The organism is Geodermatophilus sp. SYSU D01036, from assembly GCF_054050435.1.
This window is the reverse complement of record NZ_JBJGZJ010000001.1, coordinates 390,266-444,068: the sequence shown is the minus strand read 5'-3', so window position 1 is coordinate 444,068 and position 53,803 is coordinate 390,266. Positions and strand designations below refer to the sequence as shown.

Annotated in this window: 62 protein-coding genes and 1 tRNA gene (2 of these 63 cut by a window edge); 26 read left to right on the top strand and 37 right to left on the bottom strand. The window is 76.8% G+C overall.

Annotated features, from left to right (window positions below; all coding sequences use genetic code 11):
* Window positions 1–360, top strand: partial view of an RNA 2',3'-cyclic phosphodiesterase gene (gene thpR, locus ACI8AR_RS02320; protein ID WP_457049561.1) — the 3' portion only. Its footprint begins 216 nt before the window's first position; the window shows 360 of its 576 coding nt (coding positions 217–576); its start codon lies beyond the left edge, outside the window; the stop codon is at window positions 358–360.
* Here the strand turns inward: thpR and ACI8AR_RS02315 are convergent.
* Window positions 329–1,297 (bottom strand): aldo/keto reductase, encoded by a 969-nt coding sequence (locus ACI8AR_RS02315; RefSeq protein WP_456928089.1) that lies wholly within the window; start codon window positions 1,295–1,297, stop codon window positions 329–331. The genes thpR and ACI8AR_RS02315 overlap by 32 nt on opposite strands.
* A 28-nt stretch (window positions 1,298–1,325) precedes the next feature.
* Between ACI8AR_RS02315 and ACI8AR_RS02310 the strand changes: the two genes are divergently transcribed.
* Window positions 1,326–2,141: a thioesterase family protein gene (locus tag ACI8AR_RS02310; RefSeq protein ID WP_457049538.1), complete on the top strand. Its 816-nt coding sequence runs from the start codon at window positions 1,326–1,328 to the stop codon at window positions 2,139–2,141.
* On the opposite strand, the gene ACI8AR_RS02305 is transcribed toward ACI8AR_RS02310, so the two are convergent.
* The 5 genes from ACI8AR_RS02305 to ACI8AR_RS02285 form a co-directional block, all read right to left on the bottom strand.
* Window positions 2,138–2,698, bottom strand: coding sequence for a TetR/AcrR family transcriptional regulator (locus ACI8AR_RS02305; RefSeq protein WP_457049537.1), 561 nt, complete (start codon window positions 2,696–2,698; stop codon window positions 2,138–2,140). The two genes, ACI8AR_RS02310 and ACI8AR_RS02305, sit on opposite strands and share 4 nt — an antisense overlap.
* A 53-nt stretch (window positions 2,699–2,751) precedes the next feature.
* Window positions 2,752–3,528 (bottom strand): ABC transporter permease, encoded by a 777-nt coding sequence (locus ACI8AR_RS02300; protein ID WP_456936811.1) that lies wholly within the window; start codon window positions 3,526–3,528, stop codon window positions 2,752–2,754.
* Window positions 3,525–4,250, bottom strand: coding sequence for an ABC transporter ATP-binding protein (locus tag ACI8AR_RS02295; RefSeq protein ID WP_457049536.1), 726 nt, complete (start codon window positions 4,248–4,250; stop codon window positions 3,525–3,527). The genes ACI8AR_RS02300 and ACI8AR_RS02295 overlap by 4 nt, the downstream gene beginning before the upstream one ends.
* A gap of 46 nt (window positions 4,251–4,296) precedes the next feature.
* The gene (locus ACI8AR_RS02290) at window positions 4,297–5,268 is read right to left on the bottom strand and encodes a hypothetical protein (RefSeq protein ID WP_457049535.1); all 972 of its coding nucleotides are present in this window, start codon (window positions 5,266–5,268) and stop codon (window positions 4,297–4,299) included.
* A gap of 114 nt (window positions 5,269–5,382) precedes the next feature.
* Window positions 5,383–6,336, bottom strand: coding sequence for an NAD(P)/FAD-dependent oxidoreductase (locus ACI8AR_RS02285; protein WP_457049534.1), 954 nt, complete (start codon window positions 6,334–6,336; stop codon window positions 5,383–5,385).
* Between the two features lie 50 nt (window positions 6,337–6,386).
* On the opposite strand from ACI8AR_RS02285, the gene ACI8AR_RS02280 reads away from it, so the two are divergent.
* On the top strand, window positions 6,387–7,187 hold the full coding sequence (locus ACI8AR_RS02280) for a TrmH family RNA methyltransferase (RefSeq protein WP_457049533.1): 801 nt from the start codon (window positions 6,387–6,389) through the stop codon (window positions 7,185–7,187).
* On the opposite strand, the gene ACI8AR_RS02275 is transcribed toward ACI8AR_RS02280, so the two are convergent.
* Both ACI8AR_RS02275 and sepH read right to left on the bottom strand, forming a co-directional pair.
* Window positions 7,184–7,618 carry a general stress protein gene (locus tag ACI8AR_RS02275; protein WP_457049532.1) on the bottom strand — a complete coding sequence of 145 codons (435 nt, stop codon included), beginning with the start codon at window positions 7,616–7,618 and terminating at the stop codon, window positions 7,184–7,186. The genes ACI8AR_RS02280 and ACI8AR_RS02275 overlap by 4 nt on opposite strands.
* A gap of 131 nt (window positions 7,619–7,749) precedes the next feature.
* Window positions 7,750–8,643, bottom strand: a complete 894-nt coding sequence (gene sepH / locus ACI8AR_RS02270; RefSeq protein ID WP_457049531.1) for a septation protein SepH — start codon at window positions 8,641–8,643, stop codon at window positions 7,750–7,752.
* A gap of 153 nt (window positions 8,644–8,796) precedes the next feature.
* On the opposite strand from sepH, the gene ACI8AR_RS02265 reads away from it, so the two are divergent.
* Window positions 8,797–10,038: an osmoprotectant NAGGN system M42 family peptidase gene (locus ACI8AR_RS02265; protein WP_457049530.1), complete on the top strand. Its 1,242-nt coding sequence runs from the start codon at window positions 8,797–8,799 to the stop codon at window positions 10,036–10,038.
* 106 nt (window positions 10,039–10,144) lie between these two features.
* Here the strand turns inward: ACI8AR_RS02265 and serC are convergent, their stop codons facing one another.
* Both serC and ACI8AR_RS02255 read right to left on the bottom strand, forming a co-directional pair.
* Window positions 10,145–11,260, bottom strand: coding sequence for a phosphoserine transaminase (serC, locus tag ACI8AR_RS02260; protein ID WP_457049529.1), 1,116 nt, complete (start codon window positions 11,258–11,260; stop codon window positions 10,145–10,147).
* 40 nt (window positions 11,261–11,300) lie between these two features.
* A complete protein-coding gene (locus ACI8AR_RS02255; RefSeq protein ID WP_456936820.1) occupies window positions 11,301–12,431 on the bottom strand; it encodes a citrate synthase 2 in 1,131 nt (376 codons plus the stop codon).
* A gap of 162 nt (window positions 12,432–12,593) precedes the next feature.
* Here ACI8AR_RS02255 and pdxH point away from each other — a divergent pair, with 162 nt between their 5' ends.
* Together pdxH and ACI8AR_RS02245 are read left to right on the top strand one after the other, a co-directional pair.
* Window positions 12,594–13,241, top strand: coding sequence for a pyridoxamine 5'-phosphate oxidase (gene pdxH, locus ACI8AR_RS02250; RefSeq protein ID WP_457049528.1), 648 nt, complete (start codon window positions 12,594–12,596; stop codon window positions 13,239–13,241).
* A gap of 137 nt (window positions 13,242–13,378) precedes the next feature.
* Entirely contained in the window at window positions 13,379–14,632 is a 1,254-nt protein-coding gene (locus tag ACI8AR_RS02245) for an MFS transporter (protein WP_456936822.1), read from the top strand.
* 54 nt (window positions 14,633–14,686) lie between these two features.
* Here ACI8AR_RS02245 and ACI8AR_RS02240 read toward each other — a convergent pair whose 3' ends face one another.
* The gene (locus ACI8AR_RS02240) at window positions 14,687–15,103 is read right to left on the bottom strand and encodes an ester cyclase (protein ID WP_457049527.1); all 417 of its coding nucleotides are present in this window, start codon (window positions 15,101–15,103) and stop codon (window positions 14,687–14,689) included.
* A 72-nt stretch (window positions 15,104–15,175) separates the two neighbouring features.
* Here ACI8AR_RS02240 and ACI8AR_RS02235 point away from each other — a divergent pair, with 72 nt between their 5' ends.
* The gene (locus tag ACI8AR_RS02235) at window positions 15,176–15,850 is read left to right on the top strand and encodes a TetR/AcrR family transcriptional regulator (RefSeq protein ID WP_457049526.1); all 675 of its coding nucleotides are present in this window, start codon (window positions 15,176–15,178) and stop codon (window positions 15,848–15,850) included.
* Between the two features lie 89 nt (window positions 15,851–15,939).
* Here the strand turns inward: ACI8AR_RS02235 and ACI8AR_RS02230 are convergent, their stop codons facing one another.
* Window positions 15,940–16,617, bottom strand: a complete 678-nt coding sequence (locus tag ACI8AR_RS02230) for a UdgX family uracil-DNA binding protein (protein ID WP_457049525.1) — start codon at window positions 16,615–16,617, stop codon at window positions 15,940–15,942.
* 84 nt (window positions 16,618–16,701) lie between these two features.
* Here ACI8AR_RS02230 and ACI8AR_RS02225 point away from each other — a divergent pair, with 84 nt between their 5' ends.
* The 3 genes from ACI8AR_RS02225 (at window position 16,702) to ACI8AR_RS02215 (ending at window position 19,766) form a co-directional block, all read left to right on the top strand.
* Window positions 16,702–17,631 (top strand): ABC transporter ATP-binding protein, encoded by a 930-nt coding sequence (locus ACI8AR_RS02225; protein ID WP_457049524.1) that lies wholly within the window; start codon window positions 16,702–16,704, stop codon window positions 17,629–17,631.
* Window positions 17,628–18,800 carry an ABC transporter permease gene (locus tag ACI8AR_RS02220; protein ID WP_457049523.1) on the top strand — a complete coding sequence of 391 codons (1,173 nt, stop codon included), beginning with the start codon at window positions 17,628–17,630 and terminating at the stop codon, window positions 18,798–18,800. Before ACI8AR_RS02225 ends, ACI8AR_RS02220 begins: the two co-directional genes overlap by 4 nt.
* A 105-nt stretch (window positions 18,801–18,905) precedes the next feature.
* Complete coding sequence (locus ACI8AR_RS02215) at window positions 18,906–19,766, top strand: tetratricopeptide repeat protein (protein WP_457049522.1); 861 nt, start codon at window positions 18,906–18,908, stop codon at window positions 19,764–19,766.
* 57 nt (window positions 19,767–19,823) lie between these two features.
* On the opposite strand, the gene ACI8AR_RS02210 is transcribed toward ACI8AR_RS02215, so the two are convergent.
* Window positions 19,824–20,723 (bottom strand): SMP-30/gluconolactonase/LRE family protein, encoded by a 900-nt coding sequence (locus ACI8AR_RS02210; protein ID WP_457049521.1) that lies wholly within the window; start codon window positions 20,721–20,723, stop codon window positions 19,824–19,826.
* Window positions 20,724–20,780: 57 nt separating this feature from the next.
* Here ACI8AR_RS02210 and ppc point away from each other — a divergent pair, with 57 nt between their 5' ends.
* Window positions 20,781–23,588, top strand: a complete 2,808-nt coding sequence (gene ppc, locus ACI8AR_RS02205) for a phosphoenolpyruvate carboxylase (RefSeq protein ID WP_457049520.1) — start codon at window positions 20,781–20,783, stop codon at window positions 23,586–23,588.
* Here ppc and ACI8AR_RS02200 read toward each other — a convergent pair.
* Window positions 23,551–24,510: a glycosyltransferase gene (locus ACI8AR_RS02200; protein WP_457049519.1), complete on the bottom strand. Its 960-nt coding sequence runs from the start codon at window positions 24,508–24,510 to the stop codon at window positions 23,551–23,553. The two genes, ppc and ACI8AR_RS02200, sit on opposite strands and share 38 nt — an antisense overlap.
* A 67-nt stretch (window positions 24,511–24,577) precedes the next feature.
* On the opposite strand from ACI8AR_RS02200, the gene ACI8AR_RS02195 reads away from it, so the two are divergent.
* The gene (locus ACI8AR_RS02195) at window positions 24,578–25,642 is read left to right on the top strand and encodes an inositol monophosphatase family protein (protein WP_457049518.1); all 1,065 of its coding nucleotides are present in this window, start codon (window positions 24,578–24,580) and stop codon (window positions 25,640–25,642) included.
* Here the strand turns inward: ACI8AR_RS02195 and ACI8AR_RS02190 are convergent.
* Entirely contained in the window at window positions 25,639–27,045 is a 1,407-nt protein-coding gene (locus ACI8AR_RS02190; RefSeq protein WP_457049517.1) for an FAD-dependent oxidoreductase, read from the bottom strand. The genes ACI8AR_RS02195 and ACI8AR_RS02190 overlap by 4 nt on opposite strands.
* A gap of 75 nt (window positions 27,046–27,120) precedes the next feature.
* Here ACI8AR_RS02190 and ACI8AR_RS02185 point away from each other — a divergent pair, with 75 nt between their 5' ends.
* Entirely contained in the window at window positions 27,121–27,429 is a 309-nt protein-coding gene (locus ACI8AR_RS02185) for a putative quinol monooxygenase (RefSeq protein WP_457049516.1), read from the top strand.
* An 82-nt stretch (window positions 27,430–27,511) separates the two neighbouring features.
* Here ACI8AR_RS02185 and ACI8AR_RS02180 read toward each other — a convergent pair whose 3' ends face one another.
* From ACI8AR_RS02180 to ACI8AR_RS02150, 7 genes are all read right to left on the bottom strand, one after another.
* Window positions 27,512–28,321 carry an Fpg/Nei family DNA glycosylase gene (locus tag ACI8AR_RS02180; RefSeq protein ID WP_457049515.1) on the bottom strand — a complete coding sequence of 270 codons (810 nt, stop codon included), beginning with the start codon at window positions 28,319–28,321 and terminating at the stop codon, window positions 27,512–27,514.
* Window positions 28,314–29,687 (bottom strand): cryptochrome/photolyase family protein, encoded by a 1,374-nt coding sequence (locus ACI8AR_RS02175; RefSeq protein WP_457049514.1) that lies wholly within the window; start codon window positions 29,685–29,687, stop codon window positions 28,314–28,316. The genes ACI8AR_RS02180 and ACI8AR_RS02175 overlap by 8 nt, the downstream gene beginning before the upstream one ends.
* Before the next feature lie 48 nt (window positions 29,688–29,735).
* A complete protein-coding gene (locus ACI8AR_RS02170; RefSeq protein ID WP_456928117.1) occupies window positions 29,736–30,056 on the bottom strand; it encodes a GNAT family N-acetyltransferase in 321 nt (106 codons plus the stop codon).
* Between the two features lie 124 nt (window positions 30,057–30,180).
* Entirely contained in the window at window positions 30,181–30,351 is a 171-nt protein-coding gene (locus ACI8AR_RS02165; protein ID WP_457049513.1) for a hypothetical protein, read from the bottom strand.
* A gap of 50 nt (window positions 30,352–30,401) precedes the next feature.
* Window positions 30,402–30,698 carry a hypothetical protein gene (locus ACI8AR_RS02160; RefSeq protein WP_110004333.1) on the bottom strand — a complete coding sequence of 99 codons (297 nt, stop codon included), beginning with the start codon at window positions 30,696–30,698 and terminating at the stop codon, window positions 30,402–30,404.
* A 64-nt stretch (window positions 30,699–30,762) separates the two neighbouring features.
* Window positions 30,763–31,287, bottom strand: coding sequence for a hypothetical protein (locus ACI8AR_RS02155; RefSeq protein WP_457049512.1), 525 nt, complete (start codon window positions 31,285–31,287; stop codon window positions 30,763–30,765).
* Between the two features lie 58 nt (window positions 31,288–31,345).
* Window positions 31,346–31,418, bottom strand: a tRNA-Arg gene (locus tag ACI8AR_RS02150).
* A 97-nt stretch (window positions 31,419–31,515) separates the two neighbouring features.
* Between ACI8AR_RS02150 and ACI8AR_RS02145 the strand changes: the two genes are divergently transcribed.
* From ACI8AR_RS02145 to ACI8AR_RS02125, 5 genes are all read left to right on the top strand, one after another.
* The gene (locus tag ACI8AR_RS02145) at window positions 31,516–31,836 is read left to right on the top strand and encodes a hypothetical protein (protein ID WP_457049511.1); all 321 of its coding nucleotides are present in this window, start codon (window positions 31,516–31,518) and stop codon (window positions 31,834–31,836) included.
* A 44-nt stretch (window positions 31,837–31,880) separates the two neighbouring features.
* Window positions 31,881–32,318 (top strand): SRPBCC family protein, encoded by a 438-nt coding sequence (locus tag ACI8AR_RS02140; protein WP_457049510.1) that lies wholly within the window; start codon window positions 31,881–31,883, stop codon window positions 32,316–32,318.
* 41 nt (window positions 32,319–32,359) lie between these two features.
* Entirely contained in the window at window positions 32,360–33,214 is an 855-nt protein-coding gene (locus ACI8AR_RS02135) for an NAD-dependent protein deacetylase (protein ID WP_457049509.1), read from the top strand.
* 136 nt (window positions 33,215–33,350) lie between these two features.
* Window positions 33,351–33,509, top strand: a complete 159-nt coding sequence (locus ACI8AR_RS02130) for a hypothetical protein (protein ID WP_457049508.1) — start codon at window positions 33,351–33,353, stop codon at window positions 33,507–33,509.
* Between the two features lie 31 nt (window positions 33,510–33,540).
* Window positions 33,541–34,503, top strand: a complete 963-nt coding sequence (locus ACI8AR_RS02125; RefSeq protein WP_457049507.1) for an MSMEG_6728 family protein — start codon at window positions 33,541–33,543, stop codon at window positions 34,501–34,503.
* Here ACI8AR_RS02125 and ACI8AR_RS02120 read toward each other — a convergent pair.
* Genes ACI8AR_RS02120 through ACI8AR_RS02110 form a run of 3 tightly spaced genes read right to left on the bottom strand, consistent with a single transcriptional unit; the run spans window position 34,473 to window position 36,066 of the window.
* Window positions 34,473–35,291 carry a phosphotransferase family protein gene (locus tag ACI8AR_RS02120; protein WP_457049506.1) on the bottom strand — a complete coding sequence of 273 codons (819 nt, stop codon included), beginning with the start codon at window positions 35,289–35,291 and terminating at the stop codon, window positions 34,473–34,475. The genes ACI8AR_RS02125 and ACI8AR_RS02120 overlap by 31 nt on opposite strands.
* On the bottom strand, window positions 35,288–35,707 hold the full coding sequence (locus ACI8AR_RS02115) for a PaaI family thioesterase (RefSeq protein ID WP_457049505.1): 420 nt from the start codon (window positions 35,705–35,707) through the stop codon (window positions 35,288–35,290). Before ACI8AR_RS02115 ends, ACI8AR_RS02120 begins: the two co-directional genes overlap by 4 nt.
* Window positions 35,704–36,066 (bottom strand): VOC family protein, encoded by a 363-nt coding sequence (locus tag ACI8AR_RS02110; protein WP_457049504.1) that lies wholly within the window; start codon window positions 36,064–36,066, stop codon window positions 35,704–35,706. Before ACI8AR_RS02110 ends, ACI8AR_RS02115 begins: the two co-directional genes overlap by 4 nt.
* Window positions 36,067–36,154: 88 nt before the next feature.
* On the opposite strand from ACI8AR_RS02110, the gene ACI8AR_RS02105 reads away from it, so the two are divergent.
* Window positions 36,155–36,853: a YbaK/EbsC family protein gene (locus tag ACI8AR_RS02105; protein WP_457049503.1), complete on the top strand. Its 699-nt coding sequence runs from the start codon at window positions 36,155–36,157 to the stop codon at window positions 36,851–36,853.
* Here ACI8AR_RS02105 and mscL read toward each other — a convergent pair.
* From mscL to ACI8AR_RS02090, 3 genes are all read right to left on the bottom strand, one after another.
* Entirely contained in the window at window positions 36,850–37,242 is a 393-nt protein-coding gene (gene mscL / locus ACI8AR_RS02100) for a large conductance mechanosensitive channel protein MscL (RefSeq protein ID WP_457049502.1), read from the bottom strand. The two genes, ACI8AR_RS02105 and mscL, sit on opposite strands and share 4 nt — an antisense overlap.
* A 12-nt stretch (window positions 37,243–37,254) precedes the next feature.
* Window positions 37,255–37,872: a Flp pilus assembly protein CpaB gene (gene cpaB, locus ACI8AR_RS02095; protein WP_457049501.1), complete on the bottom strand. Its 618-nt coding sequence runs from the start codon at window positions 37,870–37,872 to the stop codon at window positions 37,255–37,257.
* An 85-nt stretch (window positions 37,873–37,957) separates the two neighbouring features.
* Window positions 37,958–38,302 carry an FmdB family zinc ribbon protein gene (locus ACI8AR_RS02090; RefSeq protein WP_457049500.1) on the bottom strand — a complete coding sequence of 115 codons (345 nt, stop codon included), beginning with the start codon at window positions 38,300–38,302 and terminating at the stop codon, window positions 37,958–37,960.
* Between the two features lie 210 nt (window positions 38,303–38,512).
* On the opposite strand from ACI8AR_RS02090, the gene ACI8AR_RS02085 reads away from it, so the two are divergent.
* A complete protein-coding gene (locus tag ACI8AR_RS02085) occupies window positions 38,513–39,544 on the top strand; it encodes a class I SAM-dependent methyltransferase (RefSeq protein ID WP_457049499.1) in 1,032 nt (343 codons plus the stop codon).
* A gap of 70 nt (window positions 39,545–39,614) precedes the next feature.
* Here the strand turns inward: ACI8AR_RS02085 and ACI8AR_RS02080 are convergent, their stop codons facing one another.
* Window positions 39,615–40,412 carry a bestrophin-like domain gene (locus ACI8AR_RS02080; RefSeq protein ID WP_457049498.1) on the bottom strand — a complete coding sequence of 266 codons (798 nt, stop codon included), beginning with the start codon at window positions 40,410–40,412 and terminating at the stop codon, window positions 39,615–39,617.
* Window positions 40,413–40,646: 234 nt separating this feature from the next.
* Here ACI8AR_RS02080 and ACI8AR_RS02075 point away from each other — a divergent pair, with 234 nt between their 5' ends.
* The gene (locus ACI8AR_RS02075; protein WP_457049497.1) at window positions 40,647–41,099 is read left to right on the top strand and encodes an SRPBCC family protein; all 453 of its coding nucleotides are present in this window, start codon (window positions 40,647–40,649) and stop codon (window positions 41,097–41,099) included.
* A 15-nt stretch (window positions 41,100–41,114) separates the two neighbouring features.
* Here the strand turns inward: ACI8AR_RS02075 and ACI8AR_RS02070 are convergent, their stop codons facing one another.
* The 3 genes from ACI8AR_RS02070 to ACI8AR_RS02060 form a co-directional block, all read right to left on the bottom strand.
* On the bottom strand, window positions 41,115–42,014 hold the full coding sequence (locus ACI8AR_RS02070; RefSeq protein WP_457049496.1) for an alpha/beta fold hydrolase: 900 nt from the start codon (window positions 42,012–42,014) through the stop codon (window positions 41,115–41,117).
* A gap of 74 nt (window positions 42,015–42,088) precedes the next feature.
* On the bottom strand, window positions 42,089–42,496 hold the full coding sequence (locus ACI8AR_RS02065) for a YkvA family protein (protein ID WP_457049495.1): 408 nt from the start codon (window positions 42,494–42,496) through the stop codon (window positions 42,089–42,091).
* Window positions 42,497–42,522: 26 nt separating this feature from the next.
* Window positions 42,523–44,613 (bottom strand): SpoIIE family protein phosphatase, encoded by a 2,091-nt coding sequence (locus tag ACI8AR_RS02060; RefSeq protein ID WP_457049494.1) that lies wholly within the window; start codon window positions 44,611–44,613, stop codon window positions 42,523–42,525.
* A 147-nt stretch (window positions 44,614–44,760) separates the two neighbouring features.
* Between ACI8AR_RS02060 and ACI8AR_RS02055 the strand changes: the two genes are divergently transcribed.
* Entirely contained in the window at window positions 44,761–45,318 is a 558-nt protein-coding gene (locus ACI8AR_RS02055; RefSeq protein ID WP_457049493.1) for an SRPBCC family protein, read from the top strand.
* Here ACI8AR_RS02055 and ACI8AR_RS02050 read toward each other — a convergent pair.
* Entirely contained in the window at window positions 45,285–46,565 is a 1,281-nt protein-coding gene (locus ACI8AR_RS02050; RefSeq protein WP_457049492.1) for an aminotransferase class I/II-fold pyridoxal phosphate-dependent enzyme, read from the bottom strand. The two genes, ACI8AR_RS02055 and ACI8AR_RS02050, sit on opposite strands and share 34 nt — an antisense overlap.
* 229 nt (window positions 46,566–46,794) lie before the next feature.
* On the opposite strand from ACI8AR_RS02050, the gene ACI8AR_RS02045 reads away from it, so the two are divergent.
* From ACI8AR_RS02045 to ACI8AR_RS02035, 3 genes are all read left to right on the top strand, one after another.
* Window positions 46,795–47,289 carry a MarR family winged helix-turn-helix transcriptional regulator gene (locus tag ACI8AR_RS02045; RefSeq protein ID WP_457049491.1) on the top strand — a complete coding sequence of 165 codons (495 nt, stop codon included), beginning with the start codon at window positions 46,795–46,797 and terminating at the stop codon, window positions 47,287–47,289.
* Window positions 47,290–47,332: 43 nt separating this feature from the next.
* Window positions 47,333–48,358, top strand: coding sequence for an LLM class flavin-dependent oxidoreductase (locus ACI8AR_RS02040; RefSeq protein WP_457049490.1), 1,026 nt, complete (start codon window positions 47,333–47,335; stop codon window positions 48,356–48,358).
* Window positions 48,359–48,654: 296 nt separating this feature from the next.
* Complete coding sequence (locus ACI8AR_RS02035; RefSeq protein ID WP_457049489.1) at window positions 48,655–48,837, top strand: hypothetical protein; 183 nt, start codon at window positions 48,655–48,657, stop codon at window positions 48,835–48,837.
* Here the strand turns inward: ACI8AR_RS02035 and ACI8AR_RS02030 are convergent.
* The 4 genes from ACI8AR_RS02030 to ACI8AR_RS02015 are packed head-to-tail and all read right to left on the bottom strand — an operon-like array spanning window position 48,834 to window position 53,535.
* Window positions 48,834–50,354: a carboxyl transferase domain-containing protein gene (locus ACI8AR_RS02030; RefSeq protein ID WP_457049488.1), complete on the bottom strand. Its 1,521-nt coding sequence runs from the start codon at window positions 50,352–50,354 to the stop codon at window positions 48,834–48,836. The genes ACI8AR_RS02035 and ACI8AR_RS02030 overlap by 4 nt on opposite strands.
* Entirely contained in the window at window positions 50,351–51,529 is a 1,179-nt protein-coding gene (locus tag ACI8AR_RS02025; protein ID WP_457049487.1) for a CaiB/BaiF CoA transferase family protein, read from the bottom strand. The genes ACI8AR_RS02030 and ACI8AR_RS02025 overlap by 4 nt, the downstream gene beginning before the upstream one ends.
* 20 nt (window positions 51,530–51,549) lie before the next feature.
* Window positions 51,550–52,899, bottom strand: coding sequence for an SLC13 family permease (locus ACI8AR_RS02020; protein ID WP_457049486.1), 1,350 nt, complete (start codon window positions 52,897–52,899; stop codon window positions 51,550–51,552).
* A gap of 42 nt (window positions 52,900–52,941) precedes the next feature.
* The gene (locus ACI8AR_RS02015; RefSeq protein ID WP_457049485.1) at window positions 52,942–53,535 is read right to left on the bottom strand and encodes a 5-formyltetrahydrofolate cyclo-ligase; all 594 of its coding nucleotides are present in this window, start codon (window positions 53,533–53,535) and stop codon (window positions 52,942–52,944) included.
* 57 nt (window positions 53,536–53,592) lie between these two features.
* Here ACI8AR_RS02015 and galU point away from each other — a divergent pair, with 57 nt between their 5' ends.
* Window positions 53,593–53,803 carry the 5' end (the start) of a UTP--glucose-1-phosphate uridylyltransferase GalU gene (galU, locus tag ACI8AR_RS02010; RefSeq protein ID WP_457049484.1) on the top strand. Its footprint extends 707 nt past the window's final position, so only the first 211 of its 918 coding nucleotides appear in the window; its start codon is at window positions 53,593–53,595; the stop codon falls past the right edge of the window.

Sequence of the window (53,803 nt, the reverse complement as noted above, 5' to 3'; positions counted from 1 at the left end):
GGCACGCCGCCGGCGGTGCTGCGGCTGGCCGGCGCCGGCCGGTTCGGGTCCGCCCGGCGGCCGCAGGTGTTCTGGGCGGGGCTGGACGGCGACGTCGCCGTCGTCACCGCCCTGGCCCGGCGACTGGCCCGCGCCGCCCGCGGGCTGGGTCTGCCGGTCGAGGACCGGCCGTTCCGCCCGCACCTCACCCTCGGCCGGTGGCACCCCCGCCGCCCCGCCGACGGCGACCTGCCCGCCCGGCTGGCCGGCTACCGCGGGCCGGAGTGGGCCCTGACGGAGGTGACCCTGGTGCGCAGCACCGCGGGCCGGCACGAGACGCTCAGCAGCTTCACCACGCGTACTCCATCGGAGCGGGCCTGAAGCCGGGGAAGACCTCGTCGAGGCGGTCGAGCTGGGCCTGCTCCAGCCGCACGTCGAGCGCCGCCAGCGACCCGGTGAACTGCTCCATCGTGCGCGGGCCGACGATCGGCGCGGTGACGCCGTCCCGGTGCAGCAGCCAGGCCAGCGCGACGTCGGCGGGGGCCAGCCCCCACTCGCGGCAGGCGTCCTCGTAGGCCTGCAACGCCGGGCGGTGCCGCTCGATGCGCCGCTGCTGGCGGTCCTCCGTGCGGCGGGTGCCCTCCGGCTGCCCGAGCGCGCCGGCGAGCAGGCCGCCGGCCAGCGGGCTCCACGGGATGACGCCGATGCCGTAGTGCCGCGCCGCCGGGAGCACCTCGAGCTCCACGTGCCGGGTGAGCAGGTTGTAGTGCGACTGCTCGCTGACCAGCCCGAGGAAGTGCCGCCGGGCGGCGGCCTCGTTGGCCGCGGCGAGCTGCCAGGCCGCGTGGTTGGACGACCCGACGTAGAGCACCTTGCCCTGGGCGACGAGCGTCTCGCAGGCCTGCCAGATCTCGTCCCACGGCGTCTCGAGGTCGACGTGGTGGAACTGGTAGAGGTCGATCCAGTCCGTCCGCATCCGGCGCAGCGACTCGTCGGCCGAGCGCACCAGGTTGCGCGCGGACAGGAACGTGTCGTTGGGCCACTCGCTCATCGAGCCGTAGACCTTGGTGGCGAGGACGGTGCGCTCGCGGCGGCCGCCGCCCTGCGCGAACCAGGTGCCCAGCACCTCCTCGGTGCGGCCCTTGCCGGCGTCGAAGCCGTAGACGTTGGCCGTGTCGAGGAAGTTGACGCCCTCGTCGTGCGCGCGGTCCATGATCGCGTGGGCGTCGGCCTCCCCGGTCTTCCAGCCGAAGTTCATGGTGCCCAGGCACAGCCGCGAGACCGACAGGCCGCTGCGCCCGAGGTGCGTGTACTCCACGGGGGACCACCCTGGCACCCTGTCCGCCGTGCCGCAGACCGACACCGCGCAGTCCGCCTTCGACCGGGCCACCGCCGTCACCCGCACCGAGGGCGGGGGCGTCCGGGCCGAGCTGGACCCGGGCTGGGACGTCGGCAGCGGGGTCCTCAACGGCGGCTACCTGCTCGCCGTCGTGGCGCGGGCGGCGCTGCTGGACAGCCCGCACCCGCACCCGGTGGCGCTGTCGGCGAGCTACCTGCGCGCCACCCCGGGCGGGCCGGCCGACCTCGCGGTCACCGCCGGGCCGGCCGGGCGCACGCTCGCGCACTCCTCGGTGCTGCTCGCCGGCGCGGCCGGGCCCTCCCTCGCCGTCCAGGTGACGACGGCGACCCTGGGCACCGACTCCGTCGCCGACTACACGGTCAACCCCGCGCCGGAGCTCCCGGCACCCGACGGGTGCGTGGCGACCCGCACCACCGAGGGCGGCCCGGCCGTGGGCCTGGCCCGGCAGCTGGACACCCGGCTGGACCCGGCGACGGCGGGCTGGGTGGCCGGCCGGCCCTCGGACCGCCGGCTGCTGCGCGCCTGGATCCGGCTGGCCGACGGCCGCGAGCCCGACCCGCTGGCGCTGCTGCTGTTCGCCGACGCGCTGCCGCCCACCGCGTTCGCCGTCGGGAAGCCCGGCTGGGCGCCCACCGTGCAGCTGCAGGTGCTGGTGCGTGCGCTCCCGGCGCCGGGCTGGTGCGTCGTCGAGTCCCGGTCCACCGAGGTCACCGGCGGCTGGTCGGACGAGGAGTGCCGGATCTGGGACTCCACCGGCCGGCTGGTCGCCCAGGCCCGGCAGCTGGCCCGCGTCGCGCGCTAGTCCCGCCGGCCGGGCAGGGCGACGTCGCCGGTCAGGTAGCGCTGGACGGTCGGGCCGACCGCCGCGGCCAGGTCCTCCGGCGCCGCCGAGGCCAGCGGCTCCAGCCGCAGCACGTACCGGGTCATCACCAGGCCGATCACCTGGGAGGCGACCAGGGCGCCGCGCGTGTCGCGCTCGGCGACCGGCATGTCCATCGAGCCGATGACCCGGCGGATGACCTTCGCCAGCACGAACTCGCGCAGCAGCCGCGCCGACCACTCGTGGTTCACCGCCGAGCGGACCAGCGCGAGGATCCCCGGCCGGGCGGGCCCGTCCCACACCCGCAGCACCGTGCGGACCACCGCCTCGCCGCGGGCGTCCACCGGCACGGCCAGCACCTCGGGCAGGAAGTCCTCGGGGTCGGCCGGGGCCTCGACGGCGGCGAGGAACAGCGCGTCCTTGGTGCCGAAGTAGTGGTGCACCAGGGCGGGGTCGACGCCCGCGGCCGCGGCGATGGCCCGGATCGAGGCGCCGTCGTACCCGCGCTCGGCGAAGGCGGTGCGGGCCGCAGCCAGCACCGCCTCCCGGGTGTCGGGGTTGCCGGGGCGCCGTCCCGGGCGCCGTGCTGCCGTCAGCTGGTCCTCCTCCGCAGGGTCGCCGCCGCCAGGGCGAGGGCGAGCACCGCCGCGCCGGCCACGATGCCGACGTCCCGCCACATCGTCCCCGTCTCGGCCGCCGACCGCCCGACCTCCTGCAGCGCCTCCACCGCGTAGGTGAGCGGCAGCACGTCGCTGATCGCCTGCAGCCAGCCGGCCATCTGGTCGCGGGCCACCAGCAGGCCGCAGAGGAAGAACTGCGGGAGCACGACGACCGGCATGAACTGCACGGCCTGGAACTCGCTGCGGGCGAAGGCGCTGGCCAGCAGCCCGAGGGCCACCCCCAGGACGGCGTTGGCGACGGCGATGAGCACCACCAGCCAGGGCGACCCGGCGATGTCGAGGTCGTAGAGGGTGGTGGCCACCGTGACCGTGACCAGCGCCTGCACCGCGGCGGCCAGGCCGAAGGCGGCGCCGTAGCCGAGCAGCAGGTCCAGCCGGGACAGCGGGGTGGTGAGCAGCCGCTCGAGGGTGCCGGAGGTCCGCTCCCGCAGCATCGCGATGCTGGTGACCAGGAACATCACCACGAACGGGAAGACGCCGAGCATGGTCAGCCCGACCCGGTCGAAGACGCTCGGCTGACCGGGCAGCGTGGGCACGTCCCGCCAGAGCAGGTACAGCAGCCCGAGCAGCAGGCTGGGCAGCAGCACCATCATCGCGATGGTGCGGTGGTCGTGCCGCAGCTGCCGCAGCACGCGGGTGGTGATCGCGCCGGTGAGCCGGGGGCTCAGGACGGTGGCCGGGGCGCTCACGCCGCCACCTCCTGCTGCCGGGACCGCACGAGGCGGAGGAAGGACTCCTCGAGGTCGTCGGTGCCGGTCTCGGCGCGCAGCCGCGCGGGCGTGGAGTCGGCCAGCAGCCGGCCCTCCCGGAGGAGCAGCAGCCGGTCGCAGCGCCCGGCCTCGTCCATGACGTGGCTGGAGACGACGAGGGTGGTGCCGGCCGCGGCCAGCGCGTGGAACCGGTCCCACAGCTCCACCCGCAGCACCGGGTCCAGGCCGACGGTCGGCTCGTCGAGGACCAGCAGCTCCGGCTCGCCCACCAGCGCGCAGGCCAGGGAAACCCGGCCCTGCTGGCCGCCGGACAGGTCGCGCACCAGCTGCCCGGCCGCGTCGGCCAGCCCGACACCGGCCAGCGCCTCGTCGGCCGCCCGGGCGCCCCGGCCGTACAGGGCGGCGAAGTGGCGGGCGTTCTCCCGCACGGTCAGGTCGGCGTAGACGCTCGGCGCCTGGGTGACGTACCCGACCCGCCGGCGCAGCGCGGGGGAGCCGGCGGGCTCGCCGAGCACGGTCACCGTGCCCGAGCGGACCTTCTGGACGCCGACCAGTGCGCGCATGAGCGTCGTCTTCCCGCTGCCGCTGGGCCCCAGCAGCCCGGTGACCCGTCCGGCGGGGACCGCGCACGACAGGTCGTGCAGCACCCGGCGGCGCCCGCGGTCGACGACGAGGTCGGTGACTGTGACGGCGTCGGTCATGTCGGCCTCCCGAGTGGCGAGAACTCAACGCCTGATGAACTCAACGCTAGATGAGTTCACCGGACGGCGTCAACGGCCCGGCGCACGAGGAAGGGGTCAGCGGCGGCGGGCGGCGGCGTCGACCAGCGCGATGAGCAGCACCGGGACGGTGCACCACAGCCCGAGCACCCACACGGCGCGCCCCACGCCGTCGCCGTCGAGGTGGGCCAGGCCGCGCAGGGCCCGCACCGCCACGCCGGGCGGCAGGACGGACGCGAGCGGCTCGAGCCGGCCGGGCAGGTACTCGGCGGGGGAGCTGCCGGGCGGTGCTGGTCGCGGCGCCGACGGTCAGCAGCACCGCGGTGGCGACGAACGTGCCCGCGCCGCCGAGCAGGCGCAGGGCCAGCGCGGCCGCGCAGCCGCACGCCAGGGCCAGCAGGCCGACGAGCCCGGCCACCGGCCAGGACGGTGCGGGCACGGCGTCGGAGCCGGGGCCGGCCAGCAGGGCGCCGGCCAGGCCCGCCGCGGTGGCGAAGAGGACGGCGCTGAGCAGCCGCAGCCCCAGCCGCTGCCGCGGGGCGACCTGGTAGCTGGTGATGCCGAACAGGAAGCCCCCGAGCACCACGCCGAACGCGAGGTGGTCGATCGCCCGGCCCCGCTGGTCGCCGGCCGCCAGCGGCGCCAGGTCGGTGACCGTGGGCGGTGCCCCGGTCCGCGCGGACACCGCCGGGACGAGGACCTCGGTCAGGTCCTGCGTCACCGCCTGCCCGTGCGCCCCGGCCACCAGCAGGGCCGGGCCCGGCGGCCCCAGCACCAGGGCTCCGTGGACGTCGCCGGAGGCCACCGCCCGCTCGGCGGCCCCGGGATCGCGCAGGCCGACGAACCGGACGGCGCCCGGCCGCGCCTCGTCCACCGCCTGCCGGACGGCGTCCACCTCGGCGGCCGGGCCGGTGACGCCGACGGGCAGGTCGTGCGGCGCCGCGGTGGGGAAGGCGGCCAGGTGGACCACGACCAGCAGGGTGCCGACGGCGACGGCCACCGCGACCGGCAGGACGATGCCGCGCAGGCCGGCGCGCGCCGGGGACCCGTCCGAGCGCTCCTCCTCGGCCGCCTGGTCGGCCGGGCCCGGGGGAGGGGCGAGGCCCGCGGGCGCTCAGCGCCCGCCCAGCGCGGTGCCGAGCAGGTGCCCGCTGGTCCAGGCGCTCTCCACCTTCGACGGCGCCCGCCACCCGTCGCCGCACACGCCGACGCCCGCGGCCAGCCCGAACGGCTCCTCCCGCGGGACGGCCGGTTTGGCGAAGGTCCAGCGGTGCACGTGCGTCCAGGCCGGCGCGGGCCCGATGCCCAGGGCGCGGCACACGGCGGCGGTGACCTCCGGCGCCGCCCGGCCGGGGTCGTCGAGGTGCGCGGCGGCGGTGCCCGGCGTCGTGTGCGCCACCAGCACCGGGGCGCCGTCGCCGCGCCGGTCGCCGTCGTCGGCGATCCACTCGACCACCGGGTCGTCGTGCACGAAGGCGCCGTGCAGGTCGGCCGGCCAGTGGCGCTCGTCCCAGCCCAGCGCCACGGCCAGGCTCGGCCGCCAGGGCCGCGCGTCCTCCTCGTCGAGCAGCCGGGCGGCCAGGTCCGGCGGCAGCAGGCGGCGGGCCTGCGGGTCGGGCAGCGCCAGGACGGCGGCGGGCGCCTCGGCGCCGTCGACCCGGGCGCCGGGCCCCACCCGCTCCACCGCGGACCCCTGGACGACGTCGAGGCCGGCGGCGAGGTCCGCGACCAGCGAGCGCAGCCCGCCGGGCGCGGCGTAGCGCACCGGGCCGCTGCTGCTGTCGCGGATCCCGTCCGGCCCGGCGACGGCGAAGGTGTCGGTCCACGGCCGGGCCAGCCCGCGGGCCACCCAGTCCCCGACCACGGCGGCGAACGGCGTCCCGGCCGAGGCGGTCAGGTAGGAGGCGCCGAGGTCGGTGACCCGGCCGGCCAGCGTCCGGGACGCCATGCGGCCCCCGGGACGGCGGCCGCGGTCGCGGACCCGCACCGGCACGCCCGCGTCCGCGAGCGCGCGGGCGCAGGCGACGCCGGCGATCCCGGCTCCGACGACGACGATCTCGTTGGGCACCACTGGATCCTGCGGGCAGCGCGCCCGGACCGCTCGGGGAGGATCGGGGCGTGAGCGTGCTGATCACCGACGTCGCCGACGAGCGGGTGGCCGACTTCCGCGACCTGCACGCCGGCGACCGGCCCGCCGGGCGGGTGCGGGGGACCGGCCCGGTGATCGTCGAGGGCGTCCCGGCGGTGCAGCGGCTGCTGGCCTCGCCGTACCGGGTGCGGGCGGTGCTGGGGGTGCCGGGGCGGCTGGCCGAGCTGGACCTGCCCGAGGGCGTGCCGGCCTACGAGATGGACAAGTGGGCCCTGTCGGAGCTGATCGGCTTCCGGCTGACCCGCGGCGTCCTGGCCTCGGCCGACCGCCGCCCGCCGGCCGACGTCGGCGCGCTGCTGTCCGGGCCGGACCCGGCGGCGCCGCGGCGGCTGGCGGTGCTCGAGGCGCTCAACGACGCCGAGAACCTCGGCTCGATCGCCCGCTCGGCCGTGGCGCTCGGCGTCGACGGGCTGCTGCTGGACCCGCGCTGCGCCGACCCGCTCTACCGGCGCGCGGTGCGGGTCTCGATGGGCCACGTGCTGGCGCTGCCGTTCGCCGTCCTGCCCGACTGGCCGGCCGGGCTCGAGCGGCTGCACGCGGCCGGCTACCTCACCGTCGCGCTGACGCCGGCCGCCGACGCGGTGGACCTGGACGAGGTGGACCCGCGGGCGCACCCGCGCACCGCGGTGCTGCTCGGCGCGGAGGGGCCCGGGCTCACCCCGGAGGCGCAGGCCGCCGCCCGGGTGCGCGCCCGGATCCCCATGCGCGCCGGCGTCGACTCCCTCGGCGTCGCCGCGGCGGCCGCCGTCGCCTTCGCGACGCTGCGCTAGTTGCGGAGGGACCAGCGGGCCAGGATGGCGCGGGCCTCCTCGGCGCGCGACGGGTCGCACATGACGTCGTACCGGCTCGCGGTGACCTGCGAGACGCTGGTGAAGTCGCGCTGGCCGCGGGTGGCCGCGTAGCCCACGGCGCCGAACAGGGCGCCGAACGCGAGGCCGATGAGCAGGCCCGTCAGCACCGCGCTGAGCCAGCTGGTGCCGTCGGGGGCGAAGATGCCCAGCAGCAGGCCGACGAACAGACCCCACCAGGCGCCGCCCGCGGCACCCGCGCCGATCGCGCGGCCCCAGGTGAGCCGCCCGGTGACCCGCTCCACCATCCGCAGGTCCGACCCGATGATCGTCACGTTCTCGACCGGGAACCTCTCGTCGGAGAGGTGGTCCACCGCGGCCTGCGCCGCCTGGTAGCTGTCGTACGACCCCACCTGGACTCCGCCCAGGGGCATCGACACGGACATCGACATGTTGCGCTCCACTCCCGCACTGGTTCGGTTGTGGACGACGTACCCGCGGCCCCCCGGACGGACACGTCGGTCCGGTGTGGCGAGCCTACTGCTCAGCGGTTGCGGCGGACCCCGAAGACGATGTCCTCCCAGGCGGGCACCCGGGCGCGCGGGTCCTCGTCCTCGCCGTCGGACTCGCCGGTGCGCAGCACGACGGTGTCGTGCTCGGAGACGTCCTCGTCCTCGGCGGGGTCGGTGCGCCGCTCACCCGGGCCGGTGCGCGGCTCGTCGACCGGCGGGACGGACCGCTCGCCGGTGGGGCGCTCGCCGGCCGGCCGCTCGGAGGTGGGCCGCTCGGGGGTGGCGGCGCTGCGGTGCACGGGCAGCGCCGGCCGCTCGGCGGGCACCCCGGGGACCACGCGGACCAGCCGCGTGCCCTCCGCGAAGTCGCGGGTGGGGGCGTCGAGGGGGCTGACCGCGCGGCCGGCGAGGTCGTAGGCCCACTGCGTGGTGCCCTCCTTGGTCCCGGCGCGCCAGGCGGCGGTGACCACCCAGGTGCCGTCCTCGGAGCGGGCGGCGTCCCAGCGGACGGCGTCGAGGTCGGCGCCGAGCAGCCGCAGCCGCTCGGCCATGAACTGCTGCAGCGGCTCGCCGGAGGTGCCCTCCGACAGCCGGACCCGGGCCTGGCGGGCCTGCTCGGCCATGCGGGCGCGCTCCTGCAGCACCGTGTGCGCGAAGCGCATGATCCGCTCCACCCGGGTGCCCGAAGCGGCCGCGACCTGCTCGGGGGTCTCGCCGGCGCGGATGCGGGCCTGGATCACCCGCGGCGACAGGCCGCCGTCGGACTCCATCTGGCCCAGCCGGCGGGTGTCCCCGCGGGCCGCGGCGCGCACCCGGTCGTCGATCGGCAGCTCGAAGCGCTCGCCCTCGTCGCCGTCCCCGCCGTCGAGGGCGAGGACCAGGCTGCGGCCGTCGTCGGACAGGCCCACGAGACGCAGCGAGCGCACGGGACCTCCTCGGACGGACGGCGGGACGACGGGGACCCCTCGTCACAGGGGACCACGCGCGAGGCTATCCGCGGCAGCCGGGTCCGTGCCGGACGTGCCCCGGCGTGGCGGGCCGCGGGGACGCCCGCCCCGACCGTCTTAGACTCGACCCCCATGCTGACCGGTCCCCGGGACGACGCCGGCCTCGTCCGAGACGACGGCGAGCTCAACCCCCGTTTCCTGCCGAGTCCGGTCGACGCGGGGCAGAAGCGCCTGCCCATCGACATGGACTACGTCCAGCGCGTGCTGCTGGAGATGCTCGACATCCCGAGCCCCTCGGGCCGCACCGACCACGTGATGCAGCTGATCGGCGGTGAGCTGCGCAGCCTGGGCGTGGACTTCGAGGTCACCCGCCGCGGCGCGCTGCTGGCCGAGCTGCCCAGCGCCTCGCCCGGCGCCGACCGCGCCGTGGTGGTGCACGCCGACACGATCGGCTGCATGGTCAGCGGGCTCAAGGACAACGGCCGGCTGGCCGTCGTCCCGGTGGGCACGCACAGCGCCCGCTTCGCCGAGGGCGCCCGGGTGATCATCTTCTCCGACGACGTGTCCGGCGACTACCGGCACACCGGGACCATCCTGCCCAACAAGGCCAGCGGGCACCGCTTCGGCGACGAGGTCGACGAGCAGGGCGTGGGCTGGGACCACGTCGAGGTCCGTGTCGACGAGGTGGTGCACAGCCGCGCCGACCTCGAGCGCCTGGGCATCCAGGTCGGCGACTTCGTGGCCATCGACCCGCAGCCGGTGATCACCGCCAGCGGCTTCGTCAACAGCCGCCACCTCGACGACAAGGCCGGCATCGCCGCCGCGCTGGGCGCGTTCAAGGCGATCATCGACTCCGGCATCCAGGTGCCGGTGACCGCGCACCTGCTGGTCACCATCGCCGAGGAGGTGGGCCTGGGGGCCAGCCACGGCCTGGACGCCGACGTCGCCGAGCTCGTCTCCATCGACACCTCGGTGGTCGCGCCCGGGCAGGCGTCGTCCGAGCAGTGCGTGAACATCGCGATGCAGGACTCGACCGGGCCGTTCGACTACCACCTGACCCGGCACCTGATCGACCTGTGCCGGGTGCACGAGGTGCCGCACCGCCGCGACGTCTACAAGTACTACCGCTCCGACGCCGCCTCGGCGCTGGAGGCCGGCGCCAACACCCGCGCCGCGCTCATCGGGTTCGGCATCGACGGCAGCCACGGCAACGAGCGCACCCACCTCGAGGGCATCCGCAGCACCGCCGAGCTGGTCGCGCTCTACCTGCAGACGGACCTGACCTTCCGCAGCTGGGACCGCCGCCCGTCCGGCGACCTGCGGGACTTCCCGAGCACCGCCGTCCAGCCGGCCGACGGCGAGTCGGCCCGCTGAGCCGTCCGGGCCGGGGTCGCGCGACCCTGGTGAGGTGCTGGAACGGCCCTCCTGCAGGGGCCCGCTCCGAGCGTCAGCGAGGGGTGGGCGGCAGGAGGGCCCTTCCTCAGAGCCGTTCGACGACGAAGTCGATGCAGGCGGTCAGCGCGCTGACGTCGTCGGGGTCGACCGCGGGGAACATGCCGACCCGCAGCTGGTTGCGGCCGAGCTTGCGGTAGGGCTCGACGTCGACGACGCCGGTGGCCCGCAGCACCTTCGCCACCTGGGCGGCGTCGACGGACGGGTCGAAGTCCACCGTGCCGACGACGAGGCTGCGCTGCTCCGGGTCGGCGACGAACGGCGTCGTGTAGGCGGTCTTCTCCGCCCACCCGTAGAGCCGGCTGGAGGACTCCCGGCTGCGGGCGACGGCGCCGGAGAGCCCGCCGAGGCCGAGCATCCAGCGGACCTGGTCGGCGAGCAGGAACAGCGTCGCGACGGCGGGGGTGTTGTAGGTCTGGTCCTTGGTGGAGTTGTCGACGGCGATCGACAGGTCCAGGAAACCGGGGATCCACCGCCCCGACGCCTTGATCTCGGCCACCCGCTCCAGCGCCGCCGGGCTCATCAGCGCGATCCAGAGCCCGCCGTCGGAGGCGAAGGACTTCTGCGGCGCGAAGTAGTAGGCGTCGGCCTCGGCGACGTCGACCGGGAGGCCGCCGGCGCCGCTGGTGGCGTCGATCAGCACCAGCGCGTCGTCGTCGGCGCCGTGCGGGCGCACCACCGGCGCCATGACCCCGGTCGAGGTCTCGTTGTGCGCCCACGCGTAGGCGTCGACGCCCTCCTGCGCCGTCGGCAGCGCCAGCGTGCCCGGCTCGCCCCGCGTGACGACCGGCTCCTCGAGGAACGGCGCCTCGGCGACCGCGGAGGCGAACTTCGCGGAGAACTCGCCGTAGGTGCCGTGGGCGCTGCGCCGCCGCACCAGCCCCAGCGCGGCGGCGTCCCAGAACGCCGTGGAGCCCCCGTTGCCCAGCACGACCTCGTAGCCCTCGGGGAGGTCGAACAGCTGGGCCAGCCCCTCGCGGACCTGCCGGACCAGGCCCTTGACGGGGGCCTGGCGGTGCGAGGTGCCCATCAGCGCCGCGCCGTCGGACGCCAGCGCCCGCAGCGCCTCCGGGCGGACCTTCGACGGGCCGCAGCCGAACCGCCCGTCGGCGGGCAGCAGGTCGGCGGGGATGGTGGTGCTCATGCCGGGGGGTGCTCCTCGACGGGGGTTCGGCGGCCCGGGACTACGCCGGGGCGGCCGCGTTGACGGCCTTCACCTGGATGGTGTCGAAGCCCTCGACCTCCTCGGGCTTGCGCGCGGCGGGCCCGACGTAGCGGGCCGACGGGCGCACGAGGCGGCCGGTCTGCTTCTGCTCCAGGATGTGCGCGCACCAGCCGGCGGTGCGGGCACAGGTGAACATCGACGTGAACATGTGGCTCGGGACCTCGGCGAAGTCGAGGACGATCGCCGCCCAGAACTCGACGTTGGTCTCGATCGGCCGGTCCGGGCGCCGCTCGCGCAGCTCCTTGAGCGCGGCGTTCTCCAGGGCCAGCGCGGCCTCGAAGCGCGGGGCGCCGAGCTCCTTCGCGGCCTTGCGCAGCGTGCGGGCGCGGGGGTCCTCGGCCCGGTAGACCCGGTGCCCGAAGCCCATCAGGCGCTCCTTGCGGTCGAGCAGGTCCTTGACGTACTTCTCCGCGTCGCCGGCCTGCTCCACGCCGTCGAGCATGTGCAGCACCCGCGAGGGGGCGCCGCCGTGCAGCGGGCCCGACATCGCGCCGATCGCGCCGGACATCGCGGCCGCGACGTCGGCGCCGGTGGAGGCGATGACGCGGGCGGTGAAGGTGGAGGCGTTCATGCCGTGCTCGGCGGCCGACGTCCAGTAGGCGTCGACGGCCGCGACGTGGCGGGGGTCGGGCTCGCCGCGCCAGCGGACCATGAACCGCTCGACGATGGTCGAGGCCTCGTCGATGCGGCTCTGCGGCACGGCCGGGACGCCGATGCCCCGGGCGGACTGGGCGACGTAGGACAGCGCCATGACCGCGGCGCGGGCCAGCTGGTCGCGGGCCTCCTCGTCGCTGATGTCCAGCAGCGGGCGGTAGCCCCAGAACGGGGCGAGCATCGCCAGCGCGGCCTGGACGTCGACGCGGACGTCGCCGCTGTGCACCGGGATCGGGAACGGCTCGGCCGGGGGCAGGCCGGGGCCGAACTTGCCGTCGACCAGCAGCGCCCAGACGTTGCCGAAGGTGATCTTCCCGACCAGGTCCTCGATGTCGACCCCGCGGTAGCGGAGCGACCCGCCGTCCTTGTCGGGCTCCGCGATCGTCGTCTCGAAGGCGATGACGCCTTCGAGGCCGGGTACGAAGTCGTCGGCCATCTCGCATGCTCCTCTGCGCGCGCGGACCTCGTGCCCGCACGTTCAGCGGCGCACGACTGCACCGCGACACTAGGCCCCGCGGCCGCCTCCGTTCCATCCGGGGCTGCCGCCCAGCGGGAGCCGCCCGGCGCCCGGTCCCCGGCGCGGTGTCAGCATGGCGGGGTGGCCGACCTCTCCCGCATGCGCAGGGACTACGACCGCCCGGGCCTGCGCGAGGAGGACCTCGCGCCCACCTGGGTCGAGCAGTTCGACGCCTGGTTCCGCGACGTCGTCGCCGCCGAGGTCCCCGACCCGAACGCGGTGGTCGTGGCAACGGCCGACGCCGACGGGGCCCCCGACGCGCGGATCGTGCTGCTCAAGGGCTACGACGAGGCCGGCTTCGTCTTCGGCACCAGCTACGCCTCGACCAAGGGCGCGCAGCTGGCCGCCAACCCGCGCGCGGCGCTGGTGTTCCCCTGGCACGCGCTGCAGCGGCAGGTCCGGGTGACCGGCACCGTCGAGCGCGTCGGCGAGGCCGCCTCCGACGACCTGTGGGACCCCCGCCCGCGCGAGGCGCAACTGGCCGCCGTCGCCTCGGTCCAGTCCACCGTCGTCGACTCCCGGGAGGAGCTGGAGGCGCGGGTGCGGCTGCTCGACGAGGAGACGACGACGGAGAAGGTGCCGCGACCGCCGGCCTGGGGCGGCTACCGCGTGGTGCCGCGGACCGTCGAGTTCTGGCAGGGCGGCCCCGGCCGACTGCACGACCGGCTGCGCTTCGTCCGCGACGACGAGGAGGGGGGCGGCTGGGTGCTCCAGCGGCTCGCCCCGTGACGGAGGACCCCGCTGCCCCCCGCCCATCGCACGCTCGGCGCGGGTCCCTGCGGCAGGGCCGTTCCAGTACGTCACCTCCCGGCGACCAGCTGCCCGTCGACCCGGTCGAGCCGGGGAAGGTGGCGGAGCCCGCGCCCGTGCCGCGCCGCCGCGGCTGGGCGCTGGACACCAGCCCGCTGCGCAACCCCGGCTACCGGCGGCTGTTCTGGGGGCTGACCTCGACGATGGTCGGCCAGCAGATGACGCTGGTCGCCGTCCCGGTGCAGGTCTACGCGATCACCCGCGACTCGCTGCTGGTCGGCGTCACGTCGATGGTGTCGCTGGTGCCGCTGGTGGTCTTCGGCCTGCTCGGCGGCGCGATCGCCGACGCGATGGACCGGCGGAAGCTGATGCTCGTCACCGGCGTCGGCTCGGCGGTGACCAGCGCGCTGCTGGCCCTGCAGGCGCTGCTGCCCGGCGGTGGGAACATCTGGCTGCTGTGGGTCCTCGTGGCCGCGGTCTCCGGCTTCACCGCGGTCAACCAGCCGGCCCGCAGCGCGGTGATCCCCGCGCTGGTCGGGCCGGAGGGCGTGGCGGCGGCGAACGCGCTGGCGATGACCGTGCGGCAGGTCGGCGTCATCGTCGGCCCGCTGGTCGCCGGGCTGCTCATCGCCCTGGGCGACCTGTTCGTCGCCTACGCCGTCGACGCCGCCACGCTGCTCGTGGCCGTCGTCCTGGTGCGCGGCCTGCCGCCGCTGCCGCCGGGCGGGAACACCGGGCCGCTGCGGCTGGGCGCCGCCGTCCGCGGGGTGGGCGAGGGCTTCGCCTTCCTGCGCACCCAGCCGGTGCTGCTCATGACGTTCGTCGTCGACGTGATCGCGATGCTGTTCGCCTGGCCGCAGGCGGTCTTCCCCGAGCTCGCCGCCGACCGCTACGCCGGGTCGGCCAACGCCTACGGGTGGCTGTTCGCCGGCATCTCGATCGGCGCCCTGCTCATGGGCCTGACCTCGGGCTGGGTGTCGCGGGTCGACCGGCAGGGCGCGGTGGTGCTGGCCGCGATCGTCGTGTGGGGCGTCGCGATCATCGGGTTCGGGCTCGCGCAGCCGCTGTGGCTGGCGGTGTTCTTCCTCGCCGTCGCCGGGGCCGGGGACATGGTCAGCGCGGTGCTGCGCTCGTCGATGCTGCAGACCGCCGCGCCCGACGAGATGCGCGGGCGGATGCAGGGCGTGTTCATCGTCGTCGTGGCCGGCGGGCCGCGGCTGGGCGACCTGCGGGCCGGCGCGGTGGCCAGCGCGGCGGGCGTCGGCGTCGCCATGGTCTCCGGCGGCGTCATCGTCGTCGTCGCGATGGTGGTGGTCGCGCTGCTGGTGCCCTCGTTCCGGCTGTTCCGCGCCTCGCGGACGGCGCCCTAGGGGGGCGCCCCCCGCGAGGACGAGCGGGTCGGCTGCCGGGCCGGCCCGGGACGGTCAACTCGTGAGCTGGCGCGTGAGAGCGGCATCGTCGCGCACGGCCCAGTGCTCGACGGCCCTGCCGCCCGTGAAGCGGACCATGTGCACCTGCCGGTGGGAGAAGGCGCGTCCCGTGGCCGGCAGGCCGAAGAAGTCACCGGTGTGCCGCCCGGAGTGTGTGCAGTAGAGGACGACCGTGTCGCCCTCCGTGACCGTGCGGTGGACGGTCCACCTCTGGTCGGAGAACGCGCGGGCCAGCGCGTGCATCGGGTAGGCGATGCTGCCGAGCCCGGGCGGCGTCCCCTCGGGCGCGTCGTGGTTGACGACCGCGGGGCTGACGGCCTCGGCGAGCGCGGCCTCGTCGTCGGCCGGGAAGACCTCCTTGAGAACCCGGCGGGCGATCGCCGTGATGTCCGGGGTGGCGGTGGCGGTCATGGCTCCTCCCCTCTGCGGGGTGACCGCCGGGGCGGGGGGCACCCCGTATTGATGCCAGTATCGTTCTCGCCAATGTCGGACGACGCAAGGCCCCGGCGGCGTTATGACGCGCCTCGACGGCGTGAGCGCGCGGCGCTCACGCGCCGGCGGATCGTCGAGGCGGCAGCGCACCTGTTCCTGGACCGCGGCTACGTGGGGACGACGATCCCGGCCGTCGCCGAGGAGGCAGGGGTCGCCGTCGAGACGGTGTACCGCTCCGCCGGTGGCAAGGCCGAGCTGCTGGCGGCGGCGGTGCAGGCGGCGCTCGCAGGTGGGGCCGCCCGGGCCGAGATGCCGGTCGACGAACGTCCGGGCATCCGCAGGGTCATCGAGGAGGTCGACCCCCGCAAGCAGCTCCGGGCCTATGCCGCGACCCAGCCGGGCGTCTGGGGGCGGACCGGACCGCTGCTTAGCGTTCTCGAGTCCGCCGCCGGGCACGATCCCGCACTCGTGTCACTGCGGGAGCGGCTGGCGCAGCAGCGGCTCGAGGGGATGCGCCGGTTCGCCGGGCTGCTGTACGAGCGAGGCGCGCTACGGGCCGGGGTCTCGCCCTACCGGGCGGCGGACCTGCTGTGGACGATCTGCGCGCAGGCGAACCACGACAGCCTCGTCGTCGACCGGGGTTGGAGCGAGGAGGAGTACGAGACCTGGCTCGGCGACACCCTGATCGGTGCGCTGCTGGAGGAGCCCCCAGCTCCCGGCGGGTGAGCGCCAGGATCGTGCCAGCAGTCAGGTGGTCACCCCTCGGTCCAGGACTCTGCCGGGGGATGCCCCGCTGGACCCAGGGTCGTCGCGCTCTACGCCAGGGCGCCGGCGACGACGCGGAGGTCCGCGACCAGCGCGTCGAAGGCCGCGGCACGGGCCTCGTCCGGCGTCCGCAGGATCGCCGAGGGGTGCGCGGTCGCGAGCATCCAGGTCTGGGCGGGGGCGTCCTCCTCCGGCTCGTCGTCGCCGGCCTCGGCGCGCGCGACGCCCGGCGGCGTCCACGGCATGAGCCTCCCGCGCTCCTTGGTGATCCGGAACGACGGCGAGATGAGCGCCTTGGCCGCCGTCGCGCCCAGGCAGACGACGACCTCGGGCTTGAGCACCTCGAACTCCGCCTCCAGCCACGGCCGGCAGGCGCGGAGGTGCTCGGCGCCCGGCGACTGGTGGATCCGCCGCTTGGGCGTCGGCGTGAAGCGGAAGTGCTTGACCGCGTTGGTGACGTAGGCGTCCTTGCGCTCGATCCCTGCCTCGGCCAGCGCCCGGTCCAGCAGCCGGCCGGCCGGGCCGACGAACGGCTCGCCCCTGCGGTCCTCCTGGTCGCCGGGCTGCTCGCCGACGAACACGATCCGGGCGGTCTCCGGGCCCTCCCCGAAGACGGTCTGGGTCGCCGGCTCCCACAGCTCGCAGGCCCGGCAGCCGGCCGCCGCCTGGCGCAGCCCGTCCAGCCCGACGCCCGACGGTGGGCTGGCGGGGACGTTCTCCTGGCTCATGCCCCGATGACACCCCAGGTCAGCGCGGTCCGCGAGGCGGGCGGATAGCGTCGGCGCGCACGGGGATCTTGGAGCGGAGGAACGGTGCTCGAGTTCGACGGGCTCCACAAGAGCTACGGCGACAACCGCGTGCTGGAGGGCGTCGGCTTCACCGTCGCCCCCGGCTCGATGTTCGGCTTCTGCGGGTCCAACGGGGCCGGGAAGACGACGACCATGCGCATCGCCATGGGCCTGGCCCGGGCCGACGCGGGCGAGGTGCGCTGGCGCGGCCGGCCGCTGGACGAGGAGACCCGGCGGCGGATCGGCTACATGCCGGAGGAGCGCGGGCTCTACCCGAAGATGCGGGTCGGCGAGCAGCTGACCTACTTCGCCCGGCTGCACGGCATGGACGCCGCCGCCGCGGCCCGCGCCGCGGACGAGTGGTCCGGGCGGCTGGGCCTGGGCGGGCGCCGCGGCGACCCCGTCGAGAAGCTGTCGCTGGGCAACCAGCAGCGGGTGCAGCTGGCCGCCGCGCTGGTCAGCCGGCCCGAGGTGCTGATCCTCGACGAGCCCTTCAGCGGCCTGGACCCGGTCGGCGTCGACGCGCTGGCCGAGGCGCTGGCCGAGCAGTGCCGCGCCGGGGTGCCGGTCGTGTTCTCCAGCCACCAGCTCGACCTGGTCGAGCGGCTGTGCGACTCGGTGGGCATCCTCGCCCGCGGCCGCATGGTCGCCACCGGCACCGTCGAGGAGCTGCGCCGCCGCGGGGCCGGCCGGCTGCTGCGGGTCGTCGTCCCCGACGCCGCACCCGGCTGGGCCGCCGCCGTGCCCGGCGTCCGGGTCGTCTCCGAGCAGGCCGGCGACACGCTGCTGGAGCTGGCCGCGGACGCCGACGACCAGCAGGTCCTCGCCGCCGCGCTGCGCACCGGCCGGGTCACCCACTTCGCCCGGCGCGAGGCCACGCTGGTCGAGCTGTTCCGCGAGGCCGTCGCCGACCCGGCGCAGCAGGGCGCGCAGCCCGGGGAGGTGGCCGCGTGACCGCCCCGCTGTCCAGCGGGCGGCTGGTCCGCCTGGTCGCCGCCCGCGAGGTCTCCACCCGCATCCGCGACAAGGCGTTCATCGCCAGCTCGGCGCTGATGATCGTGCTGATCCTCGGCCTGCTGGTCTTCCAGGTCGTCGTCGACTCCGGGGAGGACACCAGCCGCGTCGGCGTCGTCGGCGACCCCGGGCAGGTGGGCCGGGCCCTCGAGGCGCAGGGCGACGCGCTCGGCGTCGACGTCGAGGTGGTCCGGTTCGACACCGACGACGCCGCCCGCGCCGCCGTGGAGGACGAGGGCGTCGACGGCGCTCTGGGCGGCGCGGCCGCCGCCCCGGAGCTCGTGGTCCGCGAGCCCGACACGACGCTGGAGGCGGTCGTGTCCGGCGCGGTCGGGGCGGTCGCGCTCACCGACGCGCTCGCCGGGGCCGGCGTCGACCCCGCCGACCTGCCGCGGCTGTCGGTGACCGCCCTCGACGGCGACGGCGACGGGCAGGGCGTCGTGGTCGCGATCGTCGGCGTCGTCGTGCTCTACAGCCTGCTCATCCTCTTCGCCCAGTTCGTCGCGCAGGGCGTCGTCGAGGAGAAGTCCAGCCGGGTGGTCGAGCTGCTGCTGGCCACGATGAAGCCGTGGCACCTGCTGGCCGGGAAGATCCTCGGCCTCGGCGTGCTCGGCCTCGCGCAGATCGCCGTCATCGCCGCGGTCGGGGTCGGCGGGGCGCTCGCCTTCGACGTCGTCGACCTGCCCGGCGAGCTGGTCGGCACGGTGCTGTGGCTGCTGTTCTGGTTCGTCCTCGGCTACGCGTTCTACGCGTCGCTGTTCGCCGTCGCCGCCTCGCTGGTCAGCCGGCAGGAGGACCTCGGCAGCGTGCTCACGCCGGCGACGCTGGTGCTGGTCGCCGGGTTCGTCGTCGCCATCCAGGCGGCCGGTGACCCGGACGGGACGCTGGCCGCGGTGACCTCCTACGTGCCGGGCCTGTCGCCGATGGTCATGCCGGTGCGCCAGGCGGCCGGCGACGTCGCGGGCTGGGAGGTCGGCGTGGCCGTCGTGCTCATGCTCGTGGCGATCGCGCTGGTGGTCCGGCTGGGCGGCCGGGTGTACTCCGGCGCCCTGCTCCGGACCAGCGGGAAGACCAAGCTGCGGGAGGCCCTGCGGGCCGGGCGGACCTGAGCACCGGGCGGGGGGACACCCGCCCGGACGAGCACCGGACACGTTGGGGTGACCTCACCCCTGCGGAGGGCGTGCGCCCAGGTCAGCGCGGCCATCATCGGCGCCATGACCGAGGACCTGGACGCGCGCCTCTGGCGGCTGCAGGCCTCCGAGGACGCCGACGAGCTGATCGAGCTGGGCTGCGACCTCGCCGACGCCGGCCGGCAGACCGACGCCGAGTGGTGCTTCCGCCGCGCGGCGGAGCTCGGCGACGCCACCGGCTACTACGACCTGGGCAACAGCCTCGCCGCGCAGGAGCGCTGGACCGAGGCGGCCGAGGCCTACGAGGTGGCCCTGGCCGGCGGCGAGGACGACGCCTGGCGCAACCTCGGGCTGGTGCTCGAGCAGCTCGGCGACCTCGCGGGGGCCATGGCCGCCTACCGCGGGGCCGCCGACGCGGGCGACACCGAGGGCGGCCTGCAGCTGGCCTTCCTGCTGCGCGAGCAGGGGGAGCGCGACCAGGCCCTGTCCGTCGCCGAGGAGCTGGCCGCGAGCGGCGACGCCGAGGCCGACGCCGTCGCCGCCTGCTGGCAGTGGTGCGCGACCCTCGACCCGGCGCTGGAGGACCGGCTGCGCGCCGGTGCCGCCCACTTCGCCGCCGCCCGCGCCGACCTCGCCGCGCTGCTGCTGCAGACCGGCCGCGCGGAGGAGGCCCGCTCGGTGCTCGAGCGCGGCGCCAAGCTCGGCGAGCAGGTGGCCTGGCTGCCGCTGGGCAACCTGTACCGCGAGCTGCTCGCCGACGACGAGGCCGCCGAGGAGGCCTACCGCGCCGGGATCCAGGCCGGCGACGCGTACTGCCACCACAACCTCGGCGTGCTGCTGGCCGACCGCGGCGACCTGCCCGGCGCCGCGGAGGAGTTCGAGCGGGGCGCCGCCGCCGGCGACCAGCTCGCCGCCGCCGCGCTCGCGCTCCTCCAGGGCAGCTAGTCGGTCCGTGCACTTCCGCGGAGATGCACCGTGCGGTTCCGCGGAAGTGCACGGACCTCACACCTGCCGCAGGCCGGCGACAGGGCCGCGGTAGGGGTTGGCCGCCGCGCCGGTGACCCCGGGCCGCACGGTGAACAGCCGCCCCGCCCCGTCGCCGTCGCCGTGCGCGGTGCTGATCACCAGCAGGCCGCGGTCCGGCCCGGCGAAGGCGCAGCTGGAGGTGTTGGCCACCGGCACCTCGACGACGGCGAGCAGCTCGCCCTCCGGTGACCAGCGGCGCACCTGCCCGCCGCCCCACATCGCCGTCCAGAGGCAGCCCTCGTCGTCGACGGTGAGGCCGTCGGCCACGCCGTCGGGGCCGCCGGTCTCCAGCAGCACCCGCCCGCGGCTCCACGCGCCGGAGGACGGGTCGTGGTCGAAGGCGTGCACCAGGCCGGGGCCGGAGTCGGCGAGGTAGACGGTGCGGTCGTCGGGCGACCAGCCCAGCCCGTTGGAGACGGTCAGCCCGTCGCGGACGGTGGTCACCGTGCCGTCGGTGTCCAGCCGGTAGAGGGCGCCGGCGCCGGGGCGCTCGTCGAAGGCCATCGTCCCGGCGTAGAACCGGCCGGCGCGGTCGCACTTCCCGTCGTTCATGCGGGTGCCGCCGTCGTCCTCGCGGCCGCCCTCGCCGGCCAGCTCCAGCAGCACCCGCGCGGTGCCGTCGTCGGCGAGGTGGGTGAACCCGGCGCCGGCGGCGGCCAGCCACCCGCCGCCGGCGGCCGGGACGACGGCGCCCACGGTGTCGCCGGCGCGCAGCGAGCCGGCGTCGGTGAGCGTGTCGCCGTCGAGGGCGGCCCGGCGGACGACGCCGGCGCCGACGTCCACCCAGAGCAGCTCGGTGCGGGCGTCGTCCCAGGTGGGGCCCTCCCCGTGGTCGGCGGGGGCGGGGGCGGCGGGGGTGGCGCGCAGCGTCAGCACGCGGGGGAGCTTCCCCCGGGACACCTGCCCGTCACATCGGGGGCCGATACTGCCCGCATGTCGGAAGCCACCGTCGACGTCGCCGACCTGCGCCTGCCCGGGCGCGACCCGGAGGGGGACGGCCGGGCCGACGACGCCCCGCTGCGCGAGGACATCCGGCTGCTCGGCCGGGTCCTCGGCGAGGTGATCCGGGAGCAGAGCGGCGACGACGTCCTGGACCTGGTCGAGTCCACGCGCGTGCAGGCCTTCGCGCTCCGCCGCTCCGAGACCGACCGGGCGGAGGTCGCCGCCCGCATGGGCGACCTCGACGTCCGCGCGGCCAACCACGTCATCCGCGCCTTCAGCCACTTCTCGCTGCTGGCCAACCTGGCCGAGGACCTGCACCACGAGCGCCGCCGGCGGCACCACCGCCGGGCCGGGTCGCCGCCGCAGCCGGGCAGCCTCGCGGCCACCTTCGCGCTGCTGGACCGGGCGGACCTGGACCCCGACGTCGTCGCGCGGGAGCTGACCGGCGCGCTGGTGGTCCCGGTGGTCACCGCGCACCCCACCGAGGTGCGCCGCAAGACGATCTCGCAGGTGCAGCAGGAGGTCACCGAGCTCATCCGGGAGCGCGACCGGATGGCGCCGGGCGAGGTCGACGAGGCGGCCTGGTCGGCGCAGCTGGAGCGGGCGGTGCTCACCCTCTGGCAGACGGCGCTGCTGCGGCTGTCCCGGCTGCGGCTGGCCGACGAGATCGACGAGGCGCTGCGCTACTACGACCTCTCGCTGTTCCGGGTGGTGCCCGAGATCAACGCCGACCTGCGCCGCGCGCTGCGGGAGCGCTGGCCGCACGCCGGCCTGCCGACGCAGCCGGTGCTGCAGCCGGGCTCGTGGATCGGCGGCGACCGCGACGGCAACCCGTTCGTCACCGCCGACGCCGTCCGCCGGGCCAGCACCCGGCAGGCCGAGACGGCGCTGGCCCACCACCTCGGCGAGCTGGTGCAGCTGTACCGCGAGCTGTCGATGTCCGACCGGCTGGTCACGCCGACGCCGGAGCTGGCGCACCTGGCCGAGGCCTCCCGCGACGACTCGCCGTTCCGCGCCGACGAGCCCTACCGGCGGGCGCTCAACGGCGTGCACGCCCGGCTGGCCGCCACCGCCAAGCGGGTGCTCGGGCGGGTGCCCGGGGTGCCGCCGATCGCCGAGCTCGACCCCTACGACACCCCCGACGAGCTGCTCGCCGACCTCGCCGTCGTCGACGCCTCGCTGCGCAGCCACGGCGCGGGCGCGCTGGCCGACGACCGGCTGGCCCGGCTGCGCGACGCCGTCGAGGTGTTCGGCTTCCACCTCGCCGGGCTGGACATGCGGCAGAACTCCTCGGTCCACGAGGAGGTCCTCGCCGAGCTGCTGGCGTGGGCCGGCGTGTGCCCCGACTACGCCGCCCTCGACGAGGCCGCCCGGGTGGAGCTGCTGGCCGGGGAGCTGCAGATGCGCCGGCCGCTGGTGCGCCCGGGCGCGCAGCTGTCGGAGCTGGCCCGCGGGGAGCTGGACCTGCTGGAGGCCGCCGCCGGCCAGGTCGCGCTGCTCGGCCCGCGGGCGATCCCGAACTACGTGATCAGCATGTGCGAGTCGGTGAGCGACGTGCTGGAGGTCGCCGTCCTGCTCAAGGAGGTCGGCCTGCTCGACCCCGACGGCGAGGACGGCCCCACCTGCCCGGTCGGCATCTCGCCGCTGTTCGAGACGATCGCCGACCTGCAGGGCGCCGGCGAGACCATGACCGCCGTCCTCGCCCAGCCGGTGTACCGGGCGCTGGTCGCCAACCGCGGCGACGCGCAGGAGGTCATGCTCGGCTACTCCGACAGCAACAAGGACGGCGGCTACCTCGCCGCCAACTGGGCGCTGTACCGGGCCGAGCTGGCGCTGGTCGAGGTGGCGCGGCGCGAGGAGATCCGGCTGCGGCTGTTCCACGGCCGGGGCGGCACCGTCGGCCGCGGCGGCGGCCCGAGCTACGAGGCGATCCGCGCGCAGCCGCCCGGCGCGGTGGCCGGCGCGCTGCGGCTGACCGAGCAGGGCGAGGTCATCGCGGCCAAGTACGGCGAGCCCGACCTCGCCCGCCGCAACCTCGAGGCGCTGGTGGCGGCGACGCTGGAGGCCACGCTGCTCGACGTCGAGGGCCTCGGCGACGGCGCCGAGGATGCCTACGCACTGCTCGACGACCTCGCCGGCCGCGCGCAGGCGGCCTACCGGGCGCTGGTGCACGAGACCCCGGGGTTCGTGGAGTGGTTCCGCGCCGCGACGCCGATCCGCGAGCTGGCCGAGCTGAACATCGGCAGCCGCCCGCCCTCGCGCAAGGCCGGCGACCGGATCGCGGACCTGCGGGCCATCCCGTGGGTGTTCAGCTGGTCCCAGGCGCGGATCATGCTGCCCGGCTGGTACGGCACCGGGTCGGCGCTGGAGTCCTGGATCGGGGACGACCCGGCGCGGCTGGCCCGGCTGCAGGAGCTGCACCGGCGGTGGCCGTTCTTCCGGACGGTGCTGTCGAACATGGGGATGGTGCTGGCCAAGACCGACCTCGACCTCGCCGCCCGCTACGCGGGGCTGGTGCCCGACGAGGAGCTGCGGGCGCGGGTGTTCGACCAGATCACCGCCGAGCACGAGCGCACCTGCCGGGTGCTGCTCGCGGTCACCGGCGACGACCACCTGCTGGCCGACAACCCGTCGCTGGCCCGGTCGATCCGCAACCGGTTCCCCTACCTGGAGCCGCTGCACCACCTGCAGGTGGAGATGCTGCGCCGGCGCCGGACCGGGGACGACGACGAGCTGGTGCGGCGCAACATCCAGCTGACGATCAACGGGATCGCGACGGCGCTGCGGAACTCGGGCTGAGCTCGCGCACCGGCAGGCGGTGGCGGTCCAGCCAGGCGGCCAGCCGGGCGCCGTCCCAGGGGCGGCGGCGCCGGGCGGCGGCCATCGCCAGCCCGCGCGGCAGCTCGGCCAGCGCCAGCGCGATGCCCGCGGCGCCGGGGGCGTCGCCGTCGCGGAGGTGGTCGAGGACCGGGCGTCCCCGCCGGGCGAGGAAGGCCGCCGTCTCCCGGACCGGCCGGGCGGCGTGCTGGGGGAGGAGCACCTGGACGGTGCGGGCGTAGTGCCACTCGCGCAGGAACACCCCGCGTGCGGTGCGGCCGCCCTTGCCGTGCCGGAAGACGGTGTCGGGCACCCGCAGCAGCAGGTGCCCGGCCGCGCGCAGCCGCCGGGAGGCGTCGCGGTCCTCGTTGTAGAAGAAGTACAGCGGGTCGAAGCCGCCGGCAGCCAGGAACTCCGCCCGGCGCACGAGCAGCGCGGTGCCGGCCAGTTCGGCGGCGAGGAACGGCGGGCCGGGCGGGTCGTCGTCCTCACCGGGGCCGTGCACCGCGGGCGCGGCCCAGATCGCCCGCGGCTCGGCGTCGAGGACCGCGGCCAGCCGGCGCAGCATGCCCGGGTCGGGCTCGCCGTCGGAGTTGACCAGCGCGACGTAGCGGCCGGTGCAGGCGTCCAGCGCGAGGTCCATGGCGCGCGCCCAGCCGAGGTTGCGCGGGGAGGACAGCACCCGGGCGTCGGCGTCGGGGTGGCAGTCGCGCAGGAGGGCGCGGGCGGCCGCGGAGGTCGCCGGCGCGGCGGCGTTCTCCACCAGCAGCGCCCGGCCGCGCCATCCGCGTCCCGTCGTCGCCGCCACCGCGGCGTGGTGCCGGGCGAGCATCTCCGGCGCCTCCCGGTGGACGAGGAACACGACGTCGACGTCGTCGAGGGAGGTGCGCGCGGGTGCCGTCACCGTGGCGCCCTACCCCGCGCGCGCCGGTGGCCTACCGTGCCGGGGGAGCACTGACGGCGGGGGGACCGTGGCGGACACGATGCGGGTGGCGGCGTCGGGGGAGGACCTGCGCGCCGCGGCCCGGCTGCTGGGCATCGGCCCGGCGGCCCTGGCGCCCGAGCTGCTCGACCCCGGCGCGCGGCTGCTGGTCGGTGACGGCGCCGCCGCGCACCTGCGCCGCCGCTGGACCGACGAGGGCACCACCGAGGCCGTCGTCCTCCACCGCTCCACGCACGTCACGGGCCGCTCGGCGCTGCTCGCCGTCGCCGCGGCCTGGGGCTGCTCGCAGGTCCGCGACGCCGGCACCGGCCGGGTGGTCGAGGTGACGCCCCCGCCGGACGACGCGCCGCTGACCGCGCGGTTCGCGCACCTGGCCGCGCTGGCCGCGACCCGGGTCGAGGTGGCCGTGGCGCTGGCCCGCGACACCGGCCGCGACCGGCGCAAGGACGACGGCAGCTGGTCGATGGCCGCCGACGAGGCCGCGCACGCCGCCGCGGCCGGGACGCTGGCCCCGCTCGGCGTGCCCGTGCTGTCGGAGGAGCGGCCCGACCCCGCCGTGTCCGACGGCGACCCGTGGATCGTGCTCGACCCGCTCGACGGCACCGGCAACTTCCGCGCCGGCCTGCCGCCGTGGGCGTTCTCGGCGGCGCTGGTGCACCGCGGCCGGGCGGTGGCCGGGCTCGTCGTCGACCTGTCCTCGGGGCGCCGCTGGGCCGGGACCGCCGACACCGGCGCGCGGCGGGACGGCGTGCCGGCGCGGGTGCGGGAGGGCAGCACCGTCGTCGCGCCGTCGGGCCGGACCGTGCGGGTGCCCGCGACGGCGCACCGGGTGCGGGTGACCGGCTGCACCGCCGTCGACCTGTGCCTGGTCGCCGACGGGTCGGCCGGCGCCTGGCACGACCTGGACCGCAGCGGCACGCACGTGCACGACGTCGCCGGCGGGCTGGCCGTGCTCGCCGCCGCCGGCGGGGTGGCGCTGACCCCGGACGGCGACCCGCTGTCCCTGCGGCCGGACACCGAGACGCTGATCCGGTTCGTCGCGGCGGCCTCCGCGCAGGGCGCGCGGGACCTGATCGCCGTGGTGCGGGACTAGCGTCCCGCGGCCGCCCGCACCGCGGCCAGCAGGGACTCGCGCTCGTGCAGCGTGGTGCGGGCGCGGCCGCGGGTGGCGCCGAGGGCGACCTCGGCGGCGTCGATGGCCCGCCAGTCCTCCAGCAGCACCGGCTCGGCGCCGCGGGCGCGCAGCGTGCGCACCAGGTCGTCGCGGTCGCCGTGCGCGCCGATCACCCCGGCCTCGGCGTCGGCCAGCAGCGAGGCCACGGTCTCGCGGGCGTCGTGCTTGTTGGTGCCGACGACGCCGGTGGGCCCGCGCTTGATCCACCCGGCCACGTACTCGCCGGGCGAGCGGGCGCCGTCGCGCAGCACCCGGCCCTCCTCGTTGGGCACGGTGCCGGTGCGCGGGTCGACGGGCAGGCCGGGCAGGCCCTGCCCGCGGTAGCCGACCGAGCGGACGACGAGGTCGGTGGGCAGCACCTCGGTCTCGCCGGTGCCCACGGCCCGCCCGTCGCCGTCGACGGCGGTGCGCTCCACCTCGATCCCGGTGACCCGGTCGGTGCCGAGGATGCGCACCGGCCGGCGGTAGAAGCGCAGCCACAGCCGGCCGCGGCCGGGCTCGGGCCGGTGGCCGGCCCACTCGCGCAGGACGGCGAGGTTGCGGCTGGCGTTGCGGTCGCCGGTCAGGCGCTCCTCGGCGGCCGGGTCGAGGTCGAGGTCGGCGGGGTCGACGAGCACGGTGGCCCGCTCCAGCCCGGCCAGCTCGCGCAGCTCCATCGTGGTGAACGACGCCTGCGCCGGGCCGCGGCGGCCGAGCACGGTGACCTCCTCGACCGGCGTCGCGGCGAGGGTGTCGAGCACGTGCTGGGGCATGTCGGTGGGCTCGAGCTCCTGCGGGGCGCGGGAGAGCACCCGGGCCACGTCGAGGGCCACGTTGCCGACGCCGACGACGACCGCCCGGTGCACGCCCTCGAGCGCCGCCTCCACCCTCGCGCGGTCGGCGTCGGGGTGCCCGCAGTACCAGGCGACCAGGTCGGTGGCGGCGAGGCTGCCGGTCAGGTCCTCGCCCTCGATCGCCAGCGCCCGGTCCAGCGCCGCCCCGTAGGTGTAGACGACGGCGTCGACGTGCGCGCGCAGGTCCTCGAGCGAGACGTCGGTGCCCACCTCGACGTTGCCGACGAACCGCACGCCGGGGTGGTCCAGCGCCCGGTGCAGGGTGTCGCGGATCGCCCGCATCTTCGGGTGGTCGGGGGCGATGCCGTGCCGGACCAGGCCGAACGGGGTGGGCAGCCGGTCGAGCAGGTCGACGGTCACCGGGACCGGCGCGCGGCGGGTCAGCGTCTCGGCGGCGTAGATGCCGGCCGGGCCGGCGCCGACGACGGCGACGCGCAGCGGCCGCTCGCCGTCCGGGGCGGGGGATCCGTCGTCGGCCACGACTGGCATCCTGGCCCGGCCGGGGCGTGGTGCGCCAGATCACCGCCCCGGCGAGCCGACCACCCACCGCAGAGGGGACCGCCCGTGTCCGTCGTCGTCGTCGCCACCATCAGCCCGAGGCCCGAGCACCTGGACGAGGTCCGTCAGGCCGTGCTCGAGACGGTGCCGCAGGTGCACGAGGAGCCCGGCTGCGAGCGGTACGCGCTGCACGAGGGCCGCGGCGTCCTCATCATGGTCGAGCAGTGGGAGAGCCCCGAGGCGCTGGCCACCCACGGCAAGGCCGGGCCGCTGACCGCGCTGTCGGCGAAGCTGGAGGGCAAGCTCACCGAGCGCCCCGCCGTCCAGGTGCTCACCGCCCACCCCGCCGGCGACCCCGCCAAGGGCGCCCTCTGAGCTCACCCCTACCGTCGAGATCACGTGATCTCGTACGTCCTGGTCGGCCCTGGTGTACGAGATCACGTGATCTCGGCAGCCGTCAGGCCGCCTGGCAGACGGGGCACCAGTAGAGGTTGCGGCCGACCATCTCCTCGGTGCGCACCTCGGTGCCGCAGATCCGGCAGGGCAGGCCGGTGCGCCGGTAGACGTAGTGCGCGTCCTCGCGGCGCACCGCACCCGAGCGGCGGGAGCGGTCGGCCGGCTGCGTGGTCACGATCCGGCCCATCCGGACGCCGGCGCGCATGAGCACCACCAGGTCGTCCCACAGCGCCTGCCACTCCTGCGCGCCGACGTCGCGGCCCGGGCGGAACGGCGAGACGCGGTGCCGGAAGAGGATCTCGGCGCGGTAGACGTTGCCGACGCCGGCCAGCACCGACTGGTCCATGAGCAGCGCGCCGACCGCCGTCCGGCTGCGGCCGACCCTCGCGTACGACAGCGGGCCGCCGCGGCGGGTGCGCAGCGGGTCGGGGCCGAGCCGGTCGAGGATCGCGTCGACCTCGGGCTGGGGAAGGACGTCGCACGCCGTCGCGCCGCGCAGGTCGGTCCACACGCCCTGGCCCTTGGGCCCGTCGGCCACCCAGCGCATCCGCAGCGCGCCGCGCGGGGGCGGCGGGTCGCCGACGCCGGTCGTGTAGGTGCCGTAGAGGCCCAGGTGGACGTGCAGCACGTCGCCGCCGAAGTCGGCGAACAGGTGCTTGCCGTAGCTGGTGACCTCCTCGAGCACCCGCCCGTCGAGCAGCGCGGCGCCGGCGGCGAAACGGCCCTGCGGGCTGGTGACGCGCACCGGCCGGCCCGCGAACAGCTCCGTCTGCTCCGTGGCCAGCCGGTACAGGGTATGGCCCTCAGGCACCGCGCACCGCCCGGTAGCGGGCCAGCGCCACCTGGCGCTCCTCGGCGTGGTCGACGACCGGCAGCGGATAGCCCTCGGGCGGGCCGCCGGGCATGGTCCACGGCTCGTGCACGTACCGGTCGGGGACGTCGCGCAGCTCCGGCACCCAGCGCCGCACGTAGACGCCGTCGGGGTCGAACTGCCGGCCCTGCCGGGTCGGGTTGAAGACCCGGTGGTACGGCGAGGGGTCGGTGCCGGTTCCGGCCACCCACTGCCAGCCGTGGTGGTTGCTGGCGAGGTCACCGTCGACGAGGTGGTCGAGGAAGTACCGGGCGCCGCGGCGCCAGTCGACGTGCAGGTCCTTGCAGAGGAACGACGCCACGATCATCCGCACGCGGTTGTGCACGTAGGCCTCGCCGTGCAGCTGCCGCATCCCGGCGTCGACGATCGGGTGACCGGTGCGCCCCTCGGCCCAGGCGGCGAAGTGCTCGTCGGCGACCGGGCCGGTGTCGTACTGCATGCGCTTCATCCGCCCGTCGAACGGCTCGCGTGCGGTCTCCGGGCGGTGCCACAGGACGTCGGCGTAGAAGTCGCGCCAGATGAGCTCGCCGGTGAACCTCTCCACCGCCTCGGCGTGGTCCCCGGCGAGCGCCTGCGCCTCGGCCACCAGCGTCCGGGGGTGCACGGTGCCGTACTTCAGGTGCGCCGACAGCCGGCTGGTCCCGTCGGTGCGGGGGGTGTTGCGCGAGGCCGCGTAGCCGAGCAGCCGCTGGTCGCGGAACAGCGCCCAGGCGTCCAGCCCGGCGCGCTCGCCGGCCGGGGGCAGCACCGTGCCGTCGAGGTCCTGCGCCGGCGGCAGGTCCTCGGAGCGGACGCCGTCGGCCCAGACGACGTCGTCCGGGAGGGGGGCGGGGGAGTGCAGGCCGCGCGCCCGCCAGGCCCGCGCGAACGGCGAGTAGACTCTGAACGGCGTCCCGTCGTCCTTGGTCAGCCGGCCGGGGGTGACGCCGTAGGGCGAGCCGGTGCGGACGAACGGGACCTCGCCCAGCGCCCGCTCGACCGCCGCGTCCCGCGCCCGCCCGTACACGCCGGCGTCGGAGGACACGTGCACGCTCGCCGCGCCCGTCTCGCGGACGAGGTCGGGGACGACGCGCGCCGGGTCCCCGGAGCGGACGACCAGCGCCCCGCCGGTCCGCTCGCGCAGGTCGGCCAGGCAGCCGCGCAGGAACTCCCGCCGCGGCCGGCCCGACGGCTCCCACAGCCGCGGGTCGACGACGAAGACGGGCACCACCGTGCCACCCCGGCCGACCGCCTCGACCGCGGCGACGAGCGCCGGGTGGTCGCGCAGCCGCAGGTCGCGGCGGAACCAGAGCAGGGCTGTCGGCACCCGCGCCAGGTTAGGTCGCCCGGCGCGGGGCCGCAGGTCAGCGCCGGGTCAGCGGTCGGCGGTGGCCAGACCGAAGTGGGGCTTGTCCTCGTCGGCGACGAGGTCGAGCGTCTCGGGATGCTGCTGGATGTAGTGGCGCACGAAGGAGCAGTAGGGCAGGACGTGCAGTCCGCGCTCGCGGGCGGCGTCGAGGACGCCACCCACCAGGACCTTGCCGAGTCCGCGACCCCCCATGCTGGGGTCCACCTCGGTGTGCGGCAGGGCCATCGTGCCGTTCTCGACGTGGTAGCTGGCCAGTCCGACGACGCGCTCGCCGACCCGCACCTCGAACCGTCCCCGTTCGGGGACGTCGACCACCGTGGTCTCCATCGTTGCGTTCCCACCTCCGCTATGCCCCGGCGCCGTTGCCGGGGGCACGACGTGCATCTGGAACGGTAACGCCTCGCAGCCGCGAAGGTTTCCTTCTCGAACCAGTGTCCGCCGGACGGGTTCGTCAGCCGGTGCCGCCCCACAGCGCCAGGACGGCGCCCGCGACGAACGCGACGGGGGCGAGGCGGAGCACGCTCGGACCCCACGGGTCCTCCGGCCGGGAGGCGTGCGCGGCGCCGACGGCGAGTGCGCCGACGGCGACGGCCAGGACCAGTGCCACGACGAGGAAGTCCACGACGACCCTCCCTGCTCGCTCGGTGGTACAGGGGTACCACCGAGCGGCCGTCAGGGGCGGGGGTTCGTGCGCGTCCACCCGCGGTCGTCCCGGCGGGCGCCGAGCGCGGCGCGGCAGCGGCGGCACACGGCCTGCACCTCCTCGGCGTGCCGGCCGGACTCGGGCTGCACGTCGGCCCAACTCACGTGCGGGAAGCGGGCCAGCCGGGAGCGGGACAGCGACAGGCCGCAGACCGTCTCGTTGCGCCCGCGCTCCCAGGCGTGCACCTCGCCGCTGGGGTAGCGGATGCCGTCGTCGGGGTCGGTCCACTGGCCGGCGGCCGCGACCGCGGCGTTGCGGAGTGCCATGCGTCCCCCGTACCCGCGGTGCACCGTCGGGCCCACCCCGACGCCGCGGCGGGGGCGCGCCGGGTCAGCGCAGGTCGTCGAGCCGGTCCTGCAGGGAGTCCAGCTGGGCCTGCGCCCGGGCCTCCACGCCGTCGAGGAAGGCCGCCGCAGCGCGCATCTCGCGGTGGACCGCGGCGACGTCGACGCGGTCGGAACCGAACGCGGTCCGCAGCCGGATCAGTGCGCGGGACGTCACCGCCGTGTCCTCGGCGGCGTCGGGCCACAGCTCGACCAGCACCTCCTGCACCACGCTCCAATGGGTGAAGACGTCGTCCCCGTCGAGCGCGAGCGGCTCCCCGGTGAGCGCCGGCAGGTCCTCGAGGAGGACGAGCAGGGAGAGCCGGAGGTGCTCACGCCAGGCCTCCAGGAAGCGGTAGGCCACCCACTGGCCGGCCGGGTCCCCGGCGGTCAGCCGCACGTACAGCAGGGCCGTCTCCTGGAGGACGCCCTCCCGCTGCTCGTAGCAGCCCTGCCGCCCGTCCCAGGACAGGGGCACCAGGAGCGCGTCCGCCGACGCTGCAGGTCCCGCCGAGTCCGCGTCGTCCGCCATGGTCCGGAACGGTAGAGGGCGTCCGGCCCCGCCCGGAACGCCGGACGCCCGGCAGGGGTGCCCCCGGCAGGATTCGAACCTGCGACACACGGTTTAGGAAACCGATGCTCTATCCCCTGAGCTACGGGGGCTCGTCGGCGCTGCGCCGACCGGGGTGTGCGCAGCCGAGGCTACCGGGACGACCGGGAGGGGCCCGCGGAGCGTCCCCGGTGTCTACCGTCTGTGTGTGTGCTCGCAGTGGTCGAGATCGTGCTGCTGCTGGTGCTCGTCGCCCTGCTGCTGTCCCGCCTCGGTGTCTGGACGGCGGAACGGCGGGCGGCCCCGCCGCGGGCCCGGTGGGCGCCGGCGCACGACGAGGTCGACGGGCAGACGCGGGTGCTGCTGCGCTGCTCGTACCCGGGCCCCGACGGGGCGCCGGTCGTGCTCGAGGACCGGGTGTTCGCCACCTTCCCGGCCGACGACCCCGCCTGGGAGGCCCGCTTCACCGAGGCCATGGCCGGCGCCCGGTTCCGCTGCTCCTACCTGGACGCCGAGGACTCCGCCGGCTGAGCCCCCGCGGCGCGGCCGGCGCCGGCGAGGGCAGGATGGCGGCCATGGGACAGGTCGTGGCCACCGCCGAACGCGTCGTCCGTGCCCCCGCCGAGCGGGTGCGGGCCGCCCTCGCCGACTACACCGGCACCCGGCGCGAGGTGCTGCCCGAGCAGTTCAGCGACTACCGGGTCGAGGCCGGCGGCCAGGGCGCGGGCACTCGGGTGCACTGGCGGTTCGCTGCGACGTCGAAGCGGGTGCGCGAGCAGGACGTCGAGGTCACCGAGCCCGACGGCACCCTCGTCGAGCGCGACACCCGCTCCTCGATGGTCACCACCTGGACCGTCACCCCGGCCGACGCCGGCAGCAGCACCGTGCGGGTGCGCACCACCTGGAACGGCGCGGGCGGCATCGGCGGCTTCTTCGAGCGCACCTTCGCCCCCAAGGGCCTGCGCCGCGTGTACGACGACCTGCTCGGCCGCCTGGAGGGCCGGCTTCCCTGACGACGGCGGCGCGGCGGGCGGTCACGGAGGACCATGGGCCGGTGACCGCCGCCCTCCCCGCCGTCCAGACCGCGGACGGCCTCGACGAGCTGGCCGCCCTGGTCGCCGACGGCGACGTCCTCGTCCTCTCCGGCGCCGGCCTGTCCACCGACTCCGGCATCCCCGACTACCGCGGCGCCACCGGCTCCCTGCGCCGGCACACGCCGATGACCTGGCAGACCTTCCGCCGCGACCCGCGCGGGCGGCACCGCTACTGGGCGCGCAGCTACGTCGGCTGGCCGCAGATGGCCGCCGCCCGCCCCAACGCCGGCCACTCCGCCGTCGCCCGGCTGCAGCGGGCCGGCCTGCTCGCCGGCGTCGTCACGCAGAACGTCGACGGGCTGCACCAGGCCGCCGGCGCCCGGGACGTCGTCGAGCTGCACGGCGGGCTGGACCGGACGGTCTGCCTGGCCTGCGGGGACGTCGCCCGGCGGGACGAGCTGCACCGCCGGCTGCGGGCCGCCAACCCGGCCTTCGGCCCGCGCGTGGACGAGGTGAACCCCGACGGCGACGCCGAGCTGCCCGACGAGGTGCTCGACGGCTTCGTGATGGTCGGCTGCACCGCGTGCGGCGACGGGCCGCTCAAGCCCGACGTCGTCTTCTTCGGCGAGACCGTCCCGCGCGACCGCGTGGACACCTGCTTCCGGATGCTCGAGGACTCCGCCGGCCTGCTCGTCCTCGGCTCCTCCCTGACCGTCATGAGCGGCTACCGGTTCGTGCTGCGCGCCGCCGAGCTCGGCATCCCGGTGGCGGTGGTCAACCTCGGCCCCACGCGCGGCGACGCCAAGGTCGACGTCAAGGTGGACGCCCCGCTCGGCGAGGTGCTGCCCGAGCTGGCCCGCCGCTGCGGCGCGTGACCCGCCGCGAGGTCGAGCACACCGGGACGGCCGCTGGGTCGTCGTCGACGGGCGGCGGTGGCGGAAGGCCGACCCGTCCCTGCCCGACGACGTCCGCGCCCGGCTGCTCTCCCACCTGGGCACGGCGCGCGCGGCGGTGCGCACGGCTCCCGACCCCGCGGCGCGGCGGGCCGCCCGGGACCGGGTGCAGCTGGCCAAGACCGGGCTGGGGGAGCGCGGTCCCGCCTGGTGGGAGCAGGACGACGACGCCCGCCGCGCCCGGTGGGAGGCGGCGCTGGAGGCGCTCGGCGGTTGACCGCCCGCCCGACCGGGCAGGAACCGCCGCGATGCAGACCTTCCTGCCCGTGGCCGACTTCGAGGAGAGCGCGCGGCTGCTGGACTCGCCGCGCCTGGGCAAGCAGCGGGTCGAGACGCTGCAGGTGCTGCGCGCCCTGGAGCTGCCCGACTACGGCTGGTCCTCGCACCCGGTCGTGCACATGTGGCGCGGGCGGACGGCGGCGCTGGTCGTCTACGGCCTGGCGATGGTGCGGGTCTGGCGCGAGCGCGGGTTCGCCGACAGCACGCACACCTCGATCGCCGAGTTCGCCCCCGACGTCGAGGGCGCCACGCAGGACGAGCTCGCCCGCGCCGGGATGCTGCCCTCCTGGGTCGGCGACGAGGCGCTGCACCTGTCCCACCGGTCGAACCTGCTGGCCAAGGAGCCGGACTTCTACCGGCCGCGGTTCGCCCCGCTGTTCGGCGCCGAGCCCGACGACCTGCCCTACGTCTGGCCCGGTCCCGACGACGTCCCGCCGGCGGCCGAGCCCGAGGGCACCCGGGTGTGGGTGGTGCGGCCGCGGGCGCACGACGAGCTGGGCGCGTGCCTGGCCACCGGCGTCGTCGGGCTGGGCACCCAGTCGGGGATCGACGTCGACGCCACCGGCCTGTCGCCGGCCGAGCTGCGCGCGCTGGCCAAGGAGCTCTCCGGGCGCCGGCCGAGCAAGGACCTCCGCCAGCTGTCGACCTTCCTCGACGAGATCCGCCCCGGCGACCCGGTGGCCCTGCCCGTCGAGCACGGCGCCGGCCTGCTCGTCGGCGAGGTGCTCGGCGACTACCTGTTCGACGGCCGCGAGCTGCTGCCGCACCGCCGCCCGGCCCGCTGGGACCACGTGGTGCCGCGCGCCGCGGCCCGCCCGCCCGCGACGCTGCAGGACCCGCGCGCGCTGTTCTCCGTGGTGCTCGACCCCGACGTGCTGCCGCCGTCCCTGGCCGGCACCACCTACCGCGAGCCCGCGCTCCCGCTGGTCTGAGCCGCGCGGACGACGCTCGTCCACGCCTGCGCGTGCAGCCGGCGCAGCTCCAGCCACGGCGCGAGCTCGGCGTCGGACGGGCCGCCCGCCGCGTCCAGCGCGGCCCGGCCGTCCAGCCGGGAGGTGAGCCGCAGGCAGGCGAGGTCCCACTCCGGCGGCCCGGCGCAGGTGTCCTCGAGGTCGGCCCACCGCCAGCCGTCCGGCGTGGCCAGCAGGTTGCCGGGGTGCGCGTCGCCGTGCAGCGCCTGCACCCGGCCGCCGAGCCGGGGACGGAGGGCCTCCACCCGCTCCGCCGTGCGCGCGCGGACGGCGGGGTCGACGCCCCACGCGCCCGCCCGCTCGCTGAAGACCGCGAGGTCGTCGAGCGGGGTGTCCAACGGGCCCCCGGTCACGGGCAGGCCGGCGAGCACCGCGTGCAGGCCGGCGAGCGCGGTGGCCACCTCGGCCGGGGTCGGCGTCCGCGGCAGCACCTCCACCCGGGTCCAGAAGGTGAGCGTCAGCCCGTCCTGCACGTGCGGCCCCGGCAGCAGCAGGTCGCTCGGCGGGACGACGGGCGCGCCGGCCGCGGCCAGGGCGCCGGCCAGTGCGACCTCGCGGCCGAACGGGCGGCCCGGGTCGGGGCGCAGCAGCGGCGTGAGCGTCGCCACCCGCGCCACCACCGGCGCCGGGGCCAGGTGGACGACGACGTTGACGCCGTCGTGCAGCACCCGCGCCCCGGTCGACCGGAGGCCGTGCGCGGCGGCCACCGCGGTGGCCGCGGCCGCCGCGCGCCGGGCCCGGTCGCTCACGCCCCCGGGAACGGCACGTTCTGCAGGCGCACCTGGCCGCGGGCGACGAGCTTGCCGTCCTCGGCGCGGGTGAGCTGCACCAGCCACAGCTGCAGGGTGCGGCCCTGCTGCACGGGCTCGGCGACGACGTCGAGCCGGCCGGCGGTGACCGGCCGCAGGAAGTCGGTGCTGTTGTTCACACCGACGGCGAACTGGCCGCGGTCGGCGACGGCGGTGCTGGCGCCGATCGACGCCGCCGACTCGATCACCGCGCAGTAGACGCCGCCGTGCACGACGCCCCACGGGGTGTGGTGCTCCGGCCCGAGTTCGACGGTGCCGGTGACCCGGGTGCCGCTGACCTCTGCGACGTCGAACCCGGTGGCCGCGACGAACGCGCTGGCCCTGCTCCGGTCGACGTCGGGCACCTCGGCGCTCACGCGGCGTCCCACACCAGGCAGAACGGGTGGCCCACCGGGTCGGCGTAGACGCGGAAGTCGCCCCCGCCGCCGGGCAGCTTCCGCGCGCCCAGGGCGAGCACCTTCGGCTCGGCCTCGTCGACGTCGGTCACGTAGACGTCGAGGTGGAACTGCTGCGGGCGCTGCGGGTCCGGCCAGTCCGGCGGGACCAGGTCCGGCGCCTGCTGGAACGCCAGCCGGTGCCCGCGGCCGCTGACCACGACCCAGTCGTCGCCCGGGCCGCCCTTGCTCACCTCCAGCCCCAGCAGCTCGGCGTAGAAGGTGGCGAGCGCGTGCGCGTCGGGCGCGTCGATCACGACGGAGTGCAACTGGCCGATCATGCGCCCATCCTGGCCGGTCGGCGCCGCCCCCACCGCCCGTGATCGGGCCGTCCGTCGCAGGGATCCGGCCAGGGGGCAAGATCGGGACGTGTCCGACCCGACCGACCAGCCTCCCGTCCTCGGCTCGCTGACCTGGGCGCCCGCCGCCTCGCGCGCCGACCTGCTCGCCGGCCCGGTCGCGGCCGCGCTGGCCGGCCTGCCCGGGCCGGCGTGGGTCGCCCCCGTCGACGACGCGCTCGCCGACACCGCCGCGTTCACCGAGGCGTACGGGGTGCCGCCGGAGGCCTCGGCCAACTGCGTCGTCGTGGCCGCGCGCCGGGCGGGGCAGACGACGCTGGTGGCCTGCGTCGTCCTCGCGACCACCCGCGCCGACGTCAACGGCCTGGTTCGGCGGCACCTGGGTGCGCGCAAGGCGTCGTTCGCGCCGCAGGACGTCGCCGTCGCCGAGAGCGGGATGGCCCACGGCGGGATCACCCCGATCGGGCTCCCGGTGTCGTGGCCGGTGCTGGTCGACGCGGCGGTGGCCGCCGCGGGGCTCGTCGTCGTCGGCTCGGGGACCCGCGGCGCGAAGCTCGCCGTCCCTGGGTCGCTGCTGGCCGGGCTGCCCTCGGCGGAGGTCATCGACGGGCTCGGGGTGCCGGTGGCCGACGCGTCCCCGCCGGCGCCGGCGGCCCCGGCCGAGCGGGCCCCCGACGACCGCGACCTCGGCTGGGGCGAGCGCCCCGACGACCGCGATCCGGACCGCCGCTACCTGGAGGACCGGCCGCCGCACTGGGGCAGCGACTAGCGCTGCGGATCCCCCTGCCGCTCCCGCAGCAGGTCGCGGATCTGGGCGAGCAGCTCCACCTCGGTCGGCTCCGCGGGCCCGGCCTCGGCGCCGCGCCGGCGCCGCTCGGCGATCCGCTTCGTCGGCACCACGACGACGAAGTAGACGACCGCCGCGGTCAGCACGAACGTGATCACCTGGCTGACGAACGCGCCGTAGGTGAAGGTCTCGCCGTCGACGGTGAACTCGCCGCCGCCCCCGCCGCCCCCGGTGACCAGCGCGATCAGCGGCGTGAGGAACGAGTCGGTGAACGCGGTGACGACCGCGGTGAACGCGGTGCCGATGACCACCGCGACGGCCAGTTCGACGACGTTGCCGCGCAGCAGGAAGTCCTTGAAGCCCTTGAGCACCCGGCCATCCCCTCACGGCGACCGCGGCAGGCTCAACGTCAGCGTGGCGGTGGTGGCCGCAGCGGCGAGAGTGGCGGCCGTGGCCTCGTCGACGGCGAGCACGAGCAGCCCGCCGTCGTCCCCGCCGGACCGGGGCGCGGCCAGGACCAGCGCGCCGCGGGCCACCGCCTCGGCCCGCCCCGCGCCCGGCGCGGTGGCCAGCACGTCGACCCGGTCCCCGGCGGCGGCCAGCCCCGCGACGGCGAGGTCGGCCAGGCGGACGGGCGCGGCCACCTGGCCCGCCGGCAGCAGCGCCGTCAGGCCCGGGCCGAGCAGCCGGACGTCGGTGACCGGCTCACCGGCGCGCAGCGGGGCGGCCAGCACCCGGCCGGCCAGCTGCGCCGGGTCGGCCACGACGCCGGCCGGGACCGCGCCGGCCGGCAGTTCCGCGGTGGCGAGCAGGTCGGCGCCCAGCACCGTCCCGGCCGGCAGGTCGCCCGCGGCGGTGACCACCGGCGTGCCGGCGGGCGGGGGCGCGACCGGGGCCGGCGGCGGGCGCAGGGCGAGCAGCAGCGCACCGACGGCGAGCGCCGCCGCCAGGCACCGGCGCAGCAGGAGGGCGGGGGAGCGGGGACGGCGGAGGCGGACCACCGGCCCAGGCTCGGCGCCCGGGAGCCCCGGCGGCGCCGGGGCGGGGGAGCTGTGGAGCGGCCGTCCGGCTGTGGACGGCCGCGGCTCAGCTCGCGGCGGCCTTGCTGCCGCCGCCCGACGACGAGGACGACGACGAGGACGAGGACGAGGACGAGCTGCCGCCCGACGACGAGGACGACGTCGAGGAGGACGACGAGTCCGAGGACGACGACGCGGTGGCCTTCGACGAGTCGCCGGCGGACGAGCCGGCCCGGCTGTCGGTGCGGTAGAAGCCCGAGCCCTTGAAGACCACGCCGACCGAGCCGTAGACCTTGCGCACGGGGGCGCCGCAGGTCGGGCACTCGGCCACGGCCGCGTCGGTGAAGGACTGCACCACCTCGAACTGGTGCTTGCCCTCGGGGTTGGTGCAGACGTACTGGTACGTGGGCACGGCGTGGCACTCCTGGTCGAGCGGGGGTGGGACGGGCCCGGTGCCGGCGGAGGCTGGCACTCGGGGCCCTCGACTGCCAATGATGCGCCACGCCGCGACCCGCCGTCCACGGATGTCGGCGAGCGTCACGTCCGCGTCGCGCGAGCGTGGGATCGCGGTGGTGGCTCCGGGCGCTACCGTCGCGCTCTCCCGGCCGAGGAGGGGTGCCCGATGGCGAGGATGCCCGACCCGAGGGTGCTGGCCGAGGTGCTGCGCGGTGGGGACCTCCGCGCGCGGCTGCGCGCCGCGCGGGAGGGTCTGACCGGCGTCCGGCTGCAGCTCGTCGCCGCTGCGCTCGACCTGGGCCTGCTCGACGCACTCGGCGAGGGCCCGGCCGGCACCGAGCAGCTGGCCGGACGCCTGGGTGTGGTCGACCGGGACCTGCTGGCCGCCTACCTCCGCGTGCTCGCCGCCGCGGGGCTGGTCACCGGGGAGGACTCGTGGCGGCTCACCCGGTTCGGCCGCGCGGTCGTCGGCGACGACGTCGTGCGCGCGTCGTACGAGGGCTTCGGCGGCTACCACACCGAGCTCTACCGGGATCTGCCGGCGCTGCTGCGCGGTGGCCCGGGGCGGCGCGACACCGCGGAGAACGGCGAGGTGATCGCCCGGCTCTCGGCCGCGATGTCCCCGCTGGTCCGCGCCCGGCTGGTCCGCACGGTCACCGAGCGCCGGCCGCGCCGGGTGCTCGACATCGGGTGCGGTGCCGGCCTGTACCTGGCGGCGGTGCTCGAGGCGGCCCCGGAGGCCACCGGCGTCGGCGTGGACGTCGACCCCGACGCCGCGGCACTGGCCCGGCGCACGTTGAGCGAGCGGGGGCTGGCCGACCGGGCCAGCATCGCGGTGGTCGACATCCGGGAGGTGCTCGCCGCCGGCCGCCCGGGCGCCCTCACCGGCGGCATCGACCTGGCCCTGCTCGCCAACGCCGTCTACTACGTGCCGGTCGACGAGCGGGTGGAGCTGCTGCGCGCGGTCGCCCGCCTGCTCGCACCCGGCGGCGCCCTCGTGGTCGTCACCACCGTGGCCGGGCCGCAGCTGTTCAGCCGGCACCTGGACCTGCTGCTGAGGGCGCAGGAGGGCCGCATGGAGCTGCCCGCCGTCGACGTGCTGCTCGGTCAGCTCCGCGAGGCGGGCCTGCACCCGCACGCACCGGAGCGGATCGGCCCTCCCGGCGCCGCGCTCACCGCTGTGACCGCGAGCCGCTGAGGACGCCCGTCACCCGGGGCCACGACCGCGGTCCGGCGCACACGGTGACCGCGGAGCCGGCGTGCGCCGGCTAGTCGCCGTCCGCCGGGCTCCCGAAGTCGTCGAGCACGCGCTCGAACGCCGTGGGGTGCACGGCGACGTCGCCGGCGAACGGGAAGTTGAACCCGACCGCGACGAACAGGAGCACGCCGATGAGCACCGAGAGGCTGCCCACCATCACCAGGTGCAGCGCGGTGCGCTCCAGGCCGAACAGCAGCGCGAAGCCGACGGTGACGAGGGCACCGACGACCAGCGCGATCCACAGGCTGGCGGGGATCCCGCTCTCGACGAAGTCGAGCCGCTGGCTGCGCAGGCTCACGAGATCGTTCAGCCGGTCCACCTCCGCGCCCACGAACTCCTGCTCCCCGGGCGTGGTGACGGGCGTGCCGGCGAGCACGTCCGCCATCTCCTGCAGGACGTCTCCCGCCTCGGGGTCCCCCGGGCGCCCGTCGGCCATGGCCGGCCACGAGTCCTCGACCACCTCCGTCGCGTACTGCAGGACCAGGTCCCGCATCTCCGCCTGCGACTCCGCGGGCAGGCCGACGCTGTCCCGGTAGAGGGTCCGCAGGGCGCTCGCCTCCTGGCCGACCACCTCCTCGGCCCTGGTGAAGCTCTCCCACGCGACGATGACGACGAAGGCCAGCAGCACCGCGTAGATGACCCCGACGACCGCGATGATGAAGCCCACCACGTCGTTGTGCTCGCCCCGCACCAGAGCGGGCCAGCGGCGCCGGATCCCCACCTGGACGACCAGGACCAGCGCGGGGAAGACCACCACCAGCCCGATGAAGACGAGCCATCCCGGGGCGGAGAGGATGCTCCGGACCATGCTGCCTCCCGGCGCTGCTGATCCCGGGCGCTCGGGATCGCGTCGTGGTCGGGGGCAGGGTCGCACTCCCCGCCGGGGGCGGGAACCCGGTCCGGCCCGGCCCGCGGTCCCGTCCGCGGAGCGGCCGAGTGCGCCGGGGAGGCGCGGGCCCGCAGCGGGCCGGTCCGTCGGCCCCCGGTGGCAGGGTGTCGGTGCCGCCGGGATGGCGGCAGCACGGCGAGGGAGCGAGGCGGCATGCGGGACGTGGAGGTCCGCCGGCACGTGGCGGCGCCGGCGGAGCGGGTGTGGGCGGTGGTCACCGACCTCGCGGGGTCGCCGCGGGTGATCCGGGGCATCGACGCGGTGGAGGTCCTCACGCCGGGGGAGTTCGGCGTCGGGACGCGGTGGCGGGAGACCCGCACGATGCTGGGCCGCTCGGCCACCGAGGAGATGACCGTCACCGCGGTGGAGCCGCAGCGGTCGTACACCACCGAGGCGGTGCGGCCGGGCGTCCGGTACCTGTCGACGGTCGCGGTGACCCCGGCCGGTGACGGCGGCAGCGACCTGGCGATGACGTTCGGGGCCCGGCCGACGTCCACGGTCACGCGGGTGCTCGGGGCGGTCACCGGCCCCCTCGGCCGGCGGGCGGTGACCCGTGCGCTGGAGGCGGACCTGGCCGACATCGCGGCCACGGCGGAGCGCTCCTGACGCCCGGGTCCCCGGTCAGCGGGTGACGAAGCGCAGGACGGCGTCGTTCACGGCCGCGGGGGCGTCCTCGTGCACCAGGTGGGAGGCGCCCGGCACGACGACCTGCTCGGCGGAGGGCAGCAGGTCGGCGAGCCAGTCGCTGAGTGCCCGCGCGACCGCCGGGCTGCGCTCGCCGGTGAGCAGCAGGGCGGGCGCGCGCACGGTGCGCAGCTGCGCCTCGGTCACCGGCGGGAACCCCGCGCGGAACTCGGCCTGCAGCGTGTCCGCGCTCTCGTGCACCTGCTGCCGGCGCTCCGGGCCCATCGCGGCCAGTGCCCGCCGGCCGAGCACCCCGCGGGCGAAGAGCTCCAGCGCCCGGCCGGGGTCACCGCGCCGGTACGCCCAGGCCATCGGGGCGGACGTCCGCAGCCCGAACCCGAGCACCGCGAGCGTCGCGCGCGGCCGGCGGCGCAGCGCCCGCGAAAGGTCGGCCGGCCGCGGCCGGGGTCCCGGGCCGAGCACCAGCGGCAGCAGCGGCGGCTCCTCGAGGACCAGGCCGCGGACGACGTCCGGGTGCTCCAGCGCGGTGAGCAGGCAGACGTACGCGCCCCACGAGTTGCCGACCAGGTGCGCCGGCGCGGCGTCCAGCGCCCGCAGCAGCGCGACCAGGTCCGTGACGTGCACCGGCATCGGGTCCGGCGCACCCGCGGGCAGCGGCGCGTTGGGGCGGGCGAAGCGGCGGCTGTAGGCGACCACCCGGCACCGCGCGCCGAGCGGTCCCAGCTGGGCGGCCCACGTGCGCAGGTCGCCGAGGCCGCCGTGCACGAGGACCACCGGCTCGCCGGCGCCCTCCTCCCGGTAGGCCAGCGACGCCCCGTCGACCGTCACGTGCCGCAGCGTCCCGAACCCGCTGCCCGGTGCCTGGGTCACGGCCATGCCCGCTCCTCGGTCCCGCAGGCACCCCAGCGTCCTCGCCGGCCGGCCCGGAGGGCAAGCGGCGCGACCGCGGCTCAGCCGGGCAGCCGCGCCACCCGGCGCACCGCGGCTAGGCCGGCGTCCGTGCCCGGCCAGTGCCGGCTCACCGCGTCGGCGCCGGCGCGGCGGACCACCGAGCGCAGCACGAGGGCCACGGCGACCGCGTCGTCGGCGTACCCGATCACCGGGACGACGTCGGGCACGAGGTCGAGCGGCAGCGCCAGGTAGCCCAGCAGCAGCCACAGCCGCAGGCGGACCCCGCGGGGGAGGGAGCGGTCGGCGGCCAGCCGGCGGACCAGCCGCAGCACGTCGGGCAGCAGCCGCACCAGCTCCCGCGCCCGCAGCTCGTCGGGCCGGGTCACCCAGAGCGCCGCGACCAGCGCCAGCCAGCACAGCAGCAGGCCGCCGCCGATCCCGGCCACCGTCCACGCCCACCCGGGCACCGCGTCCTCCTCGCGCCGGCGCGACGCTACGTCGCCGGCTGCGGCTCCACCACCGTGGCCGGGCGGGGCGTCCTCGGCGCCACCACGGCAGCGGCCGGCTGCAGCCGCAGGCACAGGAGCACGACGTCGTCGTGCAGCCGCTGCCCGCCGGTGAGCTCGCTCATCAGCGCGTCGCACCAGGCCCGGGGGTGGACGCCGTCGAGCGTGGCGGCGACCGACGCCAGGCGGGCGAGGCCGACGTCGAGGTCGGCGTCGCGCCGCTCGACGAGGCCGTCGGAGTACCAGAGCAGCGTCGAGCCGGGCGGGATCTCGACCTCGTCCTCCGCGCGCGGCCCGGCGGCCGCCGCCAGCGGCCGCGACCGCCCGCCGGTGAGGTACCGGGCGTCGCGGCCGGTGACCAGCAGCGGGGGCGGGTGCCCCGCGCAGGCGTAGCGCAGCCGGCAGGTGACCGGGTCGTACTCGCCGTAGCCGATGGTGGTGAGCGCCGCGCCGGGGACGGCCGACGACGCCCGGTCCAGCGCCTCGAGGACCGCGGCGGGCCCGTCGTGCGGCGCGGCGGCCAGCACGCTCAGCGCCGAGTGCAGCCGGCCCATCGCCGCCGCGGCCCGCAGGTCGTGCCCGACGACGTCTCCGACGGCGAACCCGACCCGGCCGAAGGGCAGCGGGAAGGCGTCGTACCAGTCTCCGCCGATGTCGTGCTGCTGGTCGGCCGGGCGGTAACAGCCGGCGAGCACCGCGCCGGGCAGCTCCTCGGGCACGGCGGGCAGGAAGGCGCGCTGGAGCTGGTGGGCGGCGTCCCGCTCCTCCTCGTACAGCCGGGCCCGGTGCAGCGCGGGGCCCATGAGCTCGGCCAGCGTGCGCGCCATCGCCTCGACGTCGTCGTCGGCCTCGTCCTCCTCGTCGGCGGACCGGAAGCCGAGGGCCCCGAACGTCGTGCCGGCGACCCGGGCCGGCACCGCCAGCCCGGCCGGGGAGCGGACGGCGGCGCCGCGGCGGGCGGCGGTGGCCAGGGGGGACGGGTCGGCGAGCGGCAGCACGGTCTCCCCGCCCCCGTCGGTCGTCCACACGCGCAGCCGGCCGCCGTCCCGGTCGACCACCCCGACGGCGCCCGAGCCGGCGAGCAGCGCGATGCCGGAGCGGACCAGCACCGCGGCGATGGCGTCGGTCGTCGCCGCGGTGGCGAGCCCGGCGGTCACCCGCTGCAGCGCCTCCACCCGGCGCCGCGCGGCGGCCTCCCGGCGGGACACCGACCGCGCCCGGTCCCGCTCGCCGATCTCCACGGCCAGCAGCCAGGCGCCGAGGACCGTGACGGCGATGAACAGCTGGAGGACGGCGGCCTCCATCCGCGGCGTGTCGTGGAGCGGGGCCCACGGCCCGCGCCCGACCACGGTCATCACGTTGGCGGTGACCGCGACGACCAGCCCCGCCTGGGTGACGACGGCGACGCCGTACCGGACGGCCAGCCAGGTGAGCCAGGGGATCGTCAGGTACGCCACCGGGACGTCGACCGGCCAGAACACGGCCGCCGTCACCGCAGCGGTCAGGAGCAGCAGCGCCGCCCGCCGGGCGGGCCGCGGCGCTCCCGGCCGGCCGCGGGTCGACCACCAGGTCAGAATGGCGCCGCCCACCGTGAGCGCGCCGAGGCCGTCGCCGGCCCAGAACGGGACGAGACCGTCGAGCACCGCCGGGCCCTGCGACCAGTGGATGGTGATCGAGCCGACCAGCCCGCCGACGAGCGGGCCGGCCAGCACGCCGCAGAGCAGGAACGCCGTCAGGTCGCGGCGCCGGCGCAGGTCGGGCACCGGGGCGAACCGGCGCAGCAGGAGCGCGCCGACCAGGGGCTCGGCGGTGTTGGCGAGGGCGAAGCCCCAGGCGGCGACCGGGCCGATGCCCATGGCCCGGTCGATCCCCACCTCGACCAGCGCGGCCGTGGCCAGGACCCAGGGCCACCGGCGCCGGTCGGTGAGCACCAGCGCGGAGAGGGTGACCCCGGCCGGCAGGAACAGGACGGCGCCGGTGCTCGACGCCTCGAACAGCAGGAACGAGGTGAGGGACCCGGCGGCGTACCCCGCCGCGACGGCGAGGACGAGCCGCCAGGGCACGGACAGGCGCGTCATCCCGGCCTCCGACCAGTGGAGGGGCCCCGCGCGCCTGGTTCGACGGAGGCTGCCTCGTGCACGACCCTGGCAGGTGCCGGGCCGGAGCGGTAGGGGTGATCGTCGCGGCTCTGGTCCGCGGACGGCGGCCGGTGCACCATCCCGCGGGTGAGCCTGCGCATCCCGCCGTCGGTGTCGGTCGAGGTCGAGGTCGGGGCGCCGCCGGAGGCGGTGTGGGCGGTGCTCGCCGACCCGACCCGGGTGGGGGAGTGGAGCGGCGAGTGCGTCCGGGCGGCCTGGCTGCCCGGCTCCTCGGCGGTGGCCCCCGGCGCGCGCTTCCGCGGCTGGAACCGGTCGGGCCGGTCGCGCTGGGCGCGGGTCTGCGAGGTGACCGAGGTGGACCCCGGGCGGGTGCTGGCCTGGCGGACCGTCCCCACGGGGCCCTACCGCGACCGGACGCACTGGCGGGTGGAGCTCACCCCGGCCGGCACCGGTACCCGGATCCGGCAGCGTTACGACCTCACCGGCATGCCGGCGGTGGTGGAGCGGGTCGCCGCGCTGCTGCTGCCCGCGCACCGCGACCGCACCGCCGGCCTGCGGGCCGACCTCGAGCGCCTCGGCCGGGTGGCGGCCTCGGGTCGGGTGGCGGCCTCGGGTCGGGCGCCGGCCTCGGGTCGGGCGTCGGCCTCGGGTCAGGCGACGGCGAGTTCCCCGCCGAGCTCCTGACCCGCGCTCTCCCCGTCCCGGGTGGACCGGACGGCGGCCGCCACCGAGCCCGCGGCGGCCTGCAGCTGCTCGGCGGTGTGCGTGGCCATCACCGACAGCCGCAGCACCCCCTTGCCGCGCGGGACGGCGGGGTAGGCGACGGCGTTGCAGTAGACCCCGGCCTCGTAGGCGGCCCGCCACGCGGCCGCGGTCGCCTCCTCGCTGCCGGTCGGGACCGCGACGACCGCGCCGGTGCCGGGCAGCGGCGGGGTGCCGGCGACGGAGAGCTCGACGCGCAGCCGGGCGCCGTTCTCCTGCAGTCGGTCCCGGCGCCCGGGCTCCTCGCGGAGGATGCGCAGCGCGGCCAGCGCCGCGCCGACGCCGGCCGGCTCGTTGGCGGCGCTGAACACGTAGGGCATGGCGCCGGCGCGGATGCCGTCGGCGACCGCCTTCGACGTCAGCACCGCCCCGCCCACGCTGGCCAGCGACTTGCTGAACGCCAGCGTCACCGCGTCGACCCGGTCCAGCACGCCGCAGTGCTCGGCCGCGCCGCGGCCCTGCTCGCCGAGGACGCCGAGGCCGTGCGCCTCGTCGACGACCAGGCGCGCGCCGTACGCGGCGCACAGCTCGGCGAGACCGGCCAGCGGCGCGGTCTCGCCGGTCATCGAGTAGACGCCGTCGACGACGACGACCGCGCCGGCCTGCGGGTCGAGCCGGTCCAGCCGCCGGACCAGCGACTCCAGGTCGTTGTGCCGGAACCGGACCACGGTGCCGCGGCTGGCGGCCGCCCCGGCGTGCACGCTGGCGTGCGCGTGCGCGTCGACCAGCAGCGCGTCGCCCGGACCGCAGGCGGTGGACAGCAGCGCGACGTTGGCGTTGACCCCCGAGGAGGTCAGCACGGCCGCCTCGACGCCGTAGTGGTCGGCGAGCTCCTCCTCCAGCTGCAGGTGCAGCCGGGTGGTGCCGTTGAGGACGCGGCTGCCCGAGGTGCTCGTGCCGAACCGGCGGACCGCGGCCACGGCGGCCTCGACGACCCGCGGGTCCCCGGCCAGGCCGAGGTAGTTGTTGCTGCCCAGGTTCACCCGCGGGACGCCGTCGTCGTAGACGGTGACCGGCTCCGGGGCGCCCGCCGTCGGGACGCCGTGGGTGCCCACCCCGCCGCGGTCGTGCTCGCGCAGCAGCGCGGCGAGGGGGTTGCCGAGCAGGGGGGCGAAGGCGTCGCGCCGCCCGGTCGCGCGGGTCGGGGGCGGCTTCTCGCCGTGGGGCACGAGGTCTCCGTTCAGGTGGTGCAGTTCAGGAACCGGCCGGTCCGCCGGCCACCGCCCACCCTCGGTGGCCGGTGACTCTCGGTCAACGGTGCATCGGCTCACAGTCCGGGCGGGTGACACCCGTCCCCCAGGCAGGCGTCACGCGGTGGTCGGCCGCTCACAGTGCGTACCACCGGATCCGGTGCCGGGCGGCTCATCCGGGTGACGACGCGCCGGTACCGTCGCCTCCGTGACCGCGCGCTGGCTCGACGAGACCCAGCAGCGGGCCTGGCGCGCCTGGCTCACCCTCGCCGAGCTGCTCCCGCGCGAGCTGGACGCGCAGCTCCAGCGCGACGCCGGCCTCTCCCACGCCGCCTACGTCGTGCTGGCGATGCTGTCCGAGGCGCCCGGCCGCAGCCGGCGGATGAGCGACCTCGCCCGGCGGGCCAACCAGTCGCAGAGCCGGCTCTCGCACACCGTGGCGCGGCTGGAGGACCGCGGCTGGGTCCGCCGCGAGCGCTCGCCGGAGGACGGCCGCGGCAACGTCGCCGTGCTCACCGACGCCGGCTGGGACCTCGTCCGCAGCGTCGCGCCCGGGCACGTGGACGCCGTCCGGAGCGCCCTGTTCGACCCGCTCACCGCCGAGCAGACGGAGCTGCTGCGCGAGGTGCTCGAGACCGTCGTCGAGCACCTCGACCCCGACCGCTCCCGCCGGGTGCCGCACGGCGGGGACGCCGCCGGCTGAGGCGCGGGAAGCCGGGCCGGTCCCGGCGGCGTTGCGCGCGGTGATGTCCGAGACCGCGCCCCTGCCGCTGTCCGTCCTCGAGCTGGCCACGGTCGGCTCGGGGCAGTCCACCGCCGACGCCCTGGCCGCCACCACGCGAGTCGCGCAGGCCGCCGACCGGCTGGGCTACACCCGTCTCTGGGTGGCCGAGCACCACAACATGCCGGCGGTGGCCAGCACCAGCCCGCCGGTGCTCATCGCGCACCTGGCCGCGGTGACCGGTCGCATCCGGGTCGGCTCGGGCGGGGTCATGCTGCCCAACCACGCGCCGCTGGTCGTCGCCGAGCAGTTCGCGCTGCTCGAGGCGCTGCACCCGGGCCGGATCGACCTCGGCATCGGCCGCGCGCCGGGCACCGACGCGCACACCGCGATCGCGCTGCGCCGGGACCCGGCGGCGCTGAGCGCCGAGGACTTCCCCCAGCACCTGCTCGACCTCCTCGGCCTGCTCGGCGACCGGCGGGTGGAGGGCGGGCTGGCCGAGCACTTCACGGCGACCCCGGCGCCGACGTCGTCGCCGGAGGTCGTGCTGCTGGGCTCCAGCGGCTTCTCCGCGCAGCTCGCCGGGGCGCTGGGGCTGCCGTTCGCCTTCGCCCACCACTTCGGCGGGCCGGACGTGCAGGCCGCCGTCGAGCTGTACCGGGAGTCGTTCCGGCCCTCGCCGGCGCTCGACCGCCCGTACACGGTGGTGACGGCGAACGTGCTCGCCGCCGACAGCGAGGGAGAGGCCCGCCGGCTCGCGCTGCCCGGGCAGCTCCTGCGCCTCGCCATCCGCACCAACCGGCTGCGCCCGGTGCCGAGCCCGGAGGAGGCGCAGGCCGACCCCGAGCGGGCGGCCGCGGAGAACATGCCGAGCAACGCCGTCGTCGGCGACCCCGCGCAGGTCGCCGCGCAGCTGCGCGGGCTGGCCGCGGCCACCGGCGCCGACGAGCTGATGCTGTCGGCGTCCACCCACGGCGTGGCGGAGCGGGTCCGCAGCCTGGAGCTGGTCGCGGCCGCCTGGGGGCTGGTCCCGGAGGCCACCGCGGCCTGACCGGGACGTCCCTCCTGCGGCCGTGGCCCTTCCTCGGCGCGCAACCGCGGGGACGTCGCCGCCTGCGACGCGCGCCGCACCGCGACTTCCCCGCAGTCGCCGTGCGGAGGCAGTCGGTCGGAGCTCGGGCTCGCGACCACCGGCAGGGGCCGCTGGTCCCTGCCGGGACCGGCGGGGCGACTGGCTCGCGCCAAGGGAGCGCGCCTGGCCGCCTGCCTCAGCTATCGCGACGCGCCGGCCGCCCCGGCCTGGATGACGGCGCTCGGCTCCACCGTCGTCCGGCGGGGCTGTACCTCGTGCTCGACGACCCCGCCGACGTCGACGACCGCTTCGCCCGCGGCGTCGCCGCCGGCGCGACGCCGGTCATCGCCCCGGAGGACACCGAGTGGGGCACCCGGCGCGCGTGGCTGGTCGACCCCGGCGGTCAGGAGCGGAGCTCCGGCACCTACGCCCCGGCGCCACCTGGTAGCGCCGCCTAGCGGCCCAGCCGGCGGTAGCGGTGCAGGCGGCTGCGGTGCCGCTCGGCGTCGTCGCGCCCGAGCAGCCCGGCCAGCTCCTCGCCGAGCACCCGGCCGAGCCGGCGGCAGAACTCGACCGGCTCGTCGGCGGCGTCGGGCCGCTCGGGCACCACGCGGTCGACGATCCCGGCCCGCCACAGGTCGGTCGCCCGCACGCCCTGCGCGGCGGCCATCTCCGGCGCCCGGTCGACGGTGCGGTGCACGATCGCCGACGCGCCCTCCGGCGGCAGCGGGCCCAGCCAGCCGTTGGCCGCGGCGAGCACCCGGTCGGCCGGCACCAGCGCCAGCGCGCCGCCGCCGGTGCCCTGGCCGAGCAGCACCGCGAGCGTCGGCGCCCGGAGCGTCACCAGGTCCTCCAGGCAGCGGGCGATCTCCGCGGCCAGCCCGCCCTCCTCGGCCTCCACCGACAGCGCCGCGCCCGGGGTGTCGATGAGCGTCACCAGCGGCAGGTGCAGCTCGGCGGCCAGCCGCATGCCGCGACGGGCCTCGCGCAGCGCCGCCGGGCCCAGCGGCGCGGACAGCGACTGCCCGCGCCGGTCCTGCCCGAGGACGACGCACGGCGCGCCGCCGAAGCGGGCCAGCGCCAGCAGCAGGCCCGGGTCCTTCTCGCCGGCGCCGGTGCCCGAGAGCCCGACGACGTCGGTGGCCGCCGTCCGCAGCAGCCGCCGCACGCCCGGCCGGTCGGGCCGCCGGGACGCGGTGACGACGTCCCACGCGCTGCGGCCGTCCTCCGGGTCGTCGTCCTCGGTGCCGTCCTCCGGCGTCGGGCGCTCGGCGTCGCGGACGTCGGCGTGCCAGGTGCGCCGGGCCGACAGCACCGACAGCGCCCGGTCGGCGAGGTCGGCGACGTCCTCGTGCGGCACGACGGCGTCGATGAGGCCGCGCTCGGCGAGGTGGTCGGCGGTCTGCACGCCGGCCGGGAACGGCTCGCCGTAGAGCGCCTCGTACACCCGCGGGCCGAGGAAGCCCACCGCCGCGCCGGGCTCGGCGATGGTCACGTGCCCGAGCGACCCCCACGAGGCGAGCACGCCGCCGAAGGTGGGGTCGCGCAGGTAGACCAGGTAGGGCAGGCCCGCGGCCTTGTGCCGGGCGATCGCCGCGGTGATGCCGACCATCTGCAGGAAGGCGACCGTGCCCTCCTGCATCCGGGTGCCGCCGGACACCGGCGCGGCCAGCAGCGGCAGGCCCTCCTCGGTGGCCCGCTCGATCCCGGCGACCAGCCGCTCGGCCGTGGCCACCCCGATCGACCCGGCGAGGAAGCCGAACTCCCCGGCGACGACGGCCACCCGCCGGCCGCGCAGCCGGCCCTCGCCGGTGACCACGGCCTCGTCCTGGCGGCTGCGCTCGGCCGCGGCGCGCAGCTCGGCGGCGTACTGCGGGTCGACGTCGCGGGGGCCGATCGGCGCGTCCCAGCTCGTCCAGGAGCCGGGGTCGAGGACCAGGTCGCGCAGGGTGCGGGCGTCCAGCCGCCCGCTCACCGCGCCAGCCAGGCGCGGACCGCCTCGTCCGAGCCGCCGAGCACCGGGGGAGCGGCGTGGTCGCGGCGGGTCGTCTCGGTCTCGCCGTCGGGACCGGCGGCGAAGAACCGCAGCGGCGGGCCGGGCAGCTGCAGCCGGCCGAGGGTGGCGTGCTCGACGTCGACCAGCAGGCCCTGGGAGAGCGTCTGCTCCCAGCCGTAGACCTCGTCGATCGTGCGCACCTTCCCCGCCGGGACGCCGGCGGCGGCCAGCCGGGCGAGCAGCGTCTCGGCGTCGACGTCGGCGAAGGTCCGCTCGAGCAGCTCGATGACCTGCTGCCGGTTGCCCACCCGCTCGCCGTTGGTGGCCAGGCCCGGCGCGTCGGGGTCCAGGTCGAACTCGGCGCACAGCCGCCGCCACAGCGACTCCGACCCGCAGGACAGCTGCACGCTGCCGCCCTTGCAGTGGAACAGGCCGTAGGGGGCGATCGAGGGGTGGTGGTTGCCCTGCGCGCGGCCGACCTGCCCGCCCACCGTCCACGCCGTCCCCTGGAAGGCGTGCACGCCGACGACGGCGGCCAGCAGCGAGGTGCGCACCACCTGGCCGCGGCCGGTCCGCTCCCGCTCGTGCAGCGCGGCGAGCACGCCGTAGGCGCCGTACATGCCGGCCAGCAGGTCGCCGATCGGGACGCCGACGCGCTGCGGGTCGTCCGGGCCGGGGCCGGTCAGCGACATGAGCCCGGCCTCGCCCTGCGCGATCTGGTCGTAGCCGGCGCGGCCGCCCTCGGGGCCGTCGTGGCCGAAGCCGGAGATCGACAGGGTGACCAGCCGCGGGTTGAGCTCGGCGAGCACGGCGGTGCCGAAGCCGAGGCGCTCGAGCGTGCCGGGGCGGAAGTTCTCCATCAGCACGTCGGCCCGCCGGACCAGCTCGCGCAGCAGCTCCTTGTCGTCCTCGTCCTTGAGGTCGAGGGTGACCGACTCCTTGTTGCGGTTGGCCGACAGGAAGTACGTCGACTCCCGGTCACCGGCCTCGGGCTGGACGAACGGCGGCCCCCAGCCGCGGGTGTCGTCCCCGCCGCCGGGGTTCTCCACCTTGATCACCCGGGCGCCGAGGTCGCCGAGCATCATCGCGGCGTGCGGCCCGGCCAGGGCGCGGGTCAGGTCGACGACGAGCACGCCGTCCAGCGGTCCGGTCATGGCCTGGCTCTCCGTTCCGGTCAGAACAACGAGGGGACGACGACGAAGACCAGCCAGGCCAGCAGCGGACCGACGGCCACGACGATCCCGGCGTAGGCGAGGATCTGCTTGTAGAAGCGGTCCTTGTCCACGTCCTGGGCGTTGGCGAGCACCAGCGCGCCGTTGGTCGAGAACGGGCTGACGTCGACGATCGTGGAGGCTACCGACAGCGCCACCACGACCCCGACGGCGCCGATCTCCCCGGCCTGCAGGAACGGCACCGCCAGCGCGATCGAGACGCCGATGATCGCCGTCGAGGAGGCGAAGGCCGACACGATGCCGCCGATGTAGCAGAGCAGCAGCGCGATGAGCAGCGGCACGCCGAGGCCGATCACCGCCTCGCCGACGTAGTCGATCGTGCCGGCCTCCTGCAGCACGAAGACGAAGGTGAGGACGCCGGCGATCAGCAGCACCGTCGACCAGCTGATCTGGCCGACCGCCCCCTTCTGCCGGGCGGCCTGGAACAGCGCCAGAACGGTGGCGACGGTGATCGACACGAAGCCGATGTCGAGGTCGAACACCAGCGCCAGGACGGCGACCGCGGCCAGGCCGACCAGGGTCAGGACCTGGTCGAGGGTGGCCTTCTGCGGCTGCTCGGGCTCGCCGTCGGCCGTGTGCCCGCCGCTGCCGCCGCCGACGGCGGGCCCGGGCGGGGCGCCGCGGCCGTGCCCGACGGTGGCCCCCGCGTGCTCGGTGTCGGCGGGGGCCGCAACGCTCACCTTCCGGCCCAGCAGCCGGCGGCCGCCGAGCACGACGAACAGCACCAGCGCGATGGCCAGGTTGAAGAACAGGCTGCCCAGGAAGACCGCGATCGGGCTGCCCGGGAGGCCCTCGTCGTCGACGATCGTGTTCACCGTGACGCCGTAGACGCTGATCGGCGAGAACCCCCCGCCCTGCGCGCCGTGGATGACCATCATGCCCATGAGCAGCGGGTTGATCCCGTAGCGGGCGGCGAAGCCCAGCGCGATCGGCGCGATGATCGCGACCGCGGCGGGGGAGAGCGCGCCGATCGCGGTGAGCAGCGCGGTGACGAAGAACATGATCCAGGGGATGGCGGCGACGTGGCCGCCGACCAGGCGTACCGCGCTCCTGACCAGCAGGTCGACGGTGCCGTTGTTCTGCGCGATCGCGAACAGGTACGTGACGCCGATCAGGGTCAGCACGAGCTCGGCGGGGAACCCGGCGAGGATGTCGTCGGTGCTCAGGCCGACCGACAGCGTGCCGACGAGGAACGCGGCCGTGAACGCCAGCGCCCCCATGTTGATCGGCAGGAACGTGGCGATCGCGAAGATGGCGACCAGCGCCAGGATCGTGACGATCTCCGGGGACACGAGGGCTCCTCGACGTCGGCGCTGACGGGTCGACCCACCGTGTCACCTACTGGCCGGTATCTCCTGCCAGCCGCCGGAGGGGGTGACGACGGCGGTCACCGGGCGGTCGTGCTCGAAGGCCGGCAGCCGGTCGACCAGCTCGTCGTCGAAGACCGGCGCCACGACCACCGCGTCGGGGCGGGCGTGCTGCAGCGCGCGGTCGTAGTAGCCACCGCCCCGCCCCAGCCGCACGCCGCTGCGGTCGACCGCCAGGGCCGGGACGACGACCACCTCCGCCGTCCCCAGCGCCGTCGGTCCCAGCCGCGGGCCCACCGGCTCCAGCAGCCCGAAGCGGCCCGGCGCCAGCCGGCCGGTGTCGACCGCCCAGCGCAGCTCGGCGCCGCTGTCCGGGACCACCGGCAGGAGCACCCGGGTCCCGAGCTGGGTGAACACCGCGGGCAGCCGCCCGTGGCCGGGCTCGGTCTCGTCGGGCACGAAGGCGGCCAGCAGCCGGACCCCGGTCAGGCGCTGCAGGAGCGCCGCGGCGACCGCGGCGGCCGCGGCGGCGCGCTCGGCCGGGGGTCGGGACCGGCGGCGGGCGACGACCGCCTCGCGCAGCGCGGCCTTGGCCGCTTCGCCGTCCTGCGCGGAGGTCACTCGCGAAGGTTAGTGGCGGGAGACCGGCCCGCGACGGGCTGGATAGGCTCCCACCCCATGTCGACCCCGACGCCGCGTCCGGCGCGCAAGGCCGTCATCCCCGTCGCGGGGATGGGGACCAGGTTCCTCCCCGCCACGAAGGCGGTGCCCAAGGAACTGCTGCCCGTCGTCGACCGGCCGGCGCTGCAGTACATCGTCGAGGAGGCCGCACGAGCCGGCCTCGGCGAGGTGCTCATGGTCACCGGCCGCAACAAGGCGGCGATCGAGG

What these genes read in the sequence shown, in the direction of transcription:
- ACI8AR_RS02295 (WP_457049536.1), bottom strand. Translation starts at nt 4,250, where the DNA reads ATGACCGACGCCGTCACAGTCACCGACCTCGTCGTCGACCGCGGGCGC.
- ACI8AR_RS02265 (WP_457049530.1), top strand. Translation starts at nt 8,797, where the DNA reads ATGCTGACCGGTCCCCGGGACGACGCCGGCCTCGTCCGAGACGACGGC.
- serC (WP_457049529.1), bottom strand. Translation starts at nt 11,260, where the DNA reads ATGAGCACCACCATCCCCGCCGACCTGCTGCCCGCCGACGGGCGGTTC.
- ACI8AR_RS02255 (WP_456936820.1), bottom strand. Translation starts at nt 12,431, where the DNA reads ATGGCCGACGACTTCGTACCCGGCCTCGAAGGCGTCATCGCCTTCGAG.
- ACI8AR_RS02240 (WP_457049527.1), bottom strand. Translation starts at nt 15,103, where the DNA reads ATGACCGCCACCGCCACCCCGGACATCACGGCGATCGCCCGCCGGGTT.
- ACI8AR_RS02235 (WP_457049526.1), top strand. Translation starts at nt 15,176, where the DNA reads ATGTCGGACGACGCAAGGCCCCGGCGGCGTTATGACGCGCCTCGACGG.
- ACI8AR_RS02230 (WP_457049525.1), bottom strand. Translation starts at nt 16,617, where the DNA reads ATGAGCCAGGAGAACGTCCCCGCCAGCCCACCGTCGGGCGTCGGGCTG.
- ACI8AR_RS02215 (WP_457049522.1), top strand. Translation starts at nt 18,906, where the DNA reads ATGACCGAGGACCTGGACGCGCGCCTCTGGCGGCTGCAGGCCTCCGAG.
- ppc (WP_457049520.1), top strand. Translation starts at nt 20,781, where the DNA reads ATGTCGGAAGCCACCGTCGACGTCGCCGACCTGCGCCTGCCCGGGCGC.
- ACI8AR_RS02190 (WP_457049517.1), bottom strand. Translation starts at nt 27,045, where the DNA reads ATGCCAGTCGTGGCCGACGACGGATCCCCCGCCCCGGACGGCGAGCGG.
- ACI8AR_RS02170 (WP_456928117.1), bottom strand. Translation starts at nt 30,056, where the DNA reads ATGGAGACCACGGTGGTCGACGTCCCCGAACGGGGACGGTTCGAGGTG.
- ACI8AR_RS02160 (WP_110004333.1), bottom strand. Translation starts at nt 30,698, where the DNA reads ATGGCACTCCGCAACGCCGCGGTCGCGGCCGCCGGCCAGTGGACCGAC.
- ACI8AR_RS02155 (WP_457049512.1), bottom strand. Translation starts at nt 31,287, where the DNA reads ATGGCGGACGACGCGGACTCGGCGGGACCTGCAGCGTCGGCGGACGCG.
- ACI8AR_RS02140 (WP_457049510.1), top strand. Translation starts at nt 31,881, where the DNA reads ATGGGACAGGTCGTGGCCACCGCCGAACGCGTCGTCCGTGCCCCCGCC.
- ACI8AR_RS02125 (WP_457049507.1), top strand. Translation starts at nt 33,541, where the DNA reads ATGCAGACCTTCCTGCCCGTGGCCGACTTCGAGGAGAGCGCGCGGCTG.
- ACI8AR_RS02110 (WP_457049504.1), bottom strand. Translation starts at nt 36,066, where the DNA reads ATGATCGGCCAGTTGCACTCCGTCGTGATCGACGCGCCCGACGCGCAC.
- ACI8AR_RS02085 (WP_457049499.1), top strand. Translation starts at nt 38,513, where the DNA reads ATGGCGAGGATGCCCGACCCGAGGGTGCTGGCCGAGGTGCTGCGCGGT.
- ACI8AR_RS02080 (WP_457049498.1), bottom strand. Translation starts at nt 40,412, where the DNA reads ATGGTCCGGAGCATCCTCTCCGCCCCGGGATGGCTCGTCTTCATCGGG.
- ACI8AR_RS02075 (WP_457049497.1), top strand. Translation starts at nt 40,647, where the DNA reads ATGCGGGACGTGGAGGTCCGCCGGCACGTGGCGGCGCCGGCGGAGCGG.
- ACI8AR_RS02070 (WP_457049496.1), bottom strand. Translation starts at nt 42,014, where the DNA reads ATGGCCGTGACCCAGGCACCGGGCAGCGGGTTCGGGACGCTGCGGCAC.
- ACI8AR_RS02060 (WP_457049494.1), bottom strand. Translation starts at nt 44,613, where the DNA reads ATGACGCGCCTGTCCGTGCCCTGGCGGCTCGTCCTCGCCGTCGCGGCG.
- ACI8AR_RS02040 (WP_457049490.1), top strand. Translation starts at nt 47,333, where the DNA reads ATGTCCGAGACCGCGCCCCTGCCGCTGTCCGTCCTCGAGCTGGCCACG.
- ACI8AR_RS02025 (WP_457049487.1), bottom strand. Translation starts at nt 51,529, where the DNA reads ATGACCGGACCGCTGGACGGCGTGCTCGTCGTCGACCTGACCCGCGCC.